Consider the following 46,432-nt stretch of genomic DNA (forward strand, 5'->3'; position numbering starts at 1 on the left):
TTCGACGCGCTTGTAGTTCACGAGCTGGCCGCCCTGGCGCAGCTTCAGGTGGATCATCCCAACGCCGTAGCGCCGGTGCCGCTGCGCCAGCGCCACGATCCGTTCGCGCAGCTCGATGTTGCGATCAGGCCGTGGCGCGTAGCGGAACGCGCTCGCGCTCATCCGCACGATTGCCAGCGCACGCCGCTCGCTCAGTCCTTTGCCCACCATGTAGCGCACCTGTTCCCGCCGGGCCGGTGCGCTCACCATTTTTTTCGCAGGACGTCCTTGATCACCTCGTTCTCGAGGACCTGTTCGGCCAGCAGCTTCTTCAGCCGGGCGTTCTCCGTCTCCAGTTCCTTCAGGCGCTTGGCATCCGGCACGCTCATGCCGCCGAACTTGCTGCGCCACAGGTAGTACGAGGCTTCGCTGAAACCGTGCCGCCGGCACAGCTCCTTGACCGGCATGCCGGCCTCCGCCTCACGCAGGAAGCCAATGATCTGCTCTTCGGAAAAACGCTTCTTCACGTCCAATCTCCTTGCTGCCGGGGATTGGACTCCAGATCGGCGTGCTACTCAAAACCGGGGGGACGTCGCGTCACCCGTGGTGAGCCCCGCGATTGACCAGTATCCCCACGAGAACGACGATCAGCGGACGAAATCCGGAGCAACGCCTATGCTGCCTGTATCGCCTACCAGTCACCTCAGTCGTTCCGCGGCCTTTGCGCTACTTCTAGCGATTCTCGCCGGCGGGTGCAGCTCTGATCCGATTGGACCGTCGGCAGCGCGTCAAGCCCCAGCCGACTCCATCTTTACGCCCGTATTGCCAGACGGCGCACCTCGAGCGACGGTCACCTTTACCCGCGACACCGGCGGCCCGCCGGGCGCGAACGGCAACCGATGGCTTATTTATCTCGACGGCAACCCTCTGGCCCGAATCGGCAAGGGCGAAACGTTCACCGTCGAGATCCCAGCCGATGACCATGTGCTCGGAATCGAGCCCGATGCTCCCATCAAGATATTGCAGGTAGTAAACGTATCGCAGCCTTTCCGCGAGGGAAAACACTACTACTTTCGTGCTCTCTTCTCGTCAGATACGGGCTACCGCCTACAGCCAACTATCGCAAGTGGCGACGTCCGCTAACGGCCAGAAGCGGACATCGGCAACAGCAGCCTCCTACGATTCCGACGACCCTATGGGCGCCACTTCCCTGAACGGCTCCACCGGCGCCGGCCGCCCGTTCGAGTCGAGCACGATCATGGTGAAATGCCCTCGCGTGCACAGGTGTCGTGTCGCCGCTTGCGGGTCCTCGGTATTGAGCTCGACCTCCACGCGCATGGAGCTGCGGCCCACGTCGACCACGCGTGCGACCAGCTCGACCAGCTGGCCTTGCCGTACGGGTACATGGAAGTCGACCTGCTCCGAACGCGCCGTCACTACCGTGGTGCGCTTGGCGTAGCGCGTGGCGGCCACGAACGCCGCCTTGTCCATCCATGCCAGTGCCTGCCCACCTAACAGCGTGCCCAAGTGGTTAGTGTGATCGGGGAACACGATCTCCCACAGGCGCACCTGGCGTGGGGGATCAGAAGGCGTCATCGAAGGCGACCTCCCCATTGATCCCGACCTGGTACGCCGACACGCGACGCTCGAAGAAATTGGTCAGCTCCTGGACGTCCTGCAACTCGATGAACGCGAACGGGTTGCGGCTACCAAACTCCGGCTCAAGCTCGAGGGCGGCGAGCCGGAGATCCGCGACGTACTGCAGGTACTCACGCATTTCGCGAGGGGACAGGCCGTTCACGCCGCCAGACAGCACGTCGTGGGCGAACGCCGCCTCCACTTCGACCGCGTCACGCAGCATCGTCCGAACCTCACGCTCCATCGCGGCGTCGAACAGACCCGGCTCCTCCTCGCGCACGGTGCGGATGACTTCGAGGGCGAACGCCATGTGGCCCGATTCGTCGCGGAAAACCCAGTTCGTACCCGCTGCCAGCCCCGGCAGCAGGCCGCGCGAGCGCAGGAACCACACGTAGGCGAAGGCGGCGAAGAAGAAAAGACCTTCGATGCAGCAGGCGAAACAGATAAGATTCAGCAGGAATGCACGCCGATCCTCGCGCGTCTCGAGCCGCCTCAGCTGCTGGATGGAGTCGATCCAGCGAAAGCAGAAGTCGGCCTTGGCACGGATCGACGGGATGTTCTCGATCGCCGAGAACGCCGCGGCACGCCGCTCTATGTCGGGCACGTAGGCGTCCAGCAGTGTCAGGTAGAACTGCACATGCAGCGCTTCCTCGTAGAGCTGGCGCGACAGGTACATGCGCGACTCGGGTGCGTTGACGTGCTGGTAGAGGTTGAGCACAAGGTTGTTGGCGACGATCGAGTCGCCCGTCGCGAAGAAGGCGACGAGACGCTCGATGAGGTGGCGATCGGCCGGCGTGAGCTTGTCCCGCAGATCGTTGATGTCAATGCCGAAGTCGATCTCCTCTACGGTCCACGTATTACGGATCGCGTCGCGGTACATGTCGTAGAAGAGCGGGTAGCGCATCGGGCGCAGGGTCAACTCGAAGCCGGGGTCTAGAAGGCGTGCGGCGGGCATGGGGTTGTTCCGGTCAGAGAGATTCGGTCGCGGGCGTCAAGAACACCCGCGGCGGACGTCGGGTCGCCTACTGGCAGGCCTCGCAGGCTTCGGGGTTTTCGAGCGAGCACGCGAGGGCGGCCTGCGGGGGCGCGGTGGACACGGTGGCCTTCGCGATGCGGGTCGCCGGCCGCGAGCGCAGGTAGTACGTCGTCTTCAGGCCCGACTTCCAGGCGTACATGTACATCGACGACAGCCGCCCGATGTTCGGGCTCTCCATGAAGAGATTCAGCGACTGCGACTGGTCGATGTAGGCGCCTCGCGCGGCGGCGAGGTCAATCAGCGCCTTCTGCGGCAGCTCCCAAGCAGTGCGGTAGACCTGCCGCAATGATTCCGGGATGGCCTCGATGGCCTGGATGGACCCCTCGCCGAGCTTGATCGCATCGCGGATGGGCTGCGTCCAGAGGCCCAGCTTCTTGAGCTCGTTGACGAGGTGGCGGTTGACCTGCACGAAGTCGCCCGAGAGCGTCTCGCGCTTGAACAGGTTAGAAACCTGCGGCTCGATGCATTCGTAGCAGCCGGCGATCGAGGCGATGGTGGCGGTCGGGGCGATGGCCATCAGCAGCGAGTTGCGCAGGCCATGCGTGGCGATGCGCGCCTTCAGCGCCTCCCAGGCGACGGCCTGCGTCGGTGTGACGCCCCAGAGGTCGAATTGCAGGTCGCCGCCCGCCGCCCGGGTCTCGGCGAACGACGGATGCGCGCCGTGCTGCGCGGCGAGATCGCAGGACGCCTCGAGCGCGTGCAGGTAGATTGTCTCGGCGATACGCGTCGACAGCGCCAGCGCTTCAACCGAGTCGAACGGCAGCCGCAGCTTGAAGAACACGTCCTGCAGGCCCATCACGCCCAGGCCCACCGGCCGCCAGCGCAGGTTCGAGCGGCGCGCCGACTCGATCGGGTAGAAGTTGAGGTCGATGACGCGGTCGAGCTGGCGCACCGCCACCTGCACGGTCTCGGCGAGCTTGTCGAAGTCGACGCCGTCCTCGCCCACGTGCTGCGCGAGGTTGATCGAGCCGAGGTTGCAGACGGCGGTCTCGTCCGCGCTCGTCACCTCCAGGATCTCCGTGCACAGGTTCGACAGGTGCACGGTGCGGCCCGGTCCGACCTGGTTGCAGGTGCGGTTGGACGCGTCCTTGAACGTCATCCAGCCGTTCCCGGTCTCGCCGAGCACCTTCATCATCCGGGCGTAGAGCTCGCGCGCCTTGACGGTGCGCACCGCGAGGCCCTGCTGCTCGGCCTGCACGTAGGCGCGCTCGAAGGCCTCGCCCCAGAGGTCGGGCAGCTCCGGCACGGCCTTCGGATCGAACAGCGACCAGTTGCCGTCGGCGTCGACGCGCTGCATGAACAGGTCGGGGATCCAGTTGGCGAGGTTGAGGTTGTGCGTGCGGCGCATCTCGTCGCCGGTGTTGTCGCGCAGCTCGAGGAACTCCTCGATGTCCGCATGCCACGTCTCGAGGTAGATGCAGGCGGCGCCCTTGCGCTTGCCGCCTTGGTTCACCGCGGCGACGGAGGCATCGAGCGTCTTCAGCCACGGCACGATGCCGTTGCTGCGCCCGTTGGTGGAACGGATCAGCGAGCCGCGCGCCCGGATGCGGTGGTAGGCCTGGCCGATGCCGCCGGAGAACTTCGACAGCTGCGCGACGTCGCCGTAGCGCGCGTAGATGTCCGTGAGCGAATCCTGCGGCGAGTCCAGCAGGAAGCACGACGAGAGCTGCTCGTGGCGCGTGCCGGAGTTGAACAGCGTCGGCGAGCTCGGGATGTAATCGAGCGAAGCCATGAGCCGGTAGAGCTGCAGCGCGCCGGCCGGGCCGTCGGTCAGCGCGACGGCGATCCGCATGAAGAAGTGCTGCGGCGTCTCGATGACGTGTCGCGAGTGCGGATGCTTGAGCAGGTAGCGGTCGTAGAGCGTGCGCAGGCCGAAGTACTCGAAGCGCTGCGTATGGGACGCGTCGATCGCGTCGTTGAACTTGCGGGCATTGGCCTCGACCGCCTCGCGCACGCGGTCGTTGATCAGGCCGAGGTCGTGGCCGAGCAGGATCGACTGTGAGAAGGAATGCACGCCGAGCCCGGTAACCTCCTTGTCGATGTAGGCGCTGAGCAGCCGCGCGGCGAGGCGCGAGTACTGCGGCTCCTCGGCGGTGAACGCGGCGGCGGTATGGATTGAAAGCTCGTCGAGCTCGCGGGTGGTCGCGCCGTCGAAGATGCCGCCGATGGTCTTGAGCGCGACGCGCATCGGATCGATGTCATCGAGCCCTGCGCTGCAGCGCTGCACGGCGCGCACGATCTTGGCGACGTCGACCGGCTCGCGGCGGCCGTCGCGCTTGGTCACGGTCATGGTCGCCGGCGCATGCGGCGGGGTCAGTGCGAAGCCGGGCGCGTCGGTGTCGGACGCCACGTGTGGCACGGTTGGGGTGAGTGTCTCGTTCGTCATTGGTTCCTCTCCGGTGGCGATGGAGAGGAAGCGAAAGCGGCGCAGGCATGCCCGTGCCGGCCCCCGCCCCCCCGGGCGAGCCGGCATCGACGCAAGAAGACGGAAGGCAGCGGACGAGGTCCGCGGACCGCCCCGTCCCTCCCACGAGGACGCCTGGCCAACGGCGGCACGCGGCCGCCGATCGAGGCAGGTCTTCGGACTCGTGGACTACGGCGAGTGCTCGCCACCTACTGCGCGTCGCTTCCCAGCCGCTCGGGCCAGTGCCAATGACGCGGGTCGTTTCCACTTACCGCTGCGGGGCAGTCCCGGATTCCCACCGGGTTCCCTTTTAAGCCGACCCGGGCGGGCGCGGCACCTTCGACGGGCACAACATATTGGGCCGACCCTAACCAGTCAATACATTTTATTGGGTCTGCCGTTGAGGAGTCGCCGCCGCTTCGCTGATCGGTCGGACACGATGGTGGTCGCGGACGCCGTCTGACCCGCTAGAAGCTCAAGCGCGCCTCGGCACTTACCGATCGTGGCGCGCCTGGCTGCAGGACAGCGTCGCCCGCCGACGTTCGGTCGCGGACGCTCATCGTGCCCACGTAGCGCTGGTCGGTCAGGTTGCGCAGCTCGCCGAAGACCTCCCACCGGTCGCGCCGGATGCCGGCGCGGAGGCCGAAGAGGTGGTACCCCGCGAGGCGATAGCTGTTGCTGAAGTCCGCATAGCGCGAGCCCACCCAGTCGAACGTCGGCCGACGAGGAACCCGTTGCCGTGGCGATATATCACTTCGCCACGCATCGCATACGCCGGCGCCGCCGGCAGGCGGTTGTCGCCATAGACCAGATCACCGTCGAAGAAGAAGCGGTTGTACGACGCACTGAGCAGCGGCTCGATGCGATCAACGCCATTGCCGAGCGGCAGGCTCACGCCGACGAGCGCCTCGATACCGCCATGCGTGGTGCGATGGATGTTGGCGGACAGGCTGGTGCCGGGCGCGACCGGGCTGTCGACCGACAGGATCTCGTCGCGGATCCGCGCGTAGTAGACCGAGGTATCCCAATGCCAGCGTGGCTTCGACGCATCGGCTTTCGTCGCGCCACGCAGCCCCGCCTCCACCACGGTGCCCTGCATCGGATCGAGCGTGGCGTTGCCGCCGTGCAGGTCATCGGTCAGTTCGAAGGTGGTGGGCGCCTCGAACAGCCGGCTTACGCTGGCGAAGGCTTCGCTGGTGGGCGTGATGGCGCGCAGCACGCCGAGCCGCGGGTTGATCGACGAATAGTCGCGCCGAGGGTTGCTCACGGTGCCGCTGGCGAGATCGGTCGTGCGCACGTCGCGCCCGGTACGCACGCCCTGCGCGCCGTAGACGAGCGTCCAGCCGGGCGCGAACGTCCATCGATCCACCACGAACAGCTCGGCGCTATCGGAGTGGTTGTCGATAATCCCGGTCTGTCCGTTGCGGCGGCCGCCGTCGTTGCGGAAGTTGCCGCCGGTCTCGCGGGTGTCGGCCAGATTCAGGCCGATCAGCACGTCGTGCGTGCCGGACTTGATGTTGTAGCGGGCCACGCCCGCATAGGTGCGCTGCTCCGTGTTCTTGAGCAGGCTGAACACCTCCATCGGCGCGTTCGGGCCCGGCCCGTCGAAGTCGAGGAGGATCTTGTCGACGATCGGGTGGTAGAGGTTCTGGTCCTCGTATGACACACCCAGTTCGAGGCGGTGATCTGCATACGGCGTCCACGTGCCCTTCGCCGCGACGCGGTCGGTGCGCACGTTGAGCTGGAAATTGCCGGTGATCGCCGACGGGTTGGCCTGACGCGGGTCGGCGTCTAATTGCGCGCGCGTGAGCGCGCCGGCCAGCTCTTCGGCGTTCTCGATGTGCGTGGCGAACAGGCGCAGGTCCACGTCGGTGGACGGCTGCCAGCCGACGTTCGCATATACGCTCGACCGATCCTGCCGGCTGTGCGCGCGGTAGCCGCCGCGACGTTTCTGGTCAAGGGTAACGAGGCCGTCCCAGTCGCCTGTGACCCCGCCCGCCGTGAGCCGGCCATTCACGAGCCCGAAGCTGCCGCCTTGGACGAACAGCTCCAGCGGCACGCTGTTGCGCGCGGTCGGGCTTGTGGCGTCGATCGCGCCGCCCAGGTTCCTCGCGCCATAGGTCAGCGCGTTCGCGCCATGCGCGACCGTGATGTAGCGCGCGGCCGCCGGGTCGATGAAACGGTTGTGGTTGTTGCCGTCAGCGGTGGTGACCGGCAGCCCGTCCTGGAACAGCTTCACGCCGTTGCTGTCGTAGTCGGTGGCATCGAGGTTGGAGCCGCGCTCGAGATGAAGACGGCATCGCCGCCGGTGGCGCTCTGCGTCCATACGCCCGGCACGTAGCGAAGCGCATCGGACAGGTTGCCAACCGACCGCGCGCGGAGGGAATCGGCATCGATGATCGTGACGGCACCGGGCGTCAGTGCGCGCTCGGCGTCGGCCGGCGAGCGCGCACCGCGCACTTGTATACGGTCGAGCTGGTGTGCGGGCTGGTTCCCGTCGGCAGCGGGATCATCCGCCCGGACGGTCAGTGGGAGAGACAGCGCCGCGAGGGCGACGGAAACGGCAATGTGCAGGCGCGACGAACGCATCGGCGCGCGACGGGGGGGTCGACATGGGAGCTCCAAAGCACGAGAGCGCGGCCCTTGGCCACGCGGAAATAGACGAGTCTTGTGGATCAGAGCGTGATGGGCGGTGCCTGCGAGCCCAGGCCACGCGCATTGCGCCATGGCCGGGACGTGATGCCACGTCGCTGGGTCAGCGGCGCGGCGGGCGCGAACGCCAACAGACCCATCAGCAAGGCCAGCAACAGCACCTGCGACACGACCAGCGAGCAGTAGCTGCAGGCATCGCCGGGATCGCCACCGCCGTGCCCCATGGGGTCGGCACCGTCGTGGTGGCTACCGTGTCCGCTCGACGCGCGCGGCAGCAGCGCGACCAGCCGCGTCTGCAGGCCTTCGGTCGTGCACAGGGCCATTTCCTGCAGCGCGCCGACGGCCGTCGTTGATTGCGCCTGCATCGCCCGGCTCACCATCGGTGCAAACATGGTCAGCAGCATGGCCACGAGGGCCAGCTGCGCCATGACGCGACCGAAGGGCTGGGAGCGGATCACGGGCGGCATTGTAGGCCAGGGCACGAATATCCTGGCTTGGCCCGCCCATGTCCGCTTTGGGTCGGAAGCAGACCTTGGGTAGCCGACACCGCCACCCTTATCAGCCGTGCTCAAACCGCTACCGGACGCGGCCGGTGTACGTACTTGCCTCCCCTACCTTCAACGAAATCTCCGCACTGAGGCAGCCGCAGGCGGGCCGGGCGCATGCCATGGTTGCCAGCTGGTGGACGTTGCCGTCGTGGGAGAGGTCGCTTGACCTGCTGGGCGACGGCGAGCGTTAACTGCGCTGCCCATCAGCACCAGACCGGGAAAGGTCGGAGGCCGTCCCATGTACATCGGTATTCTGTGAATCCAGTTAGGGCCCTGCATGAGCCGACCGGCGAGCGCTGCAATTGATCTCGCCGGTCGCGTTTCCTGCCGCGGCCACTTGCATTACCCCGAGGGCTACCGTCTGATAACAGCGCGGCGCCTGCGCCGCTCATGCCACGAGTTGCCTTGGGGAAGGGGATGCTCACGAAGCCGACGATCGCCTTGCTGTTACTGCTGCTGGCGCCACTCGTGGCATCCGCGCAGGTCTACTTGTCCGTGCCGGAGATTCCGTCCATTCCGCGGTGCAGCCTAGACACGCCCAGCGCATGCACGGCGAGCGAACTCGCCGAGAAGAAGGATCAGCGCGATAAGGAATTGCGTGAGTACGCCGCCAAGGCCGCGCTAGACAACGCGAAAAGGGAAGCAGACCAACGCGCCGCTGAATTCGCGCGGCAGAAACGTCTCGACGAAATCGCGAAACTGACAGAAGAGTCGAATGCGCGTGCTCGCGCACTCTACGGTGCCAAGGATCAAGCTAAGGCGGATTACGAGCGCGAACTAGCTCAGACCCAGCGCGACCGCGCGCAAAGAAAATGTAGGTTCTGCTCGCTGCCCGCAAAGGCGAGTTCACAATGAACGCGTCCGCTTGGCTTGCCGCCGCTGCGCTCTGCGTAATACCCCACCTGTCGTCCGCCGCCCCAGTGGGAAGCCGATTGATTTCTGGGCGAGAGGTCGTCCAATCGAGTGGAAAAGGTACTTCCGCCGACCTCTACTACATTCCGTCGGTTGCTGGCTCGTTGAACACTATCGTCGTCGAAACGGACGGGGAAGTGGTCGTCCGCGTCTACGACCCCAACGGGACAATGCTCAGCAGCCAGAGCGGTGGTCCCAATATCCGTCAGACTTTTGTCCCGGGACTAAACGATGTCTACACGGTCGTCGTAGCCCGCCCGAAGACGTCGACCGCATATGCGGTACTGCTTCAAGAGCGTATGCCGAACGAGCGGGAGTACCTATTCGGGCTTGGCGTTGGCTTTTCCTATCGAACGGAGACGCGCTACGGGTATAGCTGCTGGTCCAAGCTCTATGACGAAAAGGTCGAGGTCGGCTATTTCTTCGTACAAGCTACGGGCCAATGGGGCGCCACTGCGACTAAATGGACGTACACGCCAGACGGTGTGACCGCCGAGCCTCGGCACACCTTCCTGCCGGTGTCAGGTGAAGTCATGCATCGCAAGGACGTCATCTTGGGCGACGGAAACGTGTCCCACACGTGGGATGGTAAAGAGGCCCAAGTCTTCAACGTGAAGGATGCACGCCCCCTCGGCACGCAATCGGGCCCATACAAGTGTCCGCCAGACTTGTTTGAGACTATCGGAGGCCGCGACCTGTAGTTCGTCGAGTCGAGGAGCGGCTTAGCAGGACGAGCGCGGGCGTATCGAAGTAGTCCCGACCCGCAGGCGCGCGTCCTTCGGGCGGACGCCGCCCGGCGACCGAACGATCCTATCGCTGCCTCACGCAGGTTTACCGACAAGCGTGTTTAGAGGTGCAAAGGAAAGACGCGACCAACTGGAGTTTCCCAGAGAGGGACGTCTGCTTCCGGCCAGAAGCGGACCTGCGGGCTTGTCGGGCACGGGACACGTTCCTCGTAGGGGAGCGTCCGCCGTCCGGGAACTGCGAGTTCTGTAAGCGCAAGGTGCTGTTCAGGCGCCGTGCTGCTGGTTTGATGCCTTGGGTGATCGTGCGTGCATCGGGGTTTGCCGAGTCACACGCGACGTGACCGCGCATCCGCCAGGGCCTTCGCGTCGTAGGTCCGGATGCTCCGGCAGAACCTCACAGCACCGCCGACTTGGAACGCACCCATGCTCAGGCTTCCCAGCGCATGCCACCCTTTTGCAGCACTCGTGGTGACGTGCCTCTGCCTCTCTGTCCGTCCTCAACCGGCGCCGGCCGCGGAAAACCCCGCGTCCGTCACGGCAAGGGAGTTGGATCGAGTGACCGTGATCGGCCGCCGCCGCAGCCTGGTGGGCGAGGCGGTAAGCGCGTCCGAGGGCACCATCGGCCAAGCCGACATCGCGGACCGGCCGCTGCTGCGGACCGGCGACCTGCTGGAGCTGGTGCCCGGGCTGATCGCCACCCAGCACTCCGGCAGCGGCAAGGCCAACCAGTACTTCCTGCGCGGTTTCAACCTCGACCACGGCACCGACTTCGCCACCTTCGTTGACGGAATGCCGGTCAACATGCGCACGCACGGGCACGGGCAGGGCTGGACTGACCTCAACTTCCTCATCCCGGAAACGGTCGAGTCGCTGACGTATCGCAAGGGCCCGTACTACGCCGACGTTGGGGATTTCTCGGCGGCCGGATCCGCGCGCTTCGACATCGCCGACCGCGTGGACGCAGGCGCCGCGGAACTCGCGCTCGGCAGCTTCGGTTACGGTCGCGCTCTGGTCATCGACTCTGCGCCCGCGGCCGGCGGTGACGTGCTGTATGCCGCAGAGGTGCAGACGTACGACGGGCCGTGGACCGACATCGACGAGAACGTGCGCAAGGGCAGCGGTCTGCTCCGCTACAGTGCGGACCTCGCGGGCGGGCGTGCGCATCTGATGCTTATGGGCTATTCCAATAAATGGAACTCCCCAGATCAGATCCCGCAACGCGCGGTATCGGGCGGCCTGATCTCCGACCTCGGGTCGATCGACACCACCGTGGGAGGTGAATCTTCGCGCCTCAGCCTGTCCGGCGGCTGGTCCGGCCCGGCATTCGGCGGCGACTTCCGTGTCGATGCGTATGCGATCTCTAGCCGGCTCGACCTGTGGTCCAATTTCACTTACTTCCTTGACGACCCGGTGGACGGAGACCAGTTCCAGCAGGTCGACGACCGGTCGGTGTACGGCTTCAATGTTTCGCAGCAGTGGAAGTCCGGCCGCAGCACGTGGCGGGTCGGCGGTGAGGGCCGGCTCGACGACATCGGCCGCGTGGCGCTGCTGCATACGCGCGAACGCGCACTCGTGGGCACCGTGCGCGACGACGCCGTGCGCGAAGGCAGCTTCGGGCTCTTCGTCGCCAACGAGTTCCAGCTCAACGACCAGTGGCGCAGCTACTTCGGCGCGCGGCGCGACGAATACGCCTTCCGCGTGGACGGCTCGCTGGATGCTAACTCCGGCCACGCGCGCGCCGGGCGCACGTCCCTGAAGGCCAGCCTCGCCTACCGTGCCAACGAGGCGCTCGAGCTCTACGCGAGCGCGGGCAGCGGCTTCCATTCCAACGACGCACGCGGCACCACCATCCGCGTCGACCCGGCCACCCGCGAACCGGTCGATGGCGTCGACCCGCTGGTGCCATCACTCGGCGCCGAGCTGGGCGCGCGACTGTTCCTCGGCAACCGCCTACAGGGCACCGCGGCGGTGTGGGGACTGCGGCTCGACTCCGAGCTGCTGTTCGTCGGTGATGCCGGCACCACGGAACCGAGCCGTCCGAGCCGCCGCGAAGGCCTGGAGGCCGGCCTGTCGTGGTTCGCCAGCGAGCGCTACAGCGCGAACCTCGAGGCCTCTTATTCGAAGGCGCGGTTCCGCGATGACGACCCGGCCGGGAATAGAGTGCCCGGTTCCATTCCGCTGGTGGTCGGCGCCGGGCTCACAGCACGCTACGACGGCGGCTGGACCGCGAGCGCGCAGCTCAAGCATTTCGGCCGCTACCCGCTGATCGAGGACGCGAGCGTGCGCTCGGAGGGCTCCACCCTCCTCAACCTGCGGCTCGCACGGCAGATGGGGCGCCTCGGCGTGCACCTGGAGGTGCTGAACGCACTGGATAGTCGGGACCACGACATCGATTACTTCTATGCGTCGCGCTTGCCCGGCGAACCGTACGAGGGCGTCGAGGACGTGCACTTCCATGCGTTCCCATCGCGCGGTATACGCGTCGGCATGAAGTACAGCTTCTAGCGCTTTCTAGTACGTCTAGTTGAGTTAACGAAAGTAGGGATGCTCCCGCGCCGGCACCGCGAGAGCAGCATTGTCCTGCCATGTCCGCTTTGGGTCGAGAGCCGCCGCCAATGCGTCTGACGGCGGCGCCAGGACGGGGCGACTAGGACTCCGTCTGCTCGGCCATCTCGAGCGCGTCCTCGACTTCGATGCCTAGGTATCGGACGGTACTTTCGAGCTTGGTGTGCCCAAGCAATATTTGGACGGCCCGTATGTTTTTCGTGCGCCGGTAGATCAGGAAAGCCTTCGTGCGGCGCATGCTGTGTGTTCCATACGCGTGGCGGTCTAGTCCGACGGCAGTGACCCATCCAGAGACGATGCGTGCGTACTGTCGCGTCGAGAGGTGGCCGGCTTCGCCGCACCGCCCCGGGAAAAGATATGAGGCCGCACTGAGGTGAAGTTGATGGACCCATTCGGCCACGGCGGCTCGCGTCAGGTCGGTCAGCTCAAACTGGACCGGTCGGCCCGTCTTTTTCTGAAGGATGATCGCGCGCCGGGCGATCGCGTTCCCGTGGGAGATGTCTCGGAGCCGAAGGGCGACCAAATCGCAGCCGCGGAGCTTGGAGTCGATCGCCAGATTGAACAGTGCGAAGTCGCGTAGGTTGCCCGCGAGCTGCAGGCGCACTCGGATAGACCAGATTTCGCTGAGCCGAAGCGGTGCCTTCTGCCCGACCAGCTTGCCCTTATTCCAGGGTGTACGTTTGGATGCCATATGAAGTCTCCGGTTGGAGACTGCACGGTGGCGGCGACACTCGAGCGCGTCAGACCACTTATGCCAACGCTTCGAGCCGCTTGGCGGCTTCACGCTTGCCGAGCCCGCGAATCGAGGCGAGCGCCGCCTGCTGGCTCGCGCGCGGTACTGCCTTTCCGGCTTCCCAGTTATAGATCGACTGACCACTCGCTCCGACCAGACGGCCGAAATCCGAGGCCGATAGCCCAAGGCGCGCTCGGTGCGACTTCAGGCCCTTCACGCCGAATCGCGTGCTCCCCGCAGTTTCCGCCGCCACCGGCGCGCTCGCCCGCGGTGCTTTCGAGAGAGAGCGAAGCTCCTTCTGTAAAGCCGACAGTTGCCGCTTCAGCTCGGCAATCTCCCGACGGTAGGTTGCATTTGCTTTCCGCAGGGGATCTGCCGCGTTCTTGATCTCCTTCCGAGCAACGCGAGCGATTTCGCTTTTCAGGACGGAACTGAAATTGGACATATGGGATCTAAGTAGAACGGGCTTGCAGTCTACAGGCGCAGAGATACTGACCCGGCACAAGGTCGGCTTTCGGCGAGAAGCAGACGGGCCGAGCGAGACGCACGCCATGTCCAAGTACTTTGGAACTCGCGCGTAGTGGAGCGCCTTCGTGCCAAGGCCGCGTGCTCTTCTGGCCCGCCCACGTCAAGCCCCGTGAAACGCGAAGGGTTGCCCTCCCTTTAAGTTTGGCCCGGCCGAGGAACCTGCGCCGCGTGCAAAAGCTAGGAGCGACCAGTCAGTTGACCTACTGACAGTCGTCGATGCGTGACTTGCGCAATCCGGCCGCCTCGACGCAAAAAGGAGCATGTGGCGTATGCCTTTTTCGCCTCATCCGCAGCGTACGCGCCGAGTATTGCCCTGCAATAGACGAAGCCGCGTGGGAAGCACGTTCCTCGCCGAGGACAATTAAGTGCGTTCGCTTAAGTCCGCATGGTTCACGCGACAGTACGAGCTTGACCAAATCCCAAAAAAGGGCCGCCTTGCCGTGGCGGCGGCCCTTTTGGATGCAGCTCGCGTCGCCGTGTGAGCGCCAACGCGGTTCTCGCACATTCATTTACAGCACGAAATCAACATGGCGGATCGCACTAATTGATCGCAGCTCTAGCCTTCAGTGTTTCGGCAGCTTTGTTGGCCGCATCAGCATTCGCTTCAGCCTCTGTCAGGGCTTGCTTCGGAATACGATACGCTCCCGCCCGCTCGGCCGCGTCGGCGGCGGCGATGGCGGCTTCGACATCTGCGCCAGAAGGCGTAAGCATCTCCGAAGCGGACAGTTGCGTCCCTCGGTCCGCGTTAACAAGCAGTCGATCAGCGGCAAAGCCTACTAGCACGCCAACTGTGGCAACCACAGCCATTGCTGTCCGGCTGCGTGATCGAACGTTCTTGTCGTTCATTGAACAATCCTCACTTCACCTGACCGCGGAACGGAACAATCACGGTAGTGGCGCTAACGAGCATCCATTGCTGGCGTTCGAAGCTCCACACGAAGTAGTAAGTAGTTGACGTGCATGTCGCCCCTGAGCACGTCGTGTTAGTTACCGTCTGAGTTGTAGGCTGGGCTTGGGCGTGCGCTGCCGGAATGAGGCAAATCGCCATTAGTAGTGCAAGAATGATCCTTATCATTGCATCTGCTCCTATTTAGCCTGCGTAGTCGGGTTGGCGTAGGTCACCGTTTCAGTGCTTAGGATCTCCTGTTGACCAAGACCGTTGATCTTCCAGACTATCGTCGTCCTGACGCAGCTGTAAGCCGTGCAGGTAGTCGTACGCGTCACGTAAATAGGATCCGCTAGCGCCGGAAGCGCCAGGGCGAAAAGAACTAACGCAGTTGCTGTACGCACCATCCATTTCATACTCACTCTCCATGTTCACTGGCAGGATGCCGGCGATTGACCTTCCATAAAAATCTGTTCGATTGAAGGTGGCGTAGCAGATGCGAGCCACGGCCCACTTAGGCGGCGTGCGCGCTCTTCCACCGCAGCAATGAACGAGGTGTCCGCTGGCCGCTCGAGCCGCGTCGCCGCATTCTGGAAGGTTGCCTCTACCGGTACTCTGCTCGCATGAGCAATTCTCACGAGCGCGACGAAGGTCGCGTCATCGTTCACCCGATATGGTGGGCGCAATCCAACCACATTTTTTGGCGCATGCAGCGCAATTAGCAGCGGAAGGTCGTCCGCACGATGGGAGGCCAAGCTGCGCTCGATGTAGTGACGCGACCGCTCCGAGTAGTCCTTCCACCGGTCAAGATCGTCAAGGAAAGCGTCTTGCCGCAGCATCGGACTCAGCACGAGCCAGCGTTCAAACCGCGGGTCGCCGCTAGCGGCCTTGGCTTGGAAGTCGTAGGCCCGAGTACGTTCCGTCTTGATTTGTTCGCACTGTTGTGCGTCGTGTTCGGCGCCCTGCAGCAGCGATTCGCTTACCGACTTAGGCTGTCCGGCGATGACGGGCACGCCAACCACGGCTAGCTGCTCAGCTACCTCGAGTCGTTGCTCCACGGACTCGCATGACCAGTAGGCTTTAGCTGCGTAGCACGTCGCCTGCGGTTGACCGGCGTTGATCGCGGGAGCAAGTTGCTTTAACGCGATCGGGAGAGGAGTACCAGGAGTAGGGAGCGGCGCGCGCGCAACCGCCCTGCGACTCAACGACAACTGCGTCTTGGCTGTGTCGCCGGGAGCCGACTTAAGAGCCGCCCGCGGCATAAGTTGGGAATTCGGACCGCGCCAGAAGAGCAACGCCGCGGCGGCGGCCACTAACAGGATCGCCGCACCGGCCGCCCGCAGTGTACGTGCGCTGCTCCCGTCCCGTGGCAACTTCATCTCGCCCTCCCTGTGCGATCGGGCCCGAGGGCCATTACCGATTGATCCACCTTTCGCAGAGCTTGTCAAATAGGAAGGAGAACTTTTTGATCGACCCGTCTGTCGCACCCTAGCTCGCAGGGTAGCTAGGTTCGGCCCCCCGTAGGACGGGCTAGTGCTTGGACGCTTGTCGAGGTGCGCTTCAAGCAAACGTTTCGATCCCGTGCTGCTGTGATAGAGCGGCTTGCCCTCTCACCGTGTACACAGTGACGCTATCGAGGCCGGCATCTTCTATGCGTAGATTCTTGAAAAGCGCTGGGTGCCCGCCGGCTCGGCTCCCGCAATGAGGCGGCAGGCTCGCGACCAAATGCGAACGGGGACCAAATCTCGCGTTTTCGAACGCGGTCGCTCTGCATTAGGTCTGGCTGGGAGACTCTCCGCGCCCCTGCACGCGCAATTCAAGCTTTCACCGAGTGCGTCAAGCGTGGGCACACCGGCACCTGCCGCACTACACAAGATCGGCCCGGCAGCGAGAGCGCTGCTATCGCTGAGGTCTTACCCGCAGCGGTTCGAGCATCGACGCGGGCTCAGGCACGTAGCAGTCCGTACCAGCCAACACCGCTTCGCAGGGCGGTGTAATGCAGGTGCTGCGCAGCATAAAGATGTCCGCTTTCGGCCATAAGCGGACATCGACCCCGCCCGAGCGCGGGTGGAGCCCCTGTTAAGCAGCCGCACGCATCAGCGCTCGCCAGACTGCTCGACGCGCATGACCCACCCCGCCCCAAAAACGCCTTGGATCCACTCGACGAACAGGCCGGCGACGCTCGCCTCGTCCAGGTAGCTCGTCATGGCGACGCACGCGGAAGCGATCGGACGACCTGCAATCAGCTCGTCGAGGGCCGCCCGCTCGTAGGTCTGCAACGATCGATAACGCCCCATGCGGTCCGCATCGCGCCAACTGATCCAGGCGGGCATCGATCCTTCGGCCGCAGGCGGTGGTGCCGCGCCGTCCCGCAGGGCTGTCCAGATCTGCACCGCGTTGGTCCGGGGGCGAAAGACACGAAGCGCGGGGTGCAATCCGAGGCGGACGTCCAGCCACTGCGTCGGCGGTATCGATGAGAGCGCTCCGAACGCGAGCGGGTCGGCATCCTCGGCATCGAACGTGTCGAGCAATAGCCGCTCGAACTGCGCGAGCTCCGAAATTGCCGGCTGGTCGTTAAAGGGAGCGGTCTCCGCGAGATAAGCAGACAGCCGCGCGCCGAAGTCGCGGAGGGATCGCACCCGCGACGGGTACGCATCGATGTAGCCGTCGCACAGGGCAGACCACAACCCATCGCCAAGGTAGAGGCCGAGCATCGGATGGTCGGTTTCCAATGCCTCCACCAGCCGCGAACGGTAGGCGTGCGCGTAGATGCGCAATCCGGTCGCGGCGGGCACGCAGCCGTCGCGCACGTTATCGAAAGTTGCGTCGGCAGGCGCGCGTAGGTGCGCGAGGAACGACGACTGCAGCGCGGCCAGCGAATTCACGCCGCGGCTCCCACTTGATTCTCCGCCCACCGCACGTGCATGGCACGCGCCTGCGCGACTTCCGCCACGACATCGTCCAGCGGCGGGAAGTCATCGTCGCGCTCGATCATGGTGCTGATCGAGCCGAACCGGGCGATCGCCTGTCCGTACAGCGACCACACCGCATCAGGCACCGCGTGGTCGTGTGTGTCGATGCAGTAGTCGCCGTAGTCGCTGTGTCCGGCCAGATGGATCTGCTGGATGCGGTCGGCGGGGAGGCCGTCGAGATACTGGGTGGGCGCAAGCCCGTGGTTTCGTGCACTGACGACGACGTTGTTGAGGTCCAGCAGCAACCGGCAGCCGCTGCGACGCGCGATCTGGCTAACGAACTCCCACTCCGGCATGGCCGAGCTGTCGAATTCCACGTAGCTGCTCAGGTTCTCGAGCACGATCTCGCGACCGAGGAAGTCCTGCACCTGCTGCACGCGCGAGACGACGTGCGTGATCGCTTCGTCCGTGTATGGCAGCGGCAGCAGGTCGTGGCTGTTGATGCCGCCGACCCCTGTCCAGCACAGGTGGTCGGACACCCACGCCGGCTCGATCTCGCGCGCGAGCGTGCGCAGGGCGGTGAGGTAGTCGATGTCGAGGGGATCGGTGCTGCCGATCGACATCGACACGCCATGCATCACCACCGGCCATCGCTCGCGTATTCGCTCCAGGTAGTGCCGCGGCTTGCCACCGCCGACCATGAAGTTCTCGCTGGTAATCTCGAACCAGTCCACCGCGGGCGGACGCGCGAGGATTTCGTCGAAGTAGACGGTGCGCAGTCCCATCCCGAAGCCCAGGAAGGGTCGAGACTCCGGCGCCGAAGCGCCGGAGTCATCCCGCTGCGATACGCGGCGGCCGTCCATGTCAGCTGACGGTGCCGCCGACGTTCGTGCAGCTCGACGCGGGCAGGTTCACGAAGCCCTTGCCCTTGCAGCTGCCGTGGCCCTTGCACGCGTTCTCGGCGGTCTTGCAGTCGTTATGGCCCTTGCAGGTGTTCACGCCGTGGCACTGGACCTGGCTCGACGCCGCGACCTTGAAATGCACCTTGGGGTCGACGCGCGTGCCGCCGATCGCCGAGCACGCCGCGGCCGACGCGGCCACGAAGCCCTGGCCCTTGCAGCTGCCCTGTCCCTTGCACGCGTTCGATGCGGTCTTGCAGTCGTTGTGGCCCTTGCACGCATTGACCCCCGAACAATGGACGAGGTCGACCTTGGCGCCGGCCGCCGCCTGCGCCGGCGCGGGAAGACTGGAGGCGAGGCCCGCCGTGGCGAGCGCGAGGGCGAAGCCGGCCGAAAGCGAATCGAGTTTCATCGGAGTTTTCCTTGGGTCACGGAACGAAATGGACGCGGCGATCAGGCCGGCGCGCGGTGGCATTGCGCCAATCCGCACCAAGGAGTTCGTGGCACGCGCGAAAAAGTTACGTCGTGTGCTCGACCGTTCGTCAGCGAACCCCGATGCGGTTGAGCGCAGCTAACACGTGGCGTCCGCCGACCAGGCCGGCGAGCGCGACGAGTGCGACCGCACCGACGTGCCAGACGAACTGCATCCACGATGTCTCGCCCAGATGGATCAGCGAGACGGCCGCCGATGACAGCGCCGCTGCGCTGAGGGCGGCCAGCGTCGCGGTCGGTGTCGGACGCGACGTCGCGGCATACCGCGTCATCCACAGCATGGCCAGACCGATGGGAATGCTCGACATGGCGATCGCATGTCCGCATTCCGCGACGTGCCCCTGCCACGCAAACGCGGCGCTGCCCATGTGCACGGCATCGGACACGCAGCCGATCACGAGACCGCCGAGCCACAGCACAATGCCCGGCACGGGCAACCAGGCCCACATCGGCGAACGCCCGGGAACGCTCACCTGGAACGCCGCGAACGCGGCCAGGCACGCGGTGGCGACGCTGCCGAGCCATTCGAGCCCGGTGCCCGGCACCATCATCGCGTGCATCAGGCCGGGGCGCGGGCCGTGCAGCGTGACGATCAGCGCGACCAGCAGGCCCATCACGGCCGCCCACTGGGCTGTGCGCCGCAACGGCGACTGCAGCGGATGTACGGGGCGAGCGCCTTCCGCGAGGCGTTCGATCAAGCGGTCGGTGTCGTTCATCGTTGTTCGTCCTGCCGCGTGAATGCGGCATGCAGCGAGCGGAGGGCGCGATGGCAGGCGACTTTCAGCGAACCGATGCTCTGGTCGCTTTCCGCGGACGCCTCGGCGAGCGAGAGCTCGTTCAGGCGCAGCAGCCGCACTGCTTCGCGCTGGCGCGCGGGCAGCGCGGTCAACGCATCGCGGAGCGACGCCGCCGCCTGCTCGCGCATCGCGCCTTCCTCCGGATTGTCGTCCGACGCGATGCAGGCCGCGTCGTCTTCCGATGCGGCGACCTCGTGCTGCAGGCGTTGCCCGCGCTTTCGTAGGAGGTCGATGCACCGGCGCGATGCCACGGTCGCGAGCCAGGGTTTGAATGGACGGCCGGGCTCGTAGGTGTGGCGCACCTGGTGCAGCGACATGAGGATGTCCTGCACGGCGTCCTCGGCATCGTCGCCCGAGCCCAGCCGACGACGCGCGATCGCACGCAGGTACGGCGTCACCGCGTGAAGCAGCGCGTGATAGCTCGCCTTGTCGCCCGCCTGTGCAGCGGCCATCCAGGCGGCCCACTGCAGGTCGACATCGGAATGCTCGGCGTCGGTCATCCTGGAGTCCGGCGAACGTCGTACGGGGGCATCAAAGCACGGCGCCGCGTTCGGAGCGACGAGCCGCTGCGGATACAGTGCCTCAGCGGCGGCGACGGGCGACGAGCGCATCGAGCGACCAGCGTCCCGCGCCATTGCGCAACAGCAGGAGCAGCGGCACCGCCCACATGAGGTGCGTGGGGTACGCGAGCGGGTAGACGAACACCTCGATGACCAGCGTCATGCCGAGCAAAGCGAGCGCCGAGAGCCGCGTTGCCAGGCCCAGGATCAGCAGGACCGGGAAGACGTGCTCGGCGGTGGCCGCGAGCGTGGCCGCCAGCTCGGGCGGCAGCAACGGCAGCGCGTACTCGTCGCGGAACAGATCGATCGCGGCGTCGGACAGGTGCGGTATGCCGGGGTGCACCATGCCGCTAATGGGGTCGACGACGAACCCTTCGACCTTCGTCTGCCCGGAGATCCAGAAGGTCAATGCGACGGCGCCACGCGAGAGCAGCGCGAGTACGTCATCGCTGAGCCACCCGACGACACGGGCGACGACCGACGGTTTCGTGACGCCGGCTTTCGCGTCGAGCGGCGTGCTAAGGGCGATTCGGGCGTCCATCAGAAGGTCTCCAAGGCGTGACGAAGTTCGGCGACGAGGCCGTGTTGGATGAGCAGCGAGAAGAGCGCGTGCACGTCGACGTTGGGGTGCCGGCTGCGGGCGAGTACCAGCGCCGCACCGATCGGCATGCCGGCCTGCAGCGCATCGAGCCAGTCAATCCCACACGCCGGCAGCGTGATCACGCGCACCGCGAAACCGTCACGTACGACAAGCACGTCCTCGGCGCGGTCGAGATCTATTGTCGCGAGCTCTTCCGCGTCGACAGGCCCGTCGGTGAGATGTGCACGCCACAGGGCGCCCACAGGATGATCGGAGCGCAACCACCCGCATGCGGGCTGCAGGCGGACGGCGGTGGCGGCGAGGCGCTCCGGATCAGCGACCAGCGCGGCAAACGTGGAGGGCGGGACGGCCACCGGATCGGCCGCATGCGCCGCACGCGTACAAAGGCGCTCCAGGCGCATGACGTCGGGCAGGTAGGGGACGCCGGATTCGGACGCCAGGACGGCGACGAAGTCCGGGAATGCGTCGCCGTACTCGACGAGCACCGGCGAGCGCGGCGGATGAACGCGGATGAAGTCGAGCGCCATCGAATCGAAGAAGGCATCGCCCACCAGCGCACGCGCGACCGGGAACGACGCCGCGAGCGCTTCGCAAAGGCTGAACGCCGCGGTGTTCCGATGGATGGACCAGCGTCGGGTGGAGCTGACACCCGTGGCCGCGAACACCCCGACGGGCGCTACGGGGTCGGACAGCACGGCCGCCGCACAGAGGTCGAGCGCGTCCGGTGTCATGCGGACACCGCTACCGCGGGCGAGTGTGCGTCGATCAGGCGCTGGGCCTTTGCACGCTCGCTCTGCAGGACATCGAACGCGGGAACGTCCGTGTCCCATTCGATCAGAGTCGGCACCGCACCGATCCGACCGAGCAGGTCGGCATAGGACGCCCACACCGCGTACTCGACGGCCGAACCGTGCGTGTCGATCAGCACGATGTCCGCAAGATCGTCGGCATCGACCGTGTAGCCCGCGAGGTGCACTTCGGCGACCGCGTCGAGCGGGATATCGCGAAGATAGTCGTCGATGCAGAAGCCGTGATTGCGGCAGCTGACGTGTACATTGGTGACGTCGAGCAACAGCGCGCAGCCCGTGCGGGCGATCACCTCGGACAGGAACGCGGCCTCGCTCATCGTGCTCGCCCCCAGCCCCACGTAGGTGCTGGGGTTCTCGAGCGCGATTCGTCTCCGCAGGCGCGATTGCATACGGTCGACGTGCTCGCAGACGCGTCGCAGCGTGGGGCCGTCGTAGGCGATCGGCAGCAGGTCGTTGAAGAACACGCCGCCGTGCGAGGACCACGCAAGATGCTCGGAGAACGCGGCACGCGGATAGCGGTCAAGCAGCCGCGAGACGCGGTCGAGGTGGCGTTCGTCGATGGACGCCCCGCCGATCGACAGCCCGACGCCATGGATCGACAGCGGCACACATGCCGCGATGCGATCGAGCATCGCGAGCCGGATGCCGCCGTTGACGAGATAGTTCTCGGCGTGGACCTCCGCGAATGCAGGCGTGGTCGGCGCCCGGCACCAGTCGTCGAAGTGCTCGGCCTTGAAGGCGAGGCCGGCGCCCGGGGGCAGCGCCGGCGAAGCGAGGCGGGTGTTCACAGCGGCCAAAGGGTCCAGCGACTTCAGGCGTGCTTGGGCTTGAACGCCTGCAGCTGGCCGTAGCCCGTCGGCGAGGTCTTCGAGGCGGTCTTGAGGCACGTACCGGCGGGAACGGCCTTCCACGCATTCGGCGCGTCGTCGCGCTTGGCGGTGCCGGCGCACGTCGTGCCGGGTCCCGCAGCGCAGTCGTTCTTGCCGGCTTTGGCGACGCCGAAACACTTCTCGGTCGCCGGCTTGCCGGCAGCATGCGCAGGGGGGACGAGGGCGAGCACTGAGCCGAGGGCGGCGGCGAGCGCGAGGGCGGAAAGCGGGCGGGCGTCGGACACGATGGATCTCCTGGTGGTGGGCGGGCCGGATCTGGCCTCGCAATCAGGAGTTCGTGGGCGGTGGCGAAAAGGTTACGCCGTTCGTCGCCGCATGTAGCTCGACCGAGCGCCAGGATGGTTGCGGCCGAGGCTTCGACCCGAAAACACGTAAACGGCGCCGATCTCGTCCTGCGTGATGCTCATCGTCCGCTTTGGGTCGTTAGCGGCCGCCAGCAATCCCACCGTACGGTCGCGGAGCAATTATCCAACCCCGGATAATTCGCTATAAAAGTGCCTAACTCATTGAATGAATTCGGAGCTGTTAACGATCGTGCATCGTGGCACGAGGCCCTCAGTTCCGACGTCCGCTTTCGGCCAAATGCGGACGTCGCGTAGTCCAGTCGGCGGGCTCAACCGCATCGGTTGGACAAGCTCGGCGCCAAGATCGGGTCGCGCGAAGATAGTCTGCCGCGACGAACGGAACCGCAGGTGCGCGCGGCGGAAATCGCAGGATAGCCGCGCCGCGTAATGCCTCAGCGCTTCAGCCGCCGACGTCCCGCCCAGATGTGGATCGGCAGCCACAGCATGCCGAACAGGCCAACCGACCAGTGCCCCATCGAAATCGCGTCGCGCAGGCGTTCGTCGCCGAGGTAGTAGAGCCCGGCCGCTGTGAGTGCCAGCCACAGCATCACGGCGGCCATCGTGCCGCCGACGATGCGCTGGATGCGATGCGCCCAGCCGCGGCGCACGTGCGGCAACCAGACGAGGCCGAGCACCCACAGCATCATGAGGCCCGTGACGCCATGCGCGACCAGCGCCGGGTGCTCGAGCGGATGCGGCTCGGGACCGAACTCGCCCGCCTTCTGCACGAACGTGTGCAGCAGCAGCCACCCTGCCCCGCTGGCCGCGCAGGCGCCACCGCCGACGTACACCCAGCCGCGCACCCATCGCGGCAGGCGCAGGCGTTCGGGATGGTGCGCGGCATGCGATCGCGTCATGGCCAGGTCCGGACGGAGCCGTCAGCGTCGATGCGCGCGGCGTGGGCGTGCAATTGTCGCAGCAACGGCGTCGCTGCCGCTTCGTCGGCCGCGGCGACCTTGGTAAGCGCATCCGCCCAGATCGCCCGGGGCGCGCAGACGCTGACCGACGCGACGCGCGCGACGCGCGCACCGCGCGGCATGTCGACGAGCACGGTGTCGTCGCCCCGCGCGCTGAAGTAACCGCCGCTCGTGGCAATGGCCGCGTCGCGCACGGTGGCGAGGGCGAGCGACGCGGCAGGATCGCGCGGATCGCGTACCGCGAACGTCTCGGGCATGTCGCCGAAGACGCGCAGGTCGCCGCCCGCGTTCACGACGCCGCCCGTCGCACCGGCGCGACGCGCCGCGTCCACCGCGCGATCGACCGCATACCCCTTCGCGATGCCGCCGAGGTCGATCCACAACGGCCTTCGAAAGCGCACGCGCCCCACGGCGTCCACATCGATGTCGCGCCAACCGGCGTGAGGATCGGGTTCCGGCCCGTCGGGCCGCGGCAGGTGACCGCTCGCGACGAGCCGCGCCGCGACGGTCGGATCGAATCGCCCTGCACTGGCGCGCGCCAGTGCGAGCGCCGCGCGCAGTACGCGCGCGAGCGGACGCGGAACGGGTTGCGTGGCGTGGAACGCATCGCGGTTGAGCCGCGCGAGGTCGGATGCCGCCTCGTGGAAACTCATTGACCGGTGCACCGCCTCGATCGCGGAAAACGCCGCACCGATCGCCGGCTGCAGCACGGCGTCGGGCCCGGCCACGCGCACGACGACCGTCGTGCCGAGCCACGGACGCGCACGCTCGCGACGCGCCACGTCCATCGGGTCAGCGGCGCGCGACGACCAGCGCGTGCGTGGCGAGCAGGCGGCGCACGCCCTCGGTGATGTGCGCGCTCGACAGCGTGGCGCCGGAGAGGTTCACGATGTCGACGTCCAGCTTGAGCGGCGCGCCCGCCTTCTTGCCGACGAACTGCTGGCGCCACTTTGGATTGCGGACCTGTCCGCCATACGTCTCGCGGTAGTCGAGGATCTCCAGGCCCGACACCGCGCCTGCGGCGTCGATGGCGAGCGCGTAGGTAATCATCTCGTGCTTGCCGAGCACCTGGTCGACGTAGAACCAGCCGCCGTTCGCGGCCTGCCAGACGCGCAGCGCGGGATCACGCACGCGCAGCCCGCTCGCCCTCTGCACCGCCTTGGCCTGCTCGGGCGTGAGCGTCACCGCGACGGGGCGCAGCGCATGCCCCGGCCACAACGCCTGCTGCGCCTGCTCGACGCTGAGGTAGGTAGTCGCCGCGACGGGCGCGGCGACCAGCGCGGCGGTCGCCGGCAGCAGCCATTGCAGTTCGAAGCGTCGTGCCACGACGTGTCCTCAGAAATTGAAGCCGACCTTCAGCCGCGCCTCGTGCTTGGTCTTCTCGACGAGGTGCAGGTCGGTGTCGGTCTGGTCGGGATAGGTCTCGCCGCCGCCGCGGATCTGCGGCAGGTAGGTCAGCGTCGCCCACCAGCGCTCGCTGCCGTAGTGCAGACTCGGGCCGGCGAACACGCTCCAGCGCTCCTGCCCGACCTCGGTCTCGAACTCGGTCTCGTACAGCGCTTCGCCGCCGATGTACCAGTTGGGCGCGAAGCGATAGCTCAGGCCCGTGCCCAGCTTGAGCTCGACTTCCATCTCGTTGCCGGTCGGCCAGTCGAAGCCCTCGGGCAGGTCGGCGATCGGTTTGCGCTTGGCGTACGTGCCTTCGACGCCCACGTTGCCGACCCAGACCAGCTGCGCATCGAGGAAATACTTCTGCGCCAGCAGGTCGACGTCGATGTTGGTGGTGCCCTTGTCGCGGCCCGAGTGCTTGTCGATCCAGCTGTGCTCGAGCGCGCCCCGGATCGACAGGCCCAGCCCGTCGGCCGCGGGCCGCAGGATGTTGTACTTCGCGGCGAGCTCCAGCCCGCTGGACGTCAGGCCGAACTCGCGGTCGCCCGGCAGGTAGCCGTCGATCACGATGCCGCGCGTGTCGAGCGACATCGCCTCGACCGCCGCGCTCACGTTGAAGCGGTCCGTTACGCCGTACTCATACTCGACTTCCCAGTCGGTGGCGCGGTAGCTGCCGATGCCCTTGTCGGCGCGCTGGGTCGCCTTGAGGTACAGCTCGGCGCCGCCTTTGGGGATGGTCTCCGCGCCGCGCACGTAGCCGAGCAGGTTCTCGTCGGCATGTGCGAGGGCGGGCAGCAGCAACAGCCCCAGGAGCGGGGCAGAACGAAGGGTCATGGGTCCACCGACAGTCACGAATATGCGAATGATTCGCATTTGTAGGCGGCGTGTCAAGGCAGTATGTCGGTCGACAGGTAGATCCGAGCTCGGTCAGCGGCCGGGCCGTTGGCCGCAGCGATAGATTTCCCGTCGAGAGCGGCCGATTCGAATGCGCTGCAGGGCAATGCGGCGTCCCACGCGCCAACGGACCGATGATCGGGCCCAAGCACCACCTTTGGTTGAAGGTCCGCTTTGGGTCGAAAGCGGACGCCGCCCCGGGGCTTTGTAACCTGACTATCGAGCGGCTACGCTGCCTGCGCCGACATACACGGGAAGTCAGTCATGCGGGTTGCGGGCGTAGCCGCCCGCGCCGGACAGCTGCCGGATTAGAGTGATCCCATCATGGGAAACAGCAGCGTGTTGCGCGATGGCGAGTACTGCGCGCCACGGCGCGCGGCGTCGCGCACGCGATCTTCCTCCCAACCGGTGCGCACCAGCTCACGGATGACGTCGTCGCTGAGGTCGAGCGCAGTGGCGCGGCCGAAGATCGTGTCGGCGCGCCGATCCGTGGATTGCAGCTGGTCGAGCACTTCTCGCAGTTGCTCGACCGGGTAGCCCGCGATCCCGCGGTTGCCGATCGCCGGATGGTCGGTGCGTACGGTGAAAAACGGTCCGTTGAGCTCAAAGGCTCCGTTCCAGCGAATCTCAAGCGACTTCGCTCCATCCACGACATGGAAGGATTGGCGCTCGTCGCGCCACCTCAGGCATAGGACCCCGTCGTAGACCGGATCGAGCATCCACGCGTCGCCGTCCTCGGTCGCAAACAGAACGAACGGTTGCTCCGCACAGGCCTCAGGCCCTGTCACTACCAGGCGTCCGGTGTGGGACGCGGCCGCCGCCAGGATCTTCTCGATTTCCGCGAGCAGCCCTCGCACGGCGTGCTCGCCCGTGGTTTCGCGAAGGCAAAGGGTCACGTGGTGCCAATGCTCATACCCGGCAGTGCGGGCAACGCGATCCAAGCGGTCGGCATGCTTGCCGCCCACGGTGCCTTGGAGGCGCTTGGCTTGCTTCTTCAGGGTTTCGACGCGCTCGGGCGTCGTAGGAATGAAACGCATGGCTAACTCCTCGCTGTGGGCGAAAGCCAGGTGCTCACTGCCTAGATTCGCCACAGAGGGGAATCAGTCATGGGTAGACGTAGTGCACCGTCCCGCGAGGGTTTGCCGAGGTGAGCAGCCGGCGCCGGTAACGCCGGAGTTGAGCCTACCAAGGGTGCTTCGCCGCCTGCAACTGGGTGCAGGGGAGCCGGGACTCAGGCCTCGAGGTCCTGCAGGATCCGCCGCCGCTCGGCCACGGTCAGGGTCGTCCATGCGAGGATCCAGCGGGCCAGTTGGTCATCCTCGGCATAGAGGTAGGCGAGCGGCACCCCGAGCTCGCGCGCCATGCGCGCGGCTGTCGTGTGGTGGGGGATGTGCACCCCGTTCTCGTACTGGTTGACCCGAGGGCTCGCCACGTCCGGATCCATGCTCACGCGTCGACCAAGCTCCATCTGGCTAATGCCCAAGCGCTCCCGCGCTTCGCGCAGGCGAATACCGAAGATCGAGACTTCCTGGGCCTTCCCCGCCACCAGACCACCCCACAAGGTTCGGCCCTTAGGGTGGGAAAGTCCGTTTGTCGGCGATACTAAGTTATCCTGATAGGTAGCGCAGCCGAGAACGCCCATCGCGATGGCCTCCGTGCCGCCACCGACCATCGACGACCTCGGCGTCCCGGGAGCCCTGCACCTGGCGGCCCTGCTCGATGCGTCGAACCGGCGCCTGCGAGTCGCGCCGACGCGGCGGATGACCCTCGCGGTCATGGCCGAGCTGCGGGAGATGGGCCTCATCGATGTGCCCTGGCCGGACCCACGCTGGGAAATCGCCCCGCATGCCCGGGACACGCCCATCGAGGGCCTGCAGTGGCGCTACCTGTGGACCGCGTATATCGAGGATGGTCTTGTTCTGGCGCTGCACGAGTTCCTGCAGTCCGTTCCTCGCGATGAGTACGCAATCGCCCTTCGCATGCGGCTCTGGCGCGAGCTCGCCATCGCCGAGGGCGAACGCTTCTTCGAGACCCAGCTCACCCGCCACCAGTTCGACCCGGCCTGGGCGCAGGACCTCGTGTTCGTCCAGCGCGAGTGCGGACTGGAGCTCTCGGCCGCGCAATGGCGTTACTGCTGCTGGGCGGCCACGCGCCACGGCGCGGCACTCGCCCAGCAACAGCGTGTACCCGACCCCGCCGGCATTCGGGAGGCGATGTACGCCGAGCTTCGCAAACGCATCGGCCCGGTCGTGGCCGGCCAGTGGGCGACGACGTTCGTCCCTTTCAACCTCACGCCCGAGAGCGCGCTCACGCGCCTGTTCGTGCAGGTGCTGACCCCGCTGGGCGATGCGTTCTGGCATCTCGTCCCGAACGAGATGGCGCTGCTGGCGCCCTACCCCTTCAACGCCGCCGCCGAAGCGGGCGGCTGAGCGGGACCGGGCTTGCTGGGCTGCGAGCACCGATCGGAATGTTCACTCGCACCGGTCCGGGCTGACCGCTGCGCTGATGTCGACCATGTCCGCTATCGGCCAGGTCGCACTCGCGGCCTTGGAGCCCCGCAGCGACGTCGCCTTCGAGCGGATGAAGGACCTTTACGGCTGGGCGGTCCGTGCCGAGGCGGTGCACCTCGACTCGGATAATCTCAAGAGCCTCTTTCGCACGCTCTGGGGAATTCACACCGGTTATTCGTTCGTCGACGGCTATACGGGCAAGGACCATGTCGCCGATCAAATTGCTTCGCTGTGAACGCGCACGAGACGGCGCCCTACGCCCTGTTCGGGGACCGTCTTTCGCCATAGCCCGGTAGTCCGAGGCGCGTCCAGCGGGCGGACGATCAACCCGCTGTGCCTTGCTATGGGACCGTGCGCCTGCTACGCCCGGTGCACTGTGCGAGTTCACCGATTTCGCGGCGCCCGCGACGTCGACGGGCGAACCATGCACTCCCAATTTAGGTCCGGAGTCAGCCGTCGGCGAGCACTCACCTCCGCTGCCTTAATGCACCTCTCGAGGGGCTAAACGTCGGCTTCAACGGAGGCGAGGTCTCGGCGACGAAGGCATGCGCAGCCCGCGCTGCGATCATGAATGCACCCTGCGCGCGATCGCGGCTGCGGCGCCGCGCTGTGATCGATCCCCTTTCGACAGCCGGGTCGCGAGCGTTGTCCTAAGCCTGCCGGGTCCTGTCCGGCAGCGCATGGCGGTACGCGCGTACCAGAACGGGCGCGCGTCGGATCCAAAACCTTTGCAGGAGTCCTGCAGGCATCTAAGTTATTCTGATAGCCCTTTGCATCCCGGGACGGCGGCATCGATCGGCAACTCATAGGTTCCCGCCGCACCGGGCCTGGCGGCCGTGAAAGACAATCAGCCTCCTAGCGACGCCAGGACAGTGCGTCTACCTGCCCTGCCCTCCGCCGCCGTGCGGCGCGAATGCGGCTGTGCTCTTGATCAGGGCGACCGGGCCGCGTTGGCCAACGTGCCACGCCTGACGCTGGAACAGGTCTTCCATTACCGTTCCGCCCGTTGGGCCGCGATGCGCAATGTGCCCTTGGGGCCTACCCCGGCCTGGACCCGCGCGGCTTTGGGCGTTCTACGTGTCCCACTGCCGCTGATATACGTATGCGAATGCGCGTTCGGGCCAAACGCGCGAGAGATCGGGGGACCGGCGCGAACCTGCATGTCACACCCGGAGGCCGGGCCAATCTGGCGCCGGCTGTGGCGAGCAGTCAACGGGCAGCATGCGGCCGCGGTCGCCTGCCATCACGGCGCAGACGACGACCTGCAGCAGGCCATCTGCCACTACGCGACGTCCACTGTGCCCGGTCTCTCGCCCGCGATGTGGCGACGAATCCTGCACTCGATTCTGCCCACCGGCATGGGTCGGGACGATGTACTCGATCGCATCGCACGCCGCGCGTTCGATGCCCTGTGCCAGCCACGGGCGCCCCGCGGCCCCGCGCCGGCACGCCCGGGCCCTATGTCCGGCGCGGAATTAACCCTTGCCGTCGACTGCACCGGGCTCGGCGGTCGGTTCGATACGGGCTCCCCGGATGACGTGTGTACTCCGCTCCAGTGACGCCGTCGGTAACCGGCGCTTGTCCACGTCGCGAGCCGAGTGGAGGCGGACTAGGCATCAGCCCCGCGGGAGGGCACCGCACATCGTCCGATCCGCACCGACGCAGCCCGTGGCGGATGATCTGTGTTTTAACCCTCAGACCACACGCGCGCACCGGGCCGCTCCCAATGCTCCGACAGCGGCATGCACGCGAGCTCGCCGACCCATTCGGAATAGTCGACGACGCCGCGAACCACGGGCACGGGGTCCAGCTCCAAACCGAATGACGTCGTCATCAAGGCCTTGAGCGGGCGCGTGTCCACAGGCAAACGCAGTTCCCCCGACGGTGCCGGGCGGTGCCGACGCGCGACGATGTCGGAGAGCAGCACGAAGAAGTGCGACCGGAGTGTCTTGTCGAGGACCTCCTCCGTGACTGCGAGCGTGGGACGAATGCGCGGCGAGGTACTCCAGTCCGCGCACATCGCGCCGGTGATGCGGCGCCATAGCGCCCAGGCCAACGACACCGGACAGCTGCAAGCCGGGTCTGCGCGCACGTCGCTTTCCGCTTCCAGCCCGGCGACGGCCGTGTCCGCCTCAGCGATGCACGGATGATTCGCCGACAGGTCGGCAGCGAACGCACGCTCCATCGCGGCAACAGTTTCCGAAAGCACAACCTGGGCCTTAAGCGCCTGCCGCGTATCGCTCGCCTCTACGCTGACATGGGAAACGATCTCGTGTCCTTCGGGCACGAAGTACGTGAGAACCGTGAATCCGCGCATTGGCTCAAGCGCAAGCGCCGCGCCGAGCCGCGGCGGTGGCGGCCTCACGGACGCGACCGTCCGAGCTTCGCTGAAGGTGTCGAACCGCGCCTTCCAATCAGGCCCTACGCGGCCGTAGTGGGCATCGGGCGACTTCACGCGCGTCTTGTCCAGCAAACCCGTCCACGCCAGCAGCTCGGAGCCGACCGCTGCAAACGGTTCCAGCAACGCGGCCTTCGGGAAGGGGTTCCAGTCCTCCTGCGCCACGGGTTCACAGGCGGCGCAGGCGTACGCCGCGTCGCCAAATGTACCGGCGAGGGTCGTGTCTATCCGGACCGAACACCTCGGGCACCCCCAGCGCAGCTCCTCACCGTGCAGGATGCAGGTCCGGCCGAACGTCCACTGCTGCAGCGTCGAATGCCAACCCAGATCCACGCACGAGCGACAGTAGTGCAGTTCGGAAAAACGATTGAGCATGTCCCGTGCAGTCCGCACGCGCGTCCTCAGGGCGTCCATCAGCGGTTCGCCGTCGAGTTGGGGTTCCGCACCGCCCCTGTCGCGCCATCGCAGGTCCCCGAGCCACTCCCACGGCGCGCGCCAGCCGGACGAGGGGGTCCGGAGCATGCCCGTGTAGTACCCCTCGAGCAGGGCCTTCGGTCCACATCCATTGAGCCAGGCCAGCTTGTGGATGACGGACCACGGCGACTCGAACGGCAAAATCGCGCCCTCAGGGACAAGCATGGCGTCGAACATCGGCCGCGGCCTGTCCCGTTCGCGGATGTAGGCGCGCACTTGCGCCTGTGCATCCGCAACCGCCTCGGGCGGGTAGCGCCTCACTGGCGCGTCTCCGCCCGCTCGCGGACCGGCTCGCGCCGCACGTAGTCGGTGTAGGAAATCGCCTGCATGAGGTCCTCGTCCGTGACCGCCATATCCGGCGAGTCCCGGTCACGCAGGATTTCGACCAGCTCGCTCAAGACGTCGGCGAAATACTGCATGGCGATGCCCGACTCCCCGCGGCGCAGCGGCGCGGCCTTCATGAACGCATCCCACAGGCGCGTCGCGAGGGATTCGAAACGGAACCCGTTAGCGTGCGCAAGGGGAAACAGGAAGGCGGTGTAGGTCAACCCACTGCCGGCGGGGTACTCGGACTGGTCATCGCAGGCTTTCAGCGGGACCGCGAACTCGCCCGCATCCTGCAGACCCTTGAGCTCGTAGACATTCCCGATGAAACGCGCATGGATGTCAGAGCGGAACTTTGCTGCGATTTCGTCGCGCTTCTCGAGCAGCTCGTACTGCCCGAACGAAAAGATGCCGAGCTGCACGCCGTTGCGCGCGAGCCAATTGAGGATCGTCTTCATCCACTTGTACTCATCCGCGCTGATCTCCTGCGCTTCGTCGAAAATGAAGAACAGGTGGCGCGCCGGCAGGGACATCGCCAGCAACGCTTTCTGGATCTGCTCCCGAGCACGCGGCACCGCCGACTCGATGCGGCCCTCGTAGCTCATCGCCGCCAGCAGGTCGATGAAGAACTCGCGCTCACGGACCTCATCGGCACGAATCGAGCGAGGACGCTCGGTCTTGCCCTTGGCCTCGTAGATGAAGATGCCGCAGCCGGGATAGGCCTCGCGGAGGAACGCTTCGATCAGCAAGATCGTGAATGACTTGCCGGTCACCGGATGGGCCCAGAAGGACACAGGCTTGCGCTGCTTGCGCCCTGCCCGCTCGACGATGCCGAGCACGTCGAGGTTGGCGTTGGTGGGGAGCTTGGCGTCCGTGCGGACCAGCGGATGGCTGTACCAGTGCTGCTCTCGCAGGGCGAGGGCACGGGCGATCTGCAGCGCGAGCGCCGCCTCGGTCGCGGTTTCGCTAGGAGAGTCGGCCTGGGCTTCAGTGACGGTCGAGGTATCAAGAACGGTCATGGGTAGTCCTGGAAAGGTTTGGGATCAGTTGATGGCTTTGATTCGCGTAGGCCGCACCAGCGGCGCCACGTAGCGATCGGATTCCCCGGGCCTGCGGCCGTGCGCGGCCGTCGCAACAGGCTCGCGCGTAACGGCCCGCGGAGGCGGCGGGGTGTACACGTCGTCGTTGCCGACCGCGGGAACCGGTTCGCGCTTGCGCCGGGACCGCTTCGCCTCCTCGTTGGCCAATCGCGTGGCGGAATCGCTGACGCCGCCGCGCTTGGCCTCGTTGGCCGCTTCTTCGGCGAGACCGACCATAAAGCGACGCAAGAAACCCGGACCCTTGGCCTTGGGCAGTTTTCCCGCCGCCGTCTGCGCATTCACCATCCGGCGGATGTCGCGCGAATGCGGCTCCTCGGCCCAGAAGTCGAGCGCGGTGACCTCGCCCAGGCAGTCGCCCTTGAGGCTGAAGAGCCGGATCGTGCGGATGTCGTCCGGATCGACGTGGGCATCGACCCATTCCCCGACCCGCCGCCAGGCACGCGACAGATGGGGGGACGTGTACTTCGCCTCTTCGAAGGACACGCTCGGCGCGCGGCCCTTCTTGGGATCACCGCTGATGCGCACGCGGACGACCGCAATGTTGAGCGCGGGCACATGGCTCGGACGTTCCGGAAGGCGCGGCAGGATGGCGTCGAAATCCGGGTCGGTCGCCCAGTACTCGAAGTAATCGAGCGCGCTGATCCCGTCGCAGCGCTTGGTGACCACGTGGTTGTAATGGGCGATCGTCAGCTCGATCAGGTCCAGCATCGCGTACATCGACAGTCGTCCCTTGACTGCCTTGCGCTCGGCGTCCTGGCGGCGCACGTCCCCCGCTTTGGAGCCCGTCGTACTCTCTACCCGCTCGAACCCCTGCTCGCTCAGGCGCTTGAACACCAGCTCGCCTACGGCGCGTCGTTCGAAGCGGCGCACCGGCCCGTAGCTGATGTCGCATCCAACCAGGTTGCGGACGCGGTCGATTACGTCCTTGGCCAGGTGGATGAGCGCGTTGTCGAACAGCAGCACGCCCCAGCCGCAGCCTGCGAGGCCGTCGAGGCGGCCGCTCGGAAACCCGGCCCCTTCGTCGTAGGACTGACCCGGCAGGTGGAACTCGCGCGGCTGCCACTTGCGCAATGCATCGTGGAGCGCGGCCAAGAGGTCGTCGGAATCGGCTTCGCGCTTGAACACGGCGTGGTAGCCGAGGACCGCCCCGGATCGGCGATCCGTCACCGTAATGAGGATCACCCGCCGGATGGCCACCCAGCGCCAACCGCTGTTGGTTCGGATGCGCATCGCGCCGATGAAGTGGCCACGATGCTCGTCAACCTCGACGACATCGTAGGGAGCCGTTGCAAGCAACCGCCCCCGATGCCCGGTACCCGTGCGTGACTTGGCCTGCGCGCCGAGCCCGTAGCGCGCCTCGACGATCGCGTCGTAATTGTCCTGGAAGAATCGGATGACGTAGCGGTAGAGCGCCGACTTGCCCAGGCCGTCGGTATTGAACGGCCACTGGTCGTCCCGGACCCCCGCCTTTCGGCACAACTCGTGGAAGTACTCGAGGATCTCCTTGTGCCGAGGAGGTGCCTCCTTGGCACCGCCTTCGCGCATGTTGTCGACCAGGTAGGTAGCGAGTGCGTCCTCGATGCCGTTGGGCTTGTTCAGCAACGTGCTCAACGCGCCCGAGTACCCGCCCTTGGCGCCCGGCTCGCGCATCCCGATCGCCTTGGTCCGCCTGTAGGCGCGCGTACGCATGTGCGGGATGAGGGCCCGGAAGCCGAAAAGCCGGCCGTCGGGATGCAGGGACACTGCACGATTGGCGGCGCGCTGGACTTCCTGGAACGTGAGTCCAAGGTCACGCAGCTTCTGGCCGATCCGGCCCCCGCCCAGATAGAGCTCGACGCCCACGCGGAGCTTCTCGAAGCGCGTGACGTCTTCGTTCGAGAGGCTCTCGACGTTCACGGTCGGCAAGGCGTTGATGCGCCGGAGCTCGAGCGGCAACGTCTTCCGCGTAAAACGCGGACGATGCGGTCGCGCGTGCGACGTCTTCTGCCGTGGTTCCGTCTTCGCCACGGCCGCGCTCACGCCGAGACCTCGAGCTTAAGCGTCGTGCCGCGCGAGAGCGGCGCCCTGTCGAGGTCGGACGCGAGGACCCGTTTCAGGAGGAGGCGAGCCACCGCGGCCACAACCAGCGGCTCCTCATGCACGGTCAGGGTGTCGAGGAGGCGACCCAGCGTGGTCGAGCCGCGCTGCTCGAACCGCAACCGCACATCGGACTCCACCATCCCGAGCGGATGGTGCTTCGTCGCGCGCAGGAAACGCAGCATGCGACGCCAGTTGGCGGTGCGCTGACGCAGCAGGTCGAGATCATGCAAGCGCACCGCCTGATAGGTCCCGCCCAGGCGCGCCGCCGCATCGACATGCGCGCGGAAGGCGACCTCGTCCTCCCCGTCGGGCGTCGGCGCCTTGCTGCCGACGCGGCGGAACTCGATCCGCCCATCGCGATAGACCACCCGCGCATCGAACACGATCTCGAAGGACCGGCCCTCGACGGCGATCAGCTGCGGCTCGACCACGTAGCTCGCGTCCGCCACGGTCGCATCGCCCTCGCAAGCGTAGTAATGCTCCGCGCGCGCGTCGCCGCTGAACACGAGGTCACCCCCCGTGCGCCAGCACTGGACCAGCCACAGGTTGGCGTTTCGCCGCCCGCGTGCACCGTGTTTTTCCATCAGTGCCGCGCGCGCCTTCTGCGCGGGCGACAACTCTTTCTTTTTCCGTCCCATTGCAGCCTCCGTAGAGGCGGCATGACGCACGTGCCCTCGCAGGCACGACACCCCCCTTGACGGGGCCAAAAGCTCCGCCTAAGGTGTCGCTTGAAGCTGTCAGCTTCTCAAGCGCTATGTAACGGGCTACCCCTGGCCGGGTGGCCCGTTTGCGTTTCCGTCCGCCTAGTTCACACACGACTCCACGACACCCGCGATTGCGGGGGTTTTCGCGGGAAGTGATACATGACGCCTGCGGGGAAGTCCCGGATGGATTCCCAATCAATGCATGGGATGACGAGCGTATGGTCGGTGCGACGCAGGAAAGGAAGCGGCGGCATGCCGCGCGTAAGCGACTTTGGGGCCTCGCCGCCCTGCACTTCGCGGGCATCGATATATCGATGGCGAATCGACAACTGGTGAAGCCGCCTGACGGCAATCCGTTCAAGGCGGGCGTCTCGCCCCCGCCGCTGACCGACCCCAATGACATCGCCGAAACATTCGAGGGGCCAATCGTTCGCGGGGCCAATCCTGCCGGCGACTACTGCTCGGCGATTGCCGATCGCTATCGGCTTGCAGAGCGCGTCGAAGAGCACCTGCCCGGCAGCCGCCAGTGGCTGCTCGAGGACATCGCCTTCTACTTCGACGATGGTGCGCCCGACATCAACGCGTCGGCGGATTCACTGGAGAAGGTGCTCGGCCGGCTCGGCTTGCGCAGGCTGTCCTGGAACACGGCCACGTTCGGGGAAAAGGTTTTCCGGGACAGCTACTGGCAGCTTGCAAAGCGCCAGCTCGACTACTTCGCCACCTTGCCTTCAATCGATTACCTGCAGCTTCTCGTATGCTTCGCCCACGAGCAGGTCTGGCTCCACCCGTATGCGGCACGGCGCCACGAGCGCTATCTCGGGATGGTGCTCGACGCGCTCCACACGGCGGTCGACACGCTGTGTACACACCCGCTCCTCGGCGCTGCCGATACGGGTGTTGATATGGAGGTGGAACTGCGAAGCGCATTCGTACAGGTCAGGCGAAACATCGAGTACTTCGGCCTGCGATCGCACGCAAGACCGTCGCGGCACGCGGATCCCCTGCTCTCGCCCACGCTGTTTGTGCGTGATTTCAAAGGGTTCGACGACGCCGATTTCTGCGCAGGCCTCGACTTCGCTGTCCCGATCGAGCAGCGGGAGAACCCGCGATCGACCCCGTTCTCGGTTGGGACAGTCCCGACTTTCGACGAGGCAGCGGCGGCATTTGACATGCTGCTGGCCCGGCTCGATCTTCCGAAAGACACGCGTCTGGTCGATTTTTACGTGGAGCGTTCCCCGTGCGCGGTTGTGTGGAACCGCTTCCAGAGATGTCTGTAAGGCGACGCGCCGCCCGCGCCGGCAGCAGACCGCTGCCGGCAGGGCGCCGTGTCGCCGAGTGCAACTTTGCGCAATCGGCGTCGCAAGCTGGCAAATTTACGCAACGAAGGCGATGTGTGAATGAGGCACGTCAGGCGTGAGAGGGTTGCAAGTCGTTGATTTTCTTGAGATCAAAAAATCACAACTTCAGACATCTACGGTCGATGATCATCGTATCGGCGAGCGGCATGGCCACCGGCGGCCGCGTCCTGCACCACCTCGAGGCGTTCGGTCCCCACGAGAAGAACGCCATCCTGCTCGCCGGTTTCCAGGCCGGCGGAACGCGCGGCGCCCAGCTGGCCGGCGGCGCCACGCACCTGCGCATGTTCGGCCGCGACGTGCCCATCCGCGCGGAAGTCGTGCAGCTCGAAGCGCTCTCGGGCCATGCCGATGCGGACGAACTGCTCGCCTGGTTGCGCACGGCACCCACGGCGCCGTCGCGGGTCTACGTCACGCACGGCGAGCCCGCGGCCGCCGACACGCTGCGCGCGCGCATCCAGCACGAACTGGGTTGGCCGGCGCGCGTGCCGGAGCAGCTGCAGGAGGTCGTGATCGAGGCCGCGGCATGAGCATCGTCGCCGAGGCGCGGCTGCGCGTGGTGCGCGCCGGCATCGACACGTACCAGATGCCGGTGGTCTACATGCACCGCGACTGCGAGGTCTGCCGCGCGGAAGGCTTCGCCGCCCTGACGCGCGTGGAGATGGAAGTCGAAGGCCGCACGCTGATCGCCACGCTCAACGTCGTCGTCGGCGACCTGCTGTCGACCGACGAGGTCGCGCTGTCGGAAGCGGCGTGGACCGCGCTCCATCCACGGCCCGGCGCGCTCGCGAGCTTCCGCCATCCGGAACCCGCCGAATCGGCCGACGCGCTCCGTGCGAAGGTCTTCGGCGAGCGCCTCGGACAGGCGCAGTGCGATGCGCTGATGCGCGATGCGGTCGCGAGCCGCCTCTCCGACCTCGAGCTCGCGGCGTTCGTGACCGCCTGCGCGGGCGAGCGGCTCGACGTCGAGGAGACGACGGCGCTCACGCGTGCGATGGTCGCCGTCGGCCAGCGTCTGGACTGGGGCGACGGGCTCGTACTCGACAAGCATTGCGTCGGCGGGCTTCCGGGGAATCGCACGACGCCGATCGTGGTGGCGATCGTCGCGGCACTCGGGCATCGCATTCCGAAGACGTCCTCGCGTGCGATCACCTCGCCCGCCGGGACCGCCGACGCGATGGAAGTGCTCGCCCCGGTGGCGCTCGACCTGCCCGCGATGCGCCGGGTCGTCGAACAGGAAGGCGGCTGCGTCGTCTGGGGCGGCAACGTCCGCCTGTCGCCCGCGGACGACGTGCTGATCCGCGTGGAGCGGCCGCTCGACATCGACAGCGACGGCCAGCTCGTCGCGAGCGTGCTGTCGAAGAAATCCGCGGCGGGCGCCACGCACGTGCTCATCGACATGCCGGTGGGCGCGACCGCCAAGGTGCGCAGCGACGCCGCCGCACGCTCGCTGTCCGCGCGGCTGTCGGCGACCGCGGACGCGCTCGGTCTGCACCTCGCGGTCCGCGCGAGCGATGGAACGCAGCCGGTCGGCGTGGGCATCGGCCCGGCGCTCGAAGCACGCGACGTGCTGAAGGTGCTGCGCGCCGAAGCGGACGCGCCGATCGACCTTCGCGACCGGGCCCTCGCGCTCGCCGGCGCGCTGCTCGACCTCGTGCCCGGCACCGACGGCGATGGCACGCGCCTGGCCCGACACGCGCTCGAGAGCGGAGCCGCCTGGACGAAGTTCCACGCGATCTGCGAGGCGCAGGGTGGTTTCCGCGAGCCCCAGTCGGCCGGGTACCGGGTAGGCCTGGAATGCGGCATCGCCGGTCGTGTCGTTTCGATCGACAACCGCTGCCTCGCGCGCATCGCCAAGCTCGCGGGCGCCCCGGCCTCGGCCGTCGCCGGCCTCGAATGTGCGACGCGTATCGGCGACGTCGTGCGTGCCGGACAGCCGCTGCTGACGGTCCACGCGCAGACGCGCGGCGAGCTCGCCTACGCGCTCGATTACGCGCGGGCGCACGACGTGTTCGCAATCGACCCGGAGGCGGCGTGAGGGATCTGCTGCTCCACATGCCGGCGGATGTCGCGCTCGCAAAGCAGCTCGGCGAACTGCTGGGCATCGACGCCATCGCGATCGACCTGCACCGGTTCCCCGACGGCGAATCGCTTGTGACGCTGCCGGCCGACCTTCGCGGCCGCGACGTGTCCGTACTGGCCAGCCTGCGCGACCCCGACGGTCTCGCGCTGCCGCTGTGGTTCGCCGCGCACACCGCGCGCGAGCTCGGCGCGCGCTCGGTGCGACTCGTCGCGCCCTACCTCGCCTACATGCGGCAGGACCGGCGTTTCGTGCCCGGACAGGCGATCAGCGCGCCGCTGTTCGCGCGCCTGGTCGAAGCCGCGTTCGATTCGGTGCTGACGGTCGACCCGCACCTGCACCGGATCGAGCGGCTGGAAGCGATCTATTCGATTCCGGCGGTTGCGGTGTCGGCGAGCGACGCCGTGGCGCAATGGATCGCGCGCGAGGTGCCTGACGCGATGCTGATCGGTCCGGACGGCGAGAGCGCGCAGTGGGTCGCGGCCATCGCGTCGCGCGCGGGGCTGCCGTTCCAGGTGCTGGAGAAGATACGACGCGGCGATCGCGAGGTCGCGGTGACGCTGCCCGATGCCGCCGCGTGTCATGGGCGGACGCCGGTCCTGGTCGACGACATCGTCTCGTCGGGCCACACGTTGCTCGAGACGCTCGCGCACCTGCGCGCGCTCGCGCTGCCGTCGCCGGTGGTCGTCGCGATCCACGCGGTGTTCGCCGGCGACGCCTACGAACGACTGCTGGCGGCCGCGCCGGCCCGCGTCGTCAGCTGCGACACCCTGCCCCATCCCAGCAATGCGATCCCGATCGCGCAGGTAATCGCGGAAGGGCTGCGTGCGATGCACGCTCGCCGTGGGAGGCCCGCGGCATGACCGGCTGGCTTCAGGGCGACGCGCCGTGAGCGGCAGCCTGCGCCGTGCCGTCGAGATCGCCTCCGCGGCGCTCGGCCTCGCGGTGGATGCCCTCCGCTGGCGGCGCCGCGCACCGGAACGCCTGCCCGGCCGCGTGCGCGATGCGCTGGTGCGGCTCGGCACCACGTTCGTGAAGCTGGGACAGGGCCTGAGCCTGCGCTGGGACCTGCTGCCGCCGGATTGGCGCGCCGAACTTTCGCGCCTCCACAGCGACGTACCGCCATTCCCCGCCTCCGCCGCGCGGGCGGCGGTCGAATCGGCATTCAGCGCCCCTGTCGCCACCCTGTTCGCCGCGTTCGACGACACGCCGCTCGCCGCGGCGTCCGTCGCGCAGATCCACGCCGCGCGCCTGCACGACGGCCGGGCGGTGGTCGTCAAGATCACGCGTCCCGACATCCAGGCGCGGGTGCGCAACGACCTGCACCTGCTGCGCCGGACCGTGCGCGTCGCGCAGTCGCTGTGGCCGCCGCTGCATCGCCAGAAGCCGATGGCGCTGGTGGATGAGCTGGCGGTGTTTCTGCACGACGAGATCGACATGCGCCACGAGGCGCAGAACATGCGTCGTATGGCGGCGGTCATCGATCCGTTGCCGGGCGTCTCGCTTCCGCACGTCATCGAACCGCTGGTGGCGCGCGACGTGCTCGTGCAGGAACGCAGCATCGGCACGCGCATCGAGGCGTCCTACGGCACGCCCGCGGCGCCCGGCCTCGCCGGCGCACTGCTCGACGCCTACCTCCACCAGTTCTTCGTCGCGGGCGTCTTCCACGCCGACCCGCACCCCGGAAACCTGTTCGTGCTGGACGACGGCCGGCTGTGTTTCCACGACTTCGGCTCCATCGGCGTGCTCGATCCGGCCGCGCGGCAGGCGCTCGCCGCGCTCGTCGATGCGATCGCGACGTCCGATGCGGAAGCGGTGCTCGATGCGTCGATCCTGCTGGGCTTCTTCCCGGTGCACGTCGAACGCCGGGCGCACCAGCGCGAGATCCACCTGATCCTGGCCGAACTGGCGAGCCGACCGCTCGCGCAATGGTCCATCGCCGAGGCGATCTGGCGCGTGGCGCGCATCGGCCACGGCGCGCAGTTCCGGCTGCCGCCGCACCTGCTGGTGCTGTTGCGCACGCTGTTCCTCGTCGAGAACACGTTGCGCGCGCTGGATCCCGGCCTCGATCTCCTCGGCCGGCTCAAGTCGAAAGCGCCGGAGGTCGCGCGTGCGATCGCCGCGTCACCCGGTGGTCGCCCGCTCGCCCACCGCCTCGCGCGCGGTGCACGCCAGCTGCCGCTGCTCGCCGCCGACTGGCTGCGCCAGGCGCAGCTCGGCGATGGGCGCCCGTCCATCGCCATCCACCATCACGGCCTGCATTCGACCCAGGCGGCGCTCGCGCGCACGGGCAACCGCCTTGCGCTGGCGATCGTGACGCTCGGGCTGTACATCACCGGCGCGCTGCTCACGCTGCACACCTCGGGGCCACGGCTGCTGGGCCACCTGCCGGTGCTCGCCGCCATCGCGTTCGCCGCCGCCGCGCTGCTGTCGCTGCGGCTGGTGGTCGCGATCAGCCGCTCGGGGCACCTCTGACCGCATTCGCGACGGGCTTCGCCTAAACCGCGTCCGTCGATGCGAAACGCTTCGAGCCGCGGGTGGTCGACCGAGCGCGCCGGTCTCAGCCGCCCTGCGTGGTGGTCCCGGACATGGCGCAATCGCGCACCGGCGTCGGCGAGCCGACCTGGACGACGCGCGTGACCATGTACTGGTCGGTGCCCATCGCCATGCCTTCGAGCTTCACGTACACGGGATCGGTCGCGCTCATGCCGCCCGCCTCGATCCGGCGGTCGATGTCGGCGGCCTTGTCGACCTTCAGCGCAGCACCGGCACCGCAGGCACGGAAGCGGCCCGCGCTGTACCAGCCGGCCTGTGCGGTGCCGACCATGCCGGGATGCTCGGCGCTCGTGGCATGGACCGACGCTGCGTCTTCTTGCGTCGAAGCCGCGTCCCCGGCTGCGCTCGTCGCGGGTGTGGGCGCGGCCTCGGGTGCGGATGCGGCAACGGACGTGGGCGCCACCGTCGTTGAATCCGGCGACGTGGCATCGGGCCGCGCCGTGTCGGCGGCGCTGCAGGCGGCGAGCAATGCAGCGGCAAGGACGGTGATCGCGAGCTTCATGCGTGCATCTCCTCGGGGGTCGCTCTGCGGCGTCGACGAATCGACGCGGGGGTTACGGGCCGTGCTGGGCGAACGCGGACGTGCCGCCGTCCGCATCGATGCGCTCGACCGTGTAGGGCTGCACGCGGCCGCCGGGCACTTCCATGCCCGGCGAACCCATCGGCATCCCCGGCAGGACGAGGCCGCGGGCGTCGCCCCGGTTCGCGAGCAGGCGCTTGATGTCGTCCGCGGGCACGTGGCCCTCGATGACGAGCCCGTCGACTTCCGCCGTGTGGCAGCTGCCCTTGCCGAGCGGAACGCCGAGGCGCTTCTTCAGCGGCTCGAGGTCTTCGCGCTCGTCGACGGTCACGGCGAAGCCGGCCTTGCGCAGATGCTCGACCCATCCGGTGCAGCAACCGCAGGTGGCACTCTTGTGCACGAGCACGCTGGGCAGTGCGGGATCCGCAGCGGGGACCGACGCGGCTTCGGCGGGCGTGACGGAGACTGCCGCGACGGCCGGTGCCCGTGCGGTCGCACGCGGTTGCCGAGCCTCGGCGACGGGCGCATCGGCCGGGCGCGCGCAGGCGCTGAGCAAGGGTGCGGCAAGCGCGAGGGCGAGCGCGCATTGCAGGGATCGGATCATCGGGGCCTCACGGGTCGGAGTGGCGCGGCGGCGCCGCGTGATCATGCGCGGCTGCGCCCGGCGGGTCGACATGCGCGGTCGGTGGATCCACGTGCGGCGGCGTTCCAGGCGGATGCTCGTGGCCTGCCGCCGGGGATGCCGCCGCGTTGCCGGCGTCATCATGATGGTGCTCGTGCGCCGTGCCGGGCATGCCGTCCGTCTCCCCGCCGCCGTGCTCGTGGCCGCCGCTGCGCGCGACCATCGTCCGATAGCCCGCCGCATCCATCCGGGGCAGCTGCTGCACGAAGGTGGCGAGGTTCCAAATGTATTCGTCGCTCATGCTGCGGCCCCAGGCCGGCATGCCGGACGCCTTGATCCCGTGCTTGATCGTCCAGAACGCGCGCGCGGTCTCGACGGGGGTCCGGCTCAGATCCGGCGGCGCGGGATACAGCCCCTGGGACAGTTCGGTCGGTCCCATGCCCGGCGCCCGATGGCAGCCCGTGCACATCGCATCGTAGTTGCCGGCGCCCTGCCGGATGCGCGCGGGCGATGCGAGGTCGTCGGGTACCGCCAGCTGCGCGGCGCGACGGCGGATCGACGCATCGCGCAGTTGCGCGAGTGCGGAATACGTCAGCGGGTAATGCGGATCGTCGGCGCCGATGTCGTACAGGCCGGCGCGAACGAACGCGGCGACGCCGGCCGCGAGCAACACGACCGAGACGACCGCGATCGCCGCCGAGGTCGCGAATTTTCGATGGCGGGCCTGCATGGCGTTCCTACGGGCGCGTCGACGGGGCGCCGATCATGCGCCGTTTCCACGGCCATGGCGCACGCCCCTCACCTCGCCGCGCTCCGACGACAGTCGGCCGGATGGGCGCGCACAACGGGCCGGCCACGCGGTCGACCCGTCGTGCGCGGATTCCGCGACTCAGCGGCCGTCGTGGTCCGCGTCGCCGGGGACGATGCGCTCGACGCCGTGCCAGGCATCGCGCACCGCGCCCTTCGCGTCCGTCCACGCCAGGCGCGAGGTGCCCTTCGCCGAATCCCAGCCGCGCTCCAGTTCGCGCTCCGTGCTCTCGTCCCACTGGCCGTTCTGCGACTGGCTGCGCGCGTACGTGCCGTAGCGGTACGCCGGCTTGTAGTCGTCGAAGCTGTAATCGGCCTTGTAGTAGTCGGCCTGGTTGAAGCGCTCCTGGTAGTGGCGGTCGGTCGCGTCGTACGTCTTGTACGTGCGATCGCTGCGCGTCCACGCGTCGCGCACCGGCTCGCGCGCCTGGTCCCAGGCGAGGCGCGATTCGCCCTTCTGGCTTTCCCAGTTCGTGCGCAGGCGCGTTTCCGCGCTGTCCCAGGCTTCGTCGCGGTTCTCGCTGCGCGCCTCGGTGCCAAGGCGGTACGCCGGCGCGTAGTCGCGGTCGTAGTCCATCGACGAGTCGTAGTACGGGCGACGCGTCGCCTCGCTGCGCCAAGCCTCGGTTTCGCCGGTCGGGTCGATGCGCTCGGCCGTCGAATGGCCGACGCTCGCGCCCGCGATCGTGCCGATGGCGCCGCCGATCAACGTGCCGATCGGGCCGAACGCGCTGCCGATCGCCGCACCCACGGCCGCGCCGCCGACGCCACCGACGCCGGTGCCGACCGGATGCGAGCCCGGCGCGCCGGAGATCGGATCGCGATTCATGTCGTTCGTATCGTTGGTGTTGTTGGCCACGGCACAGCTCCACGGGGAAGGAGGCCCGACTGTGGTCCCGCCGGTGTGTAGCGACGGTTCAAGCGGCCGTTGGGTCGCCTCCGCGCGGCAGCAGGCAGAATGTGCGACGTCGAAAGGAGTGCTCGATGTCCGAATTCATCCCGCCGGGAACGCGTTTCGTCGACCTGCCCTCCCCGTTCGCCACCAAGCGCGACGGGGCGCTGCACGGCGCGCGCATGGCCTACGAGACCTGGGGCCGTCTCGACGCCGAGGCGTCGAACGCCGTCCTGATCGTGACCGGGCTCTCGCCCGATGCGCACGCGGCGTCCAACGAGGGGAATCCGGCCGCGGGCTGGTGGGAAGCGATGCTCGGCCCCGGCAAGCCGATCGACACCGATCGCTGGTTCGTCGTCTGCGTGAACACGCTCGGCAGCTGCAAAGGCTCGACGGGACCGGCGTCGATCGATCCGGCGACGGGCGAGCCCTACCGCCTCGCGTTTCCGCCGCTCTCGGTCGAGGACTGCGCCGACGCCGCGGCGCACGTCGTGCGCGCGCTCGGCATCGAATGCCTCGCCTGCATCATCGGCAATTCGATGGGCGGCATGGTCGCGCTCGCCTTCCTGCTGCGGCATCCCGGCGTCGCCCGCAACCACGTCAACATCTCCGGCGCCGCGCGCGCGCTGCCGTTCTCGATCGCGATCCGCTCACTGCAGCGCGAGGCGATCCGGCTCGATCCCAACTGGGACCTGGGCCGCTACACGGACGAGACGTATCCCGAATCCGGCATGCGGATGGCGCGCAAGCTGGGCGTCATCACCTACCGATCCGCCTTGGAATGGGACGGCCGGTTCGGACGCGTCCGGCTCGATTCCGATCGCCAGGACGGCGATCCGTTCGGGCTCGAATTCGAGGTCGAGAGCTACCTCGAGGCGCACGCACGCCGGTTCGTGCGGCGTTTCGATCCCAACTGCTACCTCTACCTGAGTCGCGCGATGGACTGGTTCGACCTCGGCGATTACTGCGGCGAACGCTGCGGCGACAGCCACCGGGACACCCTGTCGGCGCTCGCATCGATCCCGCTGGAGAAGGCGCTGGTGATCGGCGTGCAGACCGACATCCTGTTCCCGCTGCAGCAGCAGGAGGAGATCGCCGCGGGTCTCGCGCAGGGGGGCATCGACGCCCGCTTCCTGCCGCTGGAATCGCCGCAGGGCCATGACGCGTTCCTCGTGGACTTCGAGCGCTTCGGCCCGGCGGTTCGCGGCTTCCTCGACGCGCTCGAGCCCGTGCACGGCGGGCCGGCTAGAATCCCCGCATGAACGCCGCCGCCCTCCCCGACATCCCCTTCCCCGGCCAGGACCGCATGATCGCCGCGCTCGACGCGGCCGTCTGCGCGGGGGACCCGCAGGCGGTCACGCGCGCCGTGCGCCTGCTGCTCTGCGAGATGATCCGCGACCGCGGCGTGCAGCTTCCGGCGTGCGTCTACGAGCCGATCGAGGACCACTACGCGCGCCGCGAGCTCTACCGCAGCCCGGTGCACGGCTACAGCGTGGTGGCGATGACGTGGGGGCCCGGCCAAGGCACCCCGGTGCACGACCACTCGGGCCTGTGGTGCGTGGAAGGCGTCTGGGACGGCGAGCTGGAGATCACCCAGTTCGAGCTGCTCGAGCAGGACGGCGAGCGGTTCCGCTTCCGCCCCGCCGGTGGCCTCCAGGCGGGCCCGGGCAGCGCCGGCAGCCTGATCCCGCCGCACGAGTACCACACCATCCGCAACGCCAGCGACGACCGCGTCGCCGTCTCGCTGCACATCTACAAGGCGGAGATGCAGTGCTGCTCGATGTTCGCCCCCGTCGAGGGCGAGTGGTATTCGCGCGGCGACCGCGCGCTCAAGACCGACGAAGCCGCCTGAGCGAGCGCGTCGCGCGGCTATACTCCAC

General features: G+C 67.2%; 46 protein-coding genes, 2 pseudogenes and 1 riboswitch. Of the genes and pseudogenes, 13 read left to right on the forward strand and 35 right to left on the reverse strand.

Annotated features, from left to right (window positions below; translation table 11 throughout):
• Positions 1 to 446: pseudogene (locus ACY35P_RS06600) on the reverse strand (transposase); the annotation flags it as partial.
• 208 nt (positions 447 to 654) lie between these two features.
• On the opposite strand from ACY35P_RS06600, the gene ACY35P_RS06605 reads away from it, so the two are divergent.
• On the forward strand, positions 655 to 1,122 hold the full coding sequence (locus ACY35P_RS06605; RefSeq protein ID WP_462115040.1) for a hypothetical protein: 468 nt from the start codon (positions 655 to 657) through the stop codon (positions 1,120 to 1,122).
• Positions 1,123 to 1,155: 33 nt separating this feature from the next.
• On the opposite strand, the gene ACY35P_RS06610 is transcribed toward ACY35P_RS06605, so the two are convergent.
• The 7 genes and pseudogenes from ACY35P_RS06610 to ACY35P_RS06640 form a co-directional block, all read right to left on the reverse strand.
• Positions 1,156 to 1,575 (reverse strand): acyl-CoA thioesterase, encoded by a 420-nt coding sequence (locus ACY35P_RS06610; RefSeq protein WP_462115041.1) that lies wholly within the window; start codon positions 1,573 to 1,575, stop codon positions 1,156 to 1,158.
• Complete coding sequence (locus ACY35P_RS06615) at positions 1,562 to 2,572, reverse strand: ribonucleotide-diphosphate reductase subunit beta (RefSeq protein ID WP_462115042.1); 1,011 nt, start codon at positions 2,570 to 2,572, stop codon at positions 1,562 to 1,564. The genes ACY35P_RS06610 and ACY35P_RS06615 overlap by 14 nt, the downstream gene beginning before the upstream one ends.
• Positions 2,573 to 2,639: 67 nt before the next feature.
• Positions 2,640 to 4,943, reverse strand: a complete 2,304-nt coding sequence (locus tag ACY35P_RS06620; protein WP_462115084.1) for a ribonucleoside-diphosphate reductase subunit alpha — start codon at positions 4,941 to 4,943, stop codon at positions 2,640 to 2,642.
• A gap of 264 nt (positions 4,944 to 5,207) precedes the next feature.
• Positions 5,208 to 5,414: riboswitch (cobalamin riboswitch) on the reverse strand.
• 226 nt (positions 5,415 to 5,640) lie between these two features.
• A complete protein-coding gene (locus ACY35P_RS06625; RefSeq protein WP_462115085.1) occupies positions 5,641 to 7,116 on the reverse strand; it encodes a TonB-dependent receptor domain-containing protein in 1,476 nt (491 codons plus the stop codon).
• Positions 7,117 to 7,209: 93 nt separating this feature from the next.
• A pseudogene (locus ACY35P_RS06630) lies at positions 7,210 to 7,296 on the reverse strand (hypothetical protein); the annotation flags it as partial.
• Positions 7,293 to 7,646: a TonB-dependent receptor plug domain-containing protein gene (locus ACY35P_RS06635; protein ID WP_462115043.1), complete on the reverse strand. Its 354-nt coding sequence runs from the start codon at positions 7,644 to 7,646 to the stop codon at positions 7,293 to 7,295. The gene ACY35P_RS06635 and the pseudogene ACY35P_RS06630, both read right to left, overlap by 4 nt.
• A gap of 86 nt (positions 7,647 to 7,732) precedes the next feature.
• A complete protein-coding gene (locus ACY35P_RS06640; protein ID WP_462115044.1) occupies positions 7,733 to 8,167 on the reverse strand; it encodes a DUF2946 family protein in 435 nt (144 codons plus the stop codon).
• 507 nt (positions 8,168 to 8,674) lie between these two features.
• On the opposite strand from ACY35P_RS06640, the gene ACY35P_RS06645 reads away from it, so the two are divergent.
• From ACY35P_RS06645 to ACY35P_RS06655, 3 genes are all read left to right on the forward strand, one after another.
• Positions 8,675 to 9,112, forward strand: a complete 438-nt coding sequence (locus ACY35P_RS06645; protein ID WP_462115045.1) for a hypothetical protein — start codon at positions 8,675 to 8,677, stop codon at positions 9,110 to 9,112.
• Positions 9,109 to 9,870, forward strand: a complete 762-nt coding sequence (locus tag ACY35P_RS06650) for a hypothetical protein (protein ID WP_462115046.1) — start codon at positions 9,109 to 9,111, stop codon at positions 9,868 to 9,870. The genes ACY35P_RS06645 and ACY35P_RS06650 overlap by 4 nt, the downstream gene beginning before the upstream one ends.
• A gap of 600 nt (positions 9,871 to 10,470) precedes the next feature.
• Positions 10,471 to 12,420, forward strand: a complete 1,950-nt coding sequence (locus tag ACY35P_RS06655) for a TonB-dependent receptor (RefSeq protein ID WP_462115047.1) — start codon at positions 10,471 to 10,473, stop codon at positions 12,418 to 12,420.
• Between the two features lie 142 nt (positions 12,421 to 12,562).
• Here ACY35P_RS06655 and ACY35P_RS06660 read toward each other — a convergent pair whose 3' ends face one another.
• The 19 genes from ACY35P_RS06660 to ACY35P_RS06750 form a co-directional block, all read right to left on the reverse strand.
• Positions 12,563 to 13,171 (reverse strand): tyrosine-type recombinase/integrase, encoded by a 609-nt coding sequence (locus ACY35P_RS06660; protein ID WP_462115048.1) that lies wholly within the window; start codon positions 13,169 to 13,171, stop codon positions 12,563 to 12,565.
• A 58-nt stretch (positions 13,172 to 13,229) separates the two neighbouring features.
• Positions 13,230 to 13,658 (reverse strand): helix-turn-helix domain-containing protein, encoded by a 429-nt coding sequence (locus ACY35P_RS06665; protein ID WP_462115049.1) that lies wholly within the window; start codon positions 13,656 to 13,658, stop codon positions 13,230 to 13,232.
• Positions 13,659 to 14,281: 623 nt separating this feature from the next.
• Positions 14,282 to 14,587: a hypothetical protein gene (locus ACY35P_RS06670; RefSeq protein ID WP_462115050.1), complete on the reverse strand. Its 306-nt coding sequence runs from the start codon at positions 14,585 to 14,587 to the stop codon at positions 14,282 to 14,284.
• Between the two features lie 471 nt (positions 14,588 to 15,058).
• On the reverse strand, positions 15,059 to 15,640 hold the full coding sequence (locus ACY35P_RS06675) for a hypothetical protein (protein WP_462115051.1): 582 nt from the start codon (positions 15,638 to 15,640) through the stop codon (positions 15,059 to 15,061).
• Between the two features lie 1,083 nt (positions 15,641 to 16,723).
• Positions 16,724 to 17,512, reverse strand: a complete 789-nt coding sequence (locus ACY35P_RS06680; protein ID WP_462115052.1) for an HvfC/BufC family peptide modification chaperone — start codon at positions 17,510 to 17,512, stop codon at positions 16,724 to 16,726.
• Positions 17,509 to 18,324 carry an MNIO family bufferin maturase gene (gene bufB / locus ACY35P_RS06685; RefSeq protein WP_462115053.1) on the reverse strand — a complete coding sequence of 272 codons (816 nt, stop codon included), beginning with the start codon at positions 18,322 to 18,324 and terminating at the stop codon, positions 17,509 to 17,511. The genes ACY35P_RS06680 and bufB (ACY35P_RS06685) overlap by 4 nt, the downstream gene beginning before the upstream one ends.
• A gap of 79 nt (positions 18,325 to 18,403) precedes the next feature.
• Positions 18,404 to 18,850, reverse strand: a complete 447-nt coding sequence (gene bufA2 / locus ACY35P_RS06690; RefSeq protein ID WP_462115054.1) for a BufA2 family periplasmic bufferin-type metallophore — start codon at positions 18,848 to 18,850, stop codon at positions 18,404 to 18,406.
• 130 nt (positions 18,851 to 18,980) lie between these two features.
• Positions 18,981 to 19,646 carry an NrsF family protein gene (locus tag ACY35P_RS06695; protein WP_462115055.1) on the reverse strand — a complete coding sequence of 222 codons (666 nt, stop codon included), beginning with the start codon at positions 19,644 to 19,646 and terminating at the stop codon, positions 18,981 to 18,983.
• On the reverse strand, positions 19,643 to 20,227 hold the full coding sequence (locus tag ACY35P_RS06700) for a sigma-70 family RNA polymerase sigma factor (protein ID WP_462115056.1): 585 nt from the start codon (positions 20,225 to 20,227) through the stop codon (positions 19,643 to 19,645). Before ACY35P_RS06700 ends, ACY35P_RS06695 begins: the two co-directional genes overlap by 4 nt.
• Positions 20,228 to 20,309: 82 nt before the next feature.
• Positions 20,310 to 20,828 (reverse strand): DoxX family protein, encoded by a 519-nt coding sequence (locus tag ACY35P_RS06705; protein WP_462115057.1) that lies wholly within the window; start codon positions 20,826 to 20,828, stop codon positions 20,310 to 20,312.
• Complete coding sequence (locus tag ACY35P_RS06710; protein ID WP_462115058.1) at positions 20,828 to 21,619, reverse strand: HvfC/BufC family peptide modification chaperone; 792 nt, start codon at positions 21,617 to 21,619, stop codon at positions 20,828 to 20,830. Before ACY35P_RS06710 ends, ACY35P_RS06705 begins: the two co-directional genes overlap by 1 nt.
• Positions 21,616 to 22,485, reverse strand: coding sequence for an MNIO family bufferin maturase (bufB, locus tag ACY35P_RS06715; protein ID WP_462115059.1), 870 nt, complete (start codon positions 22,483 to 22,485; stop codon positions 21,616 to 21,618). The genes ACY35P_RS06710 and bufB (ACY35P_RS06715) overlap by 4 nt, the downstream gene beginning before the upstream one ends.
• A 23-nt stretch (positions 22,486 to 22,508) precedes the next feature.
• Positions 22,509 to 22,811, reverse strand: a complete 303-nt coding sequence (locus ACY35P_RS06720) for a BufA1 family periplasmic bufferin-type metallophore (RefSeq protein ID WP_462115060.1) — start codon at positions 22,809 to 22,811, stop codon at positions 22,509 to 22,511.
• A gap of 512 nt (positions 22,812 to 23,323) precedes the next feature.
• Positions 23,324 to 23,788, reverse strand: a complete 465-nt coding sequence (locus ACY35P_RS06725) for a hypothetical protein (protein WP_462115061.1) — start codon at positions 23,786 to 23,788, stop codon at positions 23,324 to 23,326.
• Positions 23,785 to 24,636, reverse strand: coding sequence for an FAD:protein FMN transferase (locus ACY35P_RS06730; RefSeq protein WP_462115062.1), 852 nt, complete (start codon positions 24,634 to 24,636; stop codon positions 23,785 to 23,787). Before ACY35P_RS06730 ends, ACY35P_RS06725 begins: the two co-directional genes overlap by 4 nt.
• Before the next feature lie 4 nt (positions 24,637 to 24,640).
• The gene (locus ACY35P_RS06735; protein ID WP_462115063.1) at positions 24,641 to 25,174 is read right to left on the reverse strand and encodes an FMN-binding protein; all 534 of its coding nucleotides are present in this window, start codon (positions 25,172 to 25,174) and stop codon (positions 24,641 to 24,643) included.
• 9 nt (positions 25,175 to 25,183) lie between these two features.
• Positions 25,184 to 26,071, reverse strand: coding sequence for a DUF6662 family protein (locus ACY35P_RS06740; RefSeq protein ID WP_462115064.1), 888 nt, complete (start codon positions 26,069 to 26,071; stop codon positions 25,184 to 25,186).
• Positions 26,072 to 26,439: 368 nt separating this feature from the next.
• The gene (locus ACY35P_RS06745; protein WP_462115065.1) at positions 26,440 to 27,168 is read right to left on the reverse strand and encodes a hypothetical protein; all 729 of its coding nucleotides are present in this window, start codon (positions 27,166 to 27,168) and stop codon (positions 26,440 to 26,442) included.
• Positions 27,169 to 27,362: 194 nt separating this feature from the next.
• Complete coding sequence (locus tag ACY35P_RS06750) at positions 27,363 to 27,773, reverse strand: helix-turn-helix domain-containing protein (protein ID WP_462115066.1); 411 nt, start codon at positions 27,771 to 27,773, stop codon at positions 27,363 to 27,365.
• 4 nt (positions 27,774 to 27,777) lie between these two features.
• Here ACY35P_RS06750 and ACY35P_RS06755 point away from each other — a divergent pair, with 4 nt between their 5' ends.
• Together ACY35P_RS06755 and ACY35P_RS06760 are read left to right on the forward strand one after the other, a co-directional pair.
• Positions 27,778 to 28,560, forward strand: coding sequence for a hypothetical protein (locus tag ACY35P_RS06755; protein WP_462115067.1), 783 nt, complete (start codon positions 27,778 to 27,780; stop codon positions 28,558 to 28,560).
• 76 nt (positions 28,561 to 28,636) lie between these two features.
• Complete coding sequence (locus ACY35P_RS06760; RefSeq protein ID WP_462115068.1) at positions 28,637 to 28,876, forward strand: hypothetical protein; 240 nt, start codon at positions 28,637 to 28,639, stop codon at positions 28,874 to 28,876.
• Positions 28,877 to 30,328: 1,452 nt separating this feature from the next.
• Here the strand turns inward: ACY35P_RS06760 and ACY35P_RS06765 are convergent.
• From ACY35P_RS06765 to ACY35P_RS06780, 4 genes are read right to left on the reverse strand one after another with little or no spacing between them, the layout of a single operon-like run.
• Positions 30,329 to 31,774: a hypothetical protein gene (locus ACY35P_RS06765; protein WP_462115069.1), complete on the reverse strand. Its 1,446-nt coding sequence runs from the start codon at positions 31,772 to 31,774 to the stop codon at positions 30,329 to 30,331.
• On the reverse strand, positions 31,771 to 32,856 hold the full coding sequence (locus ACY35P_RS06770) for an ATP-binding protein (protein WP_462115070.1): 1,086 nt from the start codon (positions 32,854 to 32,856) through the stop codon (positions 31,771 to 31,773). The genes ACY35P_RS06765 and ACY35P_RS06770 overlap by 4 nt, the downstream gene beginning before the upstream one ends.
• Positions 32,857 to 32,880: 24 nt before the next feature.
• A complete protein-coding gene (locus ACY35P_RS06775; RefSeq protein ID WP_462115071.1) occupies positions 32,881 to 34,956 on the reverse strand; it encodes a hypothetical protein in 2,076 nt (691 codons plus the stop codon).
• Positions 34,953 to 35,654: a hypothetical protein gene (locus tag ACY35P_RS06780; protein WP_462115072.1), complete on the reverse strand. Its 702-nt coding sequence runs from the start codon at positions 35,652 to 35,654 to the stop codon at positions 34,953 to 34,955. Before ACY35P_RS06780 ends, ACY35P_RS06775 begins: the two co-directional genes overlap by 4 nt.
• A gap of 284 nt (positions 35,655 to 35,938) precedes the next feature.
• Between ACY35P_RS06780 and ACY35P_RS06785 the strand changes: the two genes are divergently transcribed.
• From ACY35P_RS06785 to ACY35P_RS06805, 5 genes are all read left to right on the forward strand, one after another.
• On the forward strand, positions 35,939 to 36,997 hold the full coding sequence (locus tag ACY35P_RS06785) for a hypothetical protein (RefSeq protein WP_462115073.1): 1,059 nt from the start codon (positions 35,939 to 35,941) through the stop codon (positions 36,995 to 36,997).
• A 203-nt stretch (positions 36,998 to 37,200) separates the two neighbouring features.
• Positions 37,201 to 37,605 carry an MBL fold metallo-hydrolase RNA specificity domain-containing protein gene (locus ACY35P_RS06790; protein ID WP_462115074.1) on the forward strand — a complete coding sequence of 135 codons (405 nt, stop codon included), beginning with the start codon at positions 37,201 to 37,203 and terminating at the stop codon, positions 37,603 to 37,605.
• Positions 37,602 to 39,113, forward strand: coding sequence for a thymidine phosphorylase family protein (locus ACY35P_RS06795; RefSeq protein ID WP_462115075.1), 1,512 nt, complete (start codon positions 37,602 to 37,604; stop codon positions 39,111 to 39,113). The genes ACY35P_RS06790 and ACY35P_RS06795 overlap by 4 nt, the downstream gene beginning before the upstream one ends.
• Positions 39,110 to 40,018: a ribose-phosphate diphosphokinase gene (locus tag ACY35P_RS06800; protein WP_462115076.1), complete on the forward strand. Its 909-nt coding sequence runs from the start codon at positions 39,110 to 39,112 to the stop codon at positions 40,016 to 40,018. The genes ACY35P_RS06795 and ACY35P_RS06800 overlap by 4 nt, the downstream gene beginning before the upstream one ends.
• A gap of 25 nt (positions 40,019 to 40,043) precedes the next feature.
• The gene (locus tag ACY35P_RS06805; protein ID WP_462115077.1) at positions 40,044 to 41,630 is read left to right on the forward strand and encodes an ABC1 kinase family protein; all 1,587 of its coding nucleotides are present in this window, start codon (positions 40,044 to 40,046) and stop codon (positions 41,628 to 41,630) included.
• Positions 41,631 to 41,715: 85 nt separating this feature from the next.
• Here ACY35P_RS06805 and ACY35P_RS06810 read toward each other — a convergent pair whose 3' ends face one another.
• From ACY35P_RS06810 to ACY35P_RS06825, 4 genes are all read right to left on the reverse strand, one after another.
• A complete protein-coding gene (locus ACY35P_RS06810; RefSeq protein ID WP_462115078.1) occupies positions 41,716 to 42,213 on the reverse strand; it encodes a hypothetical protein in 498 nt (165 codons plus the stop codon).
• 52 nt (positions 42,214 to 42,265) lie between these two features.
• Positions 42,266 to 42,835 (reverse strand): DUF411 domain-containing protein, encoded by a 570-nt coding sequence (locus ACY35P_RS06815; protein WP_462115079.1) that lies wholly within the window; start codon positions 42,833 to 42,835, stop codon positions 42,266 to 42,268.
• Between the two features lie 7 nt (positions 42,836 to 42,842).
• Complete coding sequence (locus tag ACY35P_RS06820) at positions 42,843 to 43,583, reverse strand: c-type cytochrome (RefSeq protein ID WP_462115080.1); 741 nt, start codon at positions 43,581 to 43,583, stop codon at positions 42,843 to 42,845.
• Positions 43,584 to 43,742: 159 nt separating this feature from the next.
• Positions 43,743 to 44,519: a hypothetical protein gene (locus ACY35P_RS06825; protein WP_462115081.1), complete on the reverse strand. Its 777-nt coding sequence runs from the start codon at positions 44,517 to 44,519 to the stop codon at positions 43,743 to 43,745.
• 125 nt (positions 44,520 to 44,644) lie between these two features.
• Here ACY35P_RS06825 and metX point away from each other — a divergent pair, with 125 nt between their 5' ends.
• Both metX and ACY35P_RS06835 read left to right on the forward strand, forming a co-directional pair.
• Positions 44,645 to 45,814 carry a homoserine O-acetyltransferase MetX gene (gene metX, locus ACY35P_RS06830; protein WP_462115082.1) on the forward strand — a complete coding sequence of 390 codons (1,170 nt, stop codon included), beginning with the start codon at positions 44,645 to 44,647 and terminating at the stop codon, positions 45,812 to 45,814.
• Positions 45,811 to 46,404 carry a cysteine dioxygenase family protein gene (locus ACY35P_RS06835; RefSeq protein ID WP_462115083.1) on the forward strand — a complete coding sequence of 198 codons (594 nt, stop codon included), beginning with the start codon at positions 45,811 to 45,813 and terminating at the stop codon, positions 46,402 to 46,404. Before metX ends, ACY35P_RS06835 begins: the two co-directional genes overlap by 4 nt.
• The last annotated feature ends 28 nt before the right edge of the window (positions 46,405 to 46,432 follow it).

The organism is Lysobacter xanthus (assembly GCF_047159895.1).

Excerpts from the sequence above, each read along its gene's own strand:
- ACY35P_RS06835 (WP_462115083.1), top strand. The coding sequence starts at position 45,811 with ATGAACGCCGCCGCCCTCCCCGACATCCCCTTCCCCGGCCAGGACCGC.
- ACY35P_RS06780 (WP_462115072.1), bottom strand. The coding sequence starts at position 35,654 with ATGGGACGGAAAAAGAAAGAGTTGTCGCCCGCGCAGAAGGCGCGCGCG.
- ACY35P_RS06790 (WP_462115074.1), top strand. The coding sequence starts at position 37,201 with ATGATCATCGTATCGGCGAGCGGCATGGCCACCGGCGGCCGCGTCCTG.
- ACY35P_RS06745 (WP_462115065.1), bottom strand. The coding sequence starts at position 27,168 with ATGCGTTTCATTCCTACGACGCCCGAGCGCGTCGAAACCCTGAAGAAG.
- ACY35P_RS06810 (WP_462115078.1), bottom strand. The coding sequence starts at position 42,213 with ATGAAGCTCGCGATCACCGTCCTTGCCGCTGCATTGCTCGCCGCCTGC.
- ACY35P_RS06650 (WP_462115046.1), top strand. The coding sequence starts at position 9,109 with ATGAACGCGTCCGCTTGGCTTGCCGCCGCTGCGCTCTGCGTAATACCC.
- ACY35P_RS06755 (WP_462115067.1), top strand. The coding sequence starts at position 27,778 with ATGGCCTCCGTGCCGCCACCGACCATCGACGACCTCGGCGTCCCGGGA.
- ACY35P_RS06705 (WP_462115057.1), bottom strand. The coding sequence starts at position 20,828 with ATGGACGCCCGAATCGCCCTTAGCACGCCGCTCGACGCGAAAGCCGGC.
- ACY35P_RS06700 (WP_462115056.1), bottom strand. The coding sequence starts at position 20,227 with ATGACCGACGCCGAGCATTCCGATGTCGACCTGCAGTGGGCCGCCTGG.
- ACY35P_RS06740 (WP_462115064.1), bottom strand. The coding sequence starts at position 26,071 with ATGACCCTTCGTTCTGCCCCGCTCCTGGGGCTGTTGCTGCTGCCCGCC.
- ACY35P_RS06770 (WP_462115070.1), bottom strand. The coding sequence starts at position 32,856 with ATGACCGTTCTTGATACCTCGACCGTCACTGAAGCCCAGGCCGACTCT.
- ACY35P_RS06615 (WP_462115042.1), bottom strand. The coding sequence starts at position 2,572 with ATGCCCGCCGCACGCCTTCTAGACCCCGGCTTCGAGTTGACCCTGCGC.
- ACY35P_RS06635 (WP_462115043.1), bottom strand. The coding sequence starts at position 7,646 with ATGCGTTCGTCGCGCCTGCACATTGCCGTTTCCGTCGCCCTCGCGGCG.
- metX (WP_462115082.1), top strand. The coding sequence starts at position 44,645 with ATGTCCGAATTCATCCCGCCGGGAACGCGTTTCGTCGACCTGCCCTCC.
- bufA2 (WP_462115054.1), bottom strand. The coding sequence starts at position 18,850 with ATGAAACTCGATTCGCTTTCGGCCGGCTTCGCCCTCGCGCTCGCCACG.
- bufB (WP_462115053.1), bottom strand. The coding sequence starts at position 18,324 with ATGGGACTGCGCACCGTCTACTTCGACGAAATCCTCGCGCGTCCGCCC.
- ACY35P_RS06730 (WP_462115062.1), bottom strand. The coding sequence starts at position 24,636 with ATGGACGTGGCGCGTCGCGAGCGTGCGCGTCCGTGGCTCGGCACGACG.
- ACY35P_RS06785 (WP_462115073.1), top strand. The coding sequence starts at position 35,939 with ATGGTCGGTGCGACGCAGGAAAGGAAGCGGCGGCATGCCGCGCGTAAG.
- ACY35P_RS06820 (WP_462115080.1), bottom strand. The coding sequence starts at position 43,583 with ATGCAGGCCCGCCATCGAAAATTCGCGACCTCGGCGGCGATCGCGGTC.
- ACY35P_RS06620 (WP_462115084.1), bottom strand. The coding sequence starts at position 4,943 with ATGACCGTGACCAAGCGCGACGGCCGCCGCGAGCCGGTCGACGTCGCC.
- ACY35P_RS06665 (WP_462115049.1), bottom strand. The coding sequence starts at position 13,658 with ATGTCCAATTTCAGTTCCGTCCTGAAAAGCGAAATCGCTCGCGTTGCT.
- ACY35P_RS06760 (WP_462115068.1), top strand. The coding sequence starts at position 28,637 with ATGTCGACCATGTCCGCTATCGGCCAGGTCGCACTCGCGGCCTTGGAG.
- ACY35P_RS06725 (WP_462115061.1), bottom strand. The coding sequence starts at position 23,788 with ATGACGCGATCGCATGCCGCGCACCATCCCGAACGCCTGCGCCTGCCG.
- ACY35P_RS06815 (WP_462115079.1), bottom strand. The coding sequence starts at position 42,835 with ATGATCCGATCCCTGCAATGCGCGCTCGCCCTCGCGCTTGCCGCACCC.
- ACY35P_RS06750 (WP_462115066.1), bottom strand. The coding sequence starts at position 27,773 with ATGGGCGTTCTCGGCTGCGCTACCTATCAGGATAACTTAGTATCGCCG.
- ACY35P_RS06645 (WP_462115045.1), top strand. The coding sequence starts at position 8,675 with ATGCTCACGAAGCCGACGATCGCCTTGCTGTTACTGCTGCTGGCGCCA.
- ACY35P_RS06670 (WP_462115050.1), bottom strand. The coding sequence starts at position 14,587 with ATGAACGACAAGAACGTTCGATCACGCAGCCGGACAGCAATGGCTGTG.
- ACY35P_RS06660 (WP_462115048.1), bottom strand. The coding sequence starts at position 13,171 with ATGGCATCCAAACGTACACCCTGGAATAAGGGCAAGCTGGTCGGGCAG.
- ACY35P_RS06695 (WP_462115055.1), bottom strand. The coding sequence starts at position 19,646 with ATGAACGACACCGACCGCTTGATCGAACGCCTCGCGGAAGGCGCTCGC.
- ACY35P_RS06710 (WP_462115058.1), bottom strand. The coding sequence starts at position 21,619 with ATGACACCGGACGCGCTCGACCTCTGTGCGGCGGCCGTGCTGTCCGAC.
- ACY35P_RS06795 (WP_462115075.1), top strand. The coding sequence starts at position 37,602 with ATGAGCATCGTCGCCGAGGCGCGGCTGCGCGTGGTGCGCGCCGGCATC.
- ACY35P_RS06610 (WP_462115041.1), bottom strand. The coding sequence starts at position 1,575 with ATGACGCCTTCTGATCCCCCACGCCAGGTGCGCCTGTGGGAGATCGTG.
- ACY35P_RS06605 (WP_462115040.1), top strand. The coding sequence starts at position 655 with ATGCTGCCTGTATCGCCTACCAGTCACCTCAGTCGTTCCGCGGCCTTT.